This is a genomic window from Halomonas caseinilytica (assembly GCF_001662305.1).
Taxonomy (GTDB): Bacteria; Pseudomonadota; Gammaproteobacteria; order Pseudomonadales; family Halomonadaceae; genus Halomonas; species Halomonas caseinilytica.
In genome coordinates this window covers 56,579-114,087 of the sequence record NZ_BDEP01000013.1, presented here as the reverse complement: position 1 = coordinate 114,087, position 57,509 = coordinate 56,579, and the positions used below count along the sequence as shown (strand labels likewise).

At 63.6% G+C, this 57,509-nt stretch carries 48 protein-coding genes and 1 other RNA gene (1 of these 49 cut by a window edge); 29 read left to right on the top strand and 20 right to left on the bottom strand.

Features of this window, described 5'->3' with window-relative positions:
- Positions 1–518, top strand: the end of a protein-coding gene (locus A9O65_RS07025; RefSeq protein WP_064701746.1) for a glutamate carboxypeptidase. It extends 730 nt beyond the left edge of the window; only the last 518 of its 1,248 coding nucleotides appear in the window; the start codon falls outside the window, past its left edge; its stop codon occupies positions 516–518.
- 111 nt (positions 519–629) lie between these two features.
- On the opposite strand, the gene A9O65_RS07020 is transcribed toward A9O65_RS07025, so the two are convergent.
- The 4 genes from A9O65_RS07020 to A9O65_RS07005 are packed head-to-tail and all read right to left on the bottom strand — an operon-like array spanning position 630 to position 4,809.
- Positions 630–1,160 (bottom strand): chromate transporter, encoded by a 531-nt coding sequence (locus tag A9O65_RS07020; protein ID WP_064698752.1) that lies wholly within the window; start codon positions 1,158–1,160, stop codon positions 630–632.
- Positions 1,157–1,723 (bottom strand): chromate transporter, encoded by a 567-nt coding sequence (locus tag A9O65_RS07015; RefSeq protein ID WP_064698751.1) that lies wholly within the window; start codon positions 1,721–1,723, stop codon positions 1,157–1,159. The genes A9O65_RS07020 and A9O65_RS07015 overlap by 4 nt, the downstream gene beginning before the upstream one ends.
- Before the next feature lie 2 nt (positions 1,724–1,725).
- Complete coding sequence (locus A9O65_RS07010) at positions 1,726–3,357, bottom strand: gamma-glutamyltransferase family protein (protein WP_064701745.1); 1,632 nt, start codon at positions 3,355–3,357, stop codon at positions 1,726–1,728.
- Between the two features lie 42 nt (positions 3,358–3,399).
- On the bottom strand, positions 3,400–4,809 hold the full coding sequence (locus A9O65_RS07005; protein WP_082920134.1) for a Na+/H+ antiporter NhaC family protein: 1,410 nt from the start codon (positions 4,807–4,809) through the stop codon (positions 3,400–3,402).
- Between the two features lie 191 nt (positions 4,810–5,000).
- On the opposite strand from A9O65_RS07005, the gene A9O65_RS07000 reads away from it, so the two are divergent.
- Positions 5,001–5,684, top strand: a complete 684-nt coding sequence (locus A9O65_RS07000) for a GntR family transcriptional regulator (protein WP_064698749.1) — start codon at positions 5,001–5,003, stop codon at positions 5,682–5,684.
- A 15-nt stretch (positions 5,685–5,699) separates the two neighbouring features.
- Here A9O65_RS07000 and A9O65_RS06995 read toward each other — a convergent pair whose 3' ends face one another.
- On the bottom strand, positions 5,700–6,107 hold the full coding sequence (locus A9O65_RS06995; RefSeq protein ID WP_064698748.1) for a SpoIIAA family protein: 408 nt from the start codon (positions 6,105–6,107) through the stop codon (positions 5,700–5,702).
- 271 nt (positions 6,108–6,378) lie between these two features.
- Here A9O65_RS06995 and zigA point away from each other — a divergent pair, with 271 nt between their 5' ends.
- The 3 genes from zigA to A9O65_RS06980 all read left to right on the top strand — a co-directional run bounded on the left by zigA (position 6,379) and on the right by A9O65_RS06980 (position 9,058).
- On the top strand, positions 6,379–7,617 hold the full coding sequence (gene zigA / locus A9O65_RS06990; RefSeq protein WP_064701744.1) for a zinc metallochaperone GTPase ZigA: 1,239 nt from the start codon (positions 6,379–6,381) through the stop codon (positions 7,615–7,617).
- Positions 7,614–8,513 (top strand): GTP cyclohydrolase FolE2, encoded by a 900-nt coding sequence (gene folE2 / locus A9O65_RS06985; RefSeq protein WP_064701743.1) that lies wholly within the window; start codon positions 7,614–7,616, stop codon positions 8,511–8,513. The genes zigA and folE2 overlap by 4 nt, the downstream gene beginning before the upstream one ends.
- Before the next feature lie 131 nt (positions 8,514–8,644).
- Positions 8,645–9,058, top strand: a complete 414-nt coding sequence (locus A9O65_RS06980) for a VOC family protein (RefSeq protein WP_064698745.1) — start codon at positions 8,645–8,647, stop codon at positions 9,056–9,058.
- 7 nt (positions 9,059–9,065) lie between these two features.
- On the opposite strand, the gene A9O65_RS06975 is transcribed toward A9O65_RS06980, so the two are convergent.
- From A9O65_RS06975 to A9O65_RS06955, 5 genes are all read right to left on the bottom strand, one after another.
- Positions 9,066–10,370 carry a TRAP transporter large permease gene (locus tag A9O65_RS06975; protein WP_064698744.1) on the bottom strand — a complete coding sequence of 435 codons (1,305 nt, stop codon included), beginning with the start codon at positions 10,368–10,370 and terminating at the stop codon, positions 9,066–9,068.
- 3 nt (positions 10,371–10,373) lie between these two features.
- Positions 10,374–10,889, bottom strand: coding sequence for a TRAP transporter small permease (locus A9O65_RS06970; RefSeq protein WP_064701791.1), 516 nt, complete (start codon positions 10,887–10,889; stop codon positions 10,374–10,376).
- Between the two features lie 29 nt (positions 10,890–10,918).
- The gene (locus A9O65_RS06965) at positions 10,919–11,944 is read right to left on the bottom strand and encodes a TRAP transporter substrate-binding protein (protein ID WP_064698743.1); all 1,026 of its coding nucleotides are present in this window, start codon (positions 11,942–11,944) and stop codon (positions 10,919–10,921) included.
- A 333-nt stretch (positions 11,945–12,277) separates the two neighbouring features.
- Positions 12,278–15,394: an efflux RND transporter permease subunit gene (locus A9O65_RS06960; protein WP_064698742.1), complete on the bottom strand. Its 3,117-nt coding sequence runs from the start codon at positions 15,392–15,394 to the stop codon at positions 12,278–12,280.
- A complete protein-coding gene (locus A9O65_RS06955) occupies positions 15,394–16,506 on the bottom strand; it encodes an efflux RND transporter periplasmic adaptor subunit (RefSeq protein ID WP_064698741.1) in 1,113 nt (370 codons plus the stop codon). Before A9O65_RS06955 ends, A9O65_RS06960 begins: the two co-directional genes overlap by 1 nt.
- 203 nt (positions 16,507–16,709) lie before the next feature.
- On the opposite strand from A9O65_RS06955, the gene A9O65_RS06950 reads away from it, so the two are divergent.
- Both A9O65_RS06950 and A9O65_RS06945 read left to right on the top strand, forming a co-directional pair.
- Positions 16,710–17,885, top strand: coding sequence for a BaiN/RdsA family NAD(P)/FAD-dependent oxidoreductase (locus tag A9O65_RS06950; RefSeq protein WP_064698740.1), 1,176 nt, complete (start codon positions 16,710–16,712; stop codon positions 17,883–17,885).
- 115 nt (positions 17,886–18,000) lie between these two features.
- Positions 18,001–18,975 (top strand): CHAD domain-containing protein, encoded by a 975-nt coding sequence (locus A9O65_RS06945; protein WP_064701742.1) that lies wholly within the window; start codon positions 18,001–18,003, stop codon positions 18,973–18,975.
- On the opposite strand, the gene A9O65_RS06940 is transcribed toward A9O65_RS06945, so the two are convergent.
- From A9O65_RS06940 to A9O65_RS06920, 5 genes are all read right to left on the bottom strand, one after another.
- Positions 18,967–19,701, bottom strand: a complete 735-nt coding sequence (locus A9O65_RS06940) for a ParA family protein (RefSeq protein WP_064698738.1) — start codon at positions 19,699–19,701, stop codon at positions 18,967–18,969. The genes A9O65_RS06945 and A9O65_RS06940 overlap by 9 nt on opposite strands.
- A 142-nt stretch (positions 19,702–19,843) precedes the next feature.
- Positions 19,844–20,140: a YqjK family protein gene (locus A9O65_RS06935; RefSeq protein ID WP_064698737.1), complete on the bottom strand. Its 297-nt coding sequence runs from the start codon at positions 20,138–20,140 to the stop codon at positions 19,844–19,846.
- Positions 20,124–20,522 carry a phage holin family protein gene (locus tag A9O65_RS06930; protein ID WP_064698736.1) on the bottom strand — a complete coding sequence of 133 codons (399 nt, stop codon included), beginning with the start codon at positions 20,520–20,522 and terminating at the stop codon, positions 20,124–20,126. Before A9O65_RS06930 ends, A9O65_RS06935 begins: the two co-directional genes overlap by 17 nt.
- Positions 20,522–20,854, bottom strand: a complete 333-nt coding sequence (locus tag A9O65_RS06925; RefSeq protein WP_064698735.1) for an ElaB/YgaM/YqjD family protein — start codon at positions 20,852–20,854, stop codon at positions 20,522–20,524. The genes A9O65_RS06930 and A9O65_RS06925 overlap by 1 nt, the downstream gene beginning before the upstream one ends.
- A gap of 75 nt (positions 20,855–20,929) precedes the next feature.
- Positions 20,930–21,961, bottom strand: a complete 1,032-nt coding sequence (locus A9O65_RS06920) for a phospholipase A (protein WP_064701741.1) — start codon at positions 21,959–21,961, stop codon at positions 20,930–20,932.
- Between the two features lie 41 nt (positions 21,962–22,002).
- Between A9O65_RS06920 and mscK the strand changes: the two genes are divergently transcribed.
- The gene (gene mscK / locus A9O65_RS06915; protein ID WP_064701740.1) at positions 22,003–25,518 is read left to right on the top strand and encodes a mechanosensitive channel MscK; all 3,516 of its coding nucleotides are present in this window, start codon (positions 22,003–22,005) and stop codon (positions 25,516–25,518) included.
- A gap of 107 nt (positions 25,519–25,625) precedes the next feature.
- Here the strand turns inward: mscK and A9O65_RS06910 are convergent, their stop codons facing one another.
- Positions 25,626–25,859, bottom strand: a complete 234-nt coding sequence (locus A9O65_RS06910; protein WP_064698732.1) for a hypothetical protein — start codon at positions 25,857–25,859, stop codon at positions 25,626–25,628.
- Positions 25,860–26,375: 516 nt separating this feature from the next.
- Between A9O65_RS06910 and A9O65_RS06905 the strand changes: the two genes are divergently transcribed.
- Together A9O65_RS06905 and A9O65_RS06900 are read left to right on the top strand one after the other, a co-directional pair.
- Positions 26,376–27,665: an HlyD family secretion protein gene (locus tag A9O65_RS06905; RefSeq protein ID WP_064698731.1), complete on the top strand. Its 1,290-nt coding sequence runs from the start codon at positions 26,376–26,378 to the stop codon at positions 27,663–27,665.
- Entirely contained in the window at positions 27,662–29,770 is a 2,109-nt protein-coding gene (locus A9O65_RS06900; RefSeq protein ID WP_064698730.1) for a peptidase domain-containing ABC transporter, read from the top strand. Before A9O65_RS06905 ends, A9O65_RS06900 begins: the two co-directional genes overlap by 4 nt.
- A 23-nt stretch (positions 29,771–29,793) precedes the next feature.
- Here the strand turns inward: A9O65_RS06900 and A9O65_RS06895 are convergent, their stop codons facing one another.
- The 3 genes from A9O65_RS06895 to A9O65_RS06885 form a co-directional block, all read right to left on the bottom strand.
- Positions 29,794–30,549, bottom strand: a complete 756-nt coding sequence (locus tag A9O65_RS06895; protein ID WP_064701739.1) for a TlyA family RNA methyltransferase — start codon at positions 30,547–30,549, stop codon at positions 29,794–29,796.
- Between the two features lie 103 nt (positions 30,550–30,652).
- Entirely contained in the window at positions 30,653–32,698 is a 2,046-nt protein-coding gene (locus tag A9O65_RS06890; RefSeq protein WP_064698728.1) for a hypothetical protein, read from the bottom strand.
- Positions 32,699–32,737: 39 nt separating this feature from the next.
- Positions 32,738–33,961 carry an ATP-grasp domain-containing protein gene (locus A9O65_RS06885; RefSeq protein WP_064698727.1) on the bottom strand — a complete coding sequence of 408 codons (1,224 nt, stop codon included), beginning with the start codon at positions 33,959–33,961 and terminating at the stop codon, positions 32,738–32,740.
- A gap of 226 nt (positions 33,962–34,187) precedes the next feature.
- Here A9O65_RS06885 and ffs point away from each other — a divergent pair.
- The 13 genes from ffs (at position 34,188) to modC (ending at position 44,998) form a co-directional block, all read left to right on the top strand.
- Positions 34,188–34,284: signal recognition particle sRNA small type (gene ffs / locus A9O65_RS06880), an RNA gene on the top strand.
- Positions 34,285–34,541: 257 nt separating this feature from the next.
- A complete protein-coding gene (locus A9O65_RS06875) occupies positions 34,542–35,252 on the top strand; it encodes a tellurite resistance TerB family protein (protein WP_064698726.1) in 711 nt (236 codons plus the stop codon).
- 43 nt (positions 35,253–35,295) lie between these two features.
- Positions 35,296–36,342 (top strand): histone deacetylase family protein, encoded by a 1,047-nt coding sequence (locus A9O65_RS06870; protein ID WP_064701738.1) that lies wholly within the window; start codon positions 35,296–35,298, stop codon positions 36,340–36,342.
- 147 nt (positions 36,343–36,489) lie between these two features.
- The gene (gene dnaX / locus A9O65_RS06865; protein ID WP_064701737.1) at positions 36,490–38,529 is read left to right on the top strand and encodes a DNA polymerase III subunit gamma/tau; all 2,040 of its coding nucleotides are present in this window, start codon (positions 36,490–36,492) and stop codon (positions 38,527–38,529) included.
- 117 nt (positions 38,530–38,646) lie between these two features.
- The gene (locus A9O65_RS06860; RefSeq protein WP_041601939.1) at positions 38,647–38,973 is read left to right on the top strand and encodes a YbaB/EbfC family nucleoid-associated protein; all 327 of its coding nucleotides are present in this window, start codon (positions 38,647–38,649) and stop codon (positions 38,971–38,973) included.
- A 247-nt stretch (positions 38,974–39,220) separates the two neighbouring features.
- The gene (gene recR, locus A9O65_RS06855; RefSeq protein WP_064698723.1) at positions 39,221–39,826 is read left to right on the top strand and encodes a recombination mediator RecR; all 606 of its coding nucleotides are present in this window, start codon (positions 39,221–39,223) and stop codon (positions 39,824–39,826) included.
- Positions 39,827–39,851: 25 nt separating this feature from the next.
- Positions 39,852–41,003 carry a ribonuclease D gene (gene rnd, locus A9O65_RS06850; RefSeq protein WP_064701736.1) on the top strand — a complete coding sequence of 384 codons (1,152 nt, stop codon included), beginning with the start codon at positions 39,852–39,854 and terminating at the stop codon, positions 41,001–41,003.
- Entirely contained in the window at positions 41,000–41,302 is a 303-nt protein-coding gene (locus A9O65_RS06845; protein WP_064698721.1) for a YcgL domain-containing protein, read from the top strand. The genes rnd and A9O65_RS06845 overlap by 4 nt, the downstream gene beginning before the upstream one ends.
- 114 nt (positions 41,303–41,416) lie before the next feature.
- The gene (locus A9O65_RS06840; RefSeq protein ID WP_064701735.1) at positions 41,417–41,863 is read left to right on the top strand and encodes a YcgN family cysteine cluster protein; all 447 of its coding nucleotides are present in this window, start codon (positions 41,417–41,419) and stop codon (positions 41,861–41,863) included.
- Between the two features lie 12 nt (positions 41,864–41,875).
- Complete coding sequence (locus A9O65_RS06835) at positions 41,876–42,262, top strand: winged helix-turn-helix domain-containing protein (protein WP_064698719.1); 387 nt, start codon at positions 41,876–41,878, stop codon at positions 42,260–42,262.
- Positions 42,263–42,404: 142 nt separating this feature from the next.
- Positions 42,405–43,175, top strand: coding sequence for a molybdate ABC transporter substrate-binding protein (gene modA / locus A9O65_RS06830; RefSeq protein ID WP_082920140.1), 771 nt, complete (start codon positions 42,405–42,407; stop codon positions 43,173–43,175).
- A gap of 36 nt (positions 43,176–43,211) precedes the next feature.
- Complete coding sequence (modB, locus tag A9O65_RS06825) at positions 43,212–43,907, top strand: molybdate ABC transporter permease subunit (protein WP_064698717.1); 696 nt, start codon at positions 43,212–43,214, stop codon at positions 43,905–43,907.
- Positions 43,904–44,998 (top strand): molybdenum ABC transporter ATP-binding protein, encoded by a 1,095-nt coding sequence (gene modC / locus A9O65_RS06820; protein WP_064701733.1) that lies wholly within the window; start codon positions 43,904–43,906, stop codon positions 44,996–44,998. Before modB ends, modC begins: the two co-directional genes overlap by 4 nt.
- An 82-nt stretch (positions 44,999–45,080) precedes the next feature.
- Here the strand turns inward: modC and A9O65_RS06815 are convergent, their stop codons facing one another.
- Positions 45,081–47,168 carry a S9 family peptidase gene (locus A9O65_RS06815; protein ID WP_064701732.1) on the bottom strand — a complete coding sequence of 696 codons (2,088 nt, stop codon included), beginning with the start codon at positions 47,166–47,168 and terminating at the stop codon, positions 45,081–45,083.
- An 83-nt stretch (positions 47,169–47,251) separates the two neighbouring features.
- On the opposite strand from A9O65_RS06815, the gene A9O65_RS06810 reads away from it, so the two are divergent.
- The 6 genes from A9O65_RS06810 (at position 47,252) to A9O65_RS06785 (ending at position 57,432) form a co-directional block, all read left to right on the top strand.
- Positions 47,252–47,701, top strand: a complete 450-nt coding sequence (locus tag A9O65_RS06810; protein WP_064698714.1) for a hypothetical protein — start codon at positions 47,252–47,254, stop codon at positions 47,699–47,701.
- A gap of 50 nt (positions 47,702–47,751) precedes the next feature.
- Positions 47,752–49,587: a vWA domain-containing protein gene (locus A9O65_RS06805; RefSeq protein ID WP_064701731.1), complete on the top strand. Its 1,836-nt coding sequence runs from the start codon at positions 47,752–47,754 to the stop codon at positions 49,585–49,587.
- Positions 49,580–50,362 carry a class II glutamine amidotransferase gene (locus A9O65_RS06800; RefSeq protein WP_064698712.1) on the top strand — a complete coding sequence of 261 codons (783 nt, stop codon included), beginning with the start codon at positions 49,580–49,582 and terminating at the stop codon, positions 50,360–50,362. Before A9O65_RS06805 ends, A9O65_RS06800 begins: the two co-directional genes overlap by 8 nt.
- A gap of 99 nt (positions 50,363–50,461) precedes the next feature.
- On the top strand, positions 50,462–52,132 hold the full coding sequence (locus tag A9O65_RS06795) for an AMP-binding protein (RefSeq protein WP_064701730.1): 1,671 nt from the start codon (positions 50,462–50,464) through the stop codon (positions 52,130–52,132).
- 93 nt (positions 52,133–52,225) lie between these two features.
- Positions 52,226–56,251, top strand: coding sequence for an ATP-dependent RNA helicase HrpA (gene hrpA / locus A9O65_RS06790; protein WP_064701729.1), 4,026 nt, complete (start codon positions 52,226–52,228; stop codon positions 56,249–56,251).
- A 59-nt stretch (positions 56,252–56,310) separates the two neighbouring features.
- Positions 56,311–57,432, top strand: a complete 1,122-nt coding sequence (locus A9O65_RS06785) for a beta-ketoacyl-ACP synthase III (protein WP_064698709.1) — start codon at positions 56,311–56,313, stop codon at positions 57,430–57,432.
- Positions 57,433–57,509 lie beyond the last annotated feature (77 nt).

Below are 57,509 nucleotides of genomic sequence, written 5' to 3'. Positions count from 1 at the left end.
TGCTGCAATTGAAGGATCTCGGTGACCCGGACAAGGAGACCACGCTTAACTGGACAATCGTCGAAGGTGGCAGCAAGCGCAATATCATTCCTGAGCAGGCTCGGGCTGAAGGTGATATGCGCTACTTTGATAGCAGTGAATACGAGCGTGTCCTGAACGAGGCTCGGGATATCATCGAGAACCAGTTGATCGATGATACCGACGTGGAGTTCCGGCTCGAGAAGGGGCGTCCGCCCTTACCCTCCAATCCCCAGACCACAGCCCTTGCCGAGCAGGCTCAGCAGATCTACCGGGAGCTCGATCGGGAACTGCAGGCCGCCGAGATCGGTGGTGGCACTGATGCGGCCTATGCCTATCATGCCGATTCCTCAACCCCGGCCGTGCTGGAGTCCCTTGGGCTGGCGGGAGGACGCTATCACAGCGATGAGGAATTCGTGCTAGTCGACAGTGTGGTGCCCCGACTCTACCTGACGACACGCATGATCATGGAGCTCTCCGATACCGAGGTGAGCGACTGAGCGGGGAAACCTGGCGCCCACCTTCGGTGGGGGCTTCCTGCCGAGGGTCTCTCACCCACTCTCGACGCCGTACCTTTTGCTTTTTTTGCTTTCTCCGACTAGGGCACCGCTTCACCCCAGCAGCAGGGCGCCGTAGCCGATGCCGAAGCACACGACCAGGGCGGGATGTACTCGGGTCAGCGTGAGCAGCAGGGCGGCGACCCCGCCGATGATGGCGGTATGCAGCCAGCCGAGGGTGTCGAGTCCCTCGTCCAGGAAAGACCAGGTCAGATAGGCCATCAGCACCATTACCACCGGGCGGGCCCATTGGCTCATGGCTTTGACTCGAGGCGAATGCCGATAGCGGTAGAGCGTGCCGAGGGCGGCCAGCATCAATATCAGCGAGGGGGCGACCGTGGCCAGCACGGCGATCAATGCACCGGGCACGCCGGCCACGTCGTGCCCGATGTAACCGGCCATCTTGGTGGCGATGGGGCTGGGCAGGGCATTGCCCAATGCCAGGGTCTCGGCAAAATCCTGTGAGGTCATCCAGCCGTAGCGGCCGACTACCTCGTTCTCGATCAGCGGGATGATGGCAGGGCCGCCGCCGTAACCGACGATGTTGGGCACGAAGAAGGCCAGGAACAGTTGCCAGTAGATCATCGGGAGGGCTCCTCGGCTGAGGTTCGGCGCATGGGACGCAACAGAGCGGCGACCAGGATGGCGCCGATCACCAGGCCCGGATGCAGGCCCAGACCATAGATCAGGCCGCCAGCGGCGACCCCGAGGATCACGGTGGCCAGCCAGCCGAGCCCGGCCCGGGACTTGACGAAGAAGTCGAACGTCAACTGGGCCATCATGACCATCACCACGGGAACCACTCCCTGGCCCATGCCCTGGACCCAGTGCTGGTCGCCGTATCGGGCGTAGAGGCCCAACAGGGCAATCATCGCCAGGATCAATGGCACGGTGACGGCGACCACCGCATTGATGGCGCCCAGCGGCCCGCCCACGCGATAGCCAATGTAGCCGGCCATCTTGGTGGCGATGGGGCCGGGCAGGGTATTGCCGATGGCCAGCACGTCGGCGAAGTCGTTATCGTCCAGCCAGGCGTGGCGCTGGACCGCTTCCCGACGGACCAGCGGAATCATCGAAGGACCGCCGCCGAAGCCGAACAGGCCGACGCGCAGGAAGGCCATGAAGAGTCGAATCTGCCGTTGCCACATGGTCACAGCACCGCAATGCTGGCGTCGGTACGCGGCTCGGTGCCCCCGCTGTAAACGCCGGTGTCAGGATCGCGCAGGATGACCTGGCCACGCCCGAAACTGCGTTCGTCGTAGGCGATTCGCATGTCGTGGCCGCGTTCGGCCATGGCGCGGACCAGATGCGCCGGGTAGCCGCGTTCGATGCCGATGCGTCGCTCCCCCAGCCATTGCCAGCGTGGCGCATCGAGTGCGGCCTGGGGGTTGAGGCCGAAGTCGACCAGGTTCATCACCACCTGCACATGCCCTTGAGGCTGCATGTAGCCGCCCATCACGCCGAACGGGCCGAGCGCCTTGCCGCCTCGGGTCAGAAAGCCGGGGATGATGGTGTGGTAGGTCTTCTTGCCGGGTGCCAGATAGTTGTCGTGATTCGGGTCGAGGCTGAAGTCGTGGCCGCGATTCTGCAGGGCGATGCCGGTGCCGGGTACTACCACGCCCGAGCCGAAGCCGTGATAGTTGCTTTGGATGTAGGACACCATGTTGCCCTCGGTGTCGGCGGTGGCCAGGTAGACCGTGCCGCCGGCAGGTGGCGTGCCGGGCTCGGGCGTCAGGGCACGGTCGCCGATCAGCCGGCGGCGCGACTCGATGTAGGCGTCGCTCAGCAGGGCCTCGACGGATTGGCTCATGTGCTCGGCTTGGGTGATGTAGGCCTGGCCATCGGCGAAGGCCAGCTTCATGGCCTCGAGCTGACGGTGCAGCACCTCGGGGGCATCGCGGTGTCCGGGCTCGAACCCCTCGAGCATGCGCAGCGCCATCAGGGCCACCAGACCTTGCCCGTTGGGTGGAATCTCCCAGACATCGACGTCGCGGTAGCGTGCCGAGATGGGCGCGACCCATTCCGGTCGGTAATCGGCCAGATCTTCGGCGCGCAGGTAGCCCCCCGTGCGGCGCGAGAAGGCGTCGATACGCTCGGCGAGCTCACCGCGATAAAAGCTTTCGGCACCGGTCTCGGCGATGCGTTCGAGCGTGGCGGCCTGGTCGGTGCAGCGGTGCCATTCGCCGGCTCGGGGCGCCCGACCGGCCGGCGTGAAGGTTTCGAACCAGGCCTGCATCGCCTCGCCTTCCAGGTGACGACGGAAGGTGGCCTCGTCGCGTTGCCACAGGCTGGCGATCACCGGCGAGACCGGAAAGCCTTCGTGGGCCAGACGGATGGCGGGTGCCAGCAGGCTGGCGAAGTCGAGCTTGCCGAAGCGTCGTGACAGCTCGGCCCAGGCGGAGGGTGTGCCGGGCACGGTAACCGGTGTCCAGCCATGCAAGGGCATTGCGGTGTGTCCGGCGGCGGTCACGGCTTCCGGTGTCAGCGCGGCCGGTGCGTTGCCGCTGGCGTTGAGGCCATGCAGGTGGCCATTGCCGGCATCGTCGCTGGCGATCCACACCAGGGCGAAGGCGTCGCCGCCAATGCCACAGCCGGTGGGTTCGACGACGGTCAAGGCCGCTGCCGTGGCGATGGCGGCATCCACGGCGTTGCCTCCTTGGGCCAGAATGTCGCGTCCCACCTGGCTGGCCTGCGGCTGAGAAGCCGCCACCATGCCGTGACGTGCATAGGTGAGACTGCGCTGCGAGGCATAGGGCGTGGTGGCGGAAAAGGAGGTCGGCATATTATCTCCAGGTATCGAGGTAGCGCCTTGTATGGACCGTGATCAGGAATTGGCGTCGCTTGTGGCGACAGGGCGCCCCTGCGCCAGTCCACTGATCACATAGAAGAGCGAAAACAGGATCGTGGTATAACAGAGGATGGCGTAGACGAAGAACTCGGTGGTGGCCACGCCCAGGGTGGCGGCGGTGAAGGCCCCGGTCACGCCCCAGGGAACAAGGGGAGAGAGGGTGGTGCCGGTGTCTTCGAGAATACGCGAAAGGTTCTTGGGATCACTGCCACTGGCGGTAACGAGAGGACGCAGCAGCGGGCCGAGCAGGGAGAAGGTCACGTAGTAGCTGCCCGTCAGCAAAAAGGCGGTTCCATGCAGCGCCATGGAACCGCCGAGCACCTGGCGGCGCCCGGCATGGCGGCGGGCCAGCATTTGCACGGCGGCGTCCAGGGTGCCGGCGCTCTTGAAGGGGGCGCCCAGCACGGCGGCGGCAATCAGTACGGCGACAGTGGACATCATGCCCTGCAGGCCGCCGCGCGATAGCATGTCGTCGACCATGGAGATGCCGCTGTCCGCGCGAAAGCCGGTGTTCAGGGCTTCGCCCACCGCCGACAGCGAGGCACCCTGGACGAGCATGGCGATCAGCGCCCCGCTCAGGATGCCGAGGAAGAAGGAGGGCAGGACCGGCTTGCGCAATAGAATGCAGGCAAAGACGACCAGTGGGGGCAACAGGGTCACAGGCGTCAAGAAGAAGTCGGCATGCAGGGCCTGCAGGATGACTTGGGTATCGCCGGAGATGCCCCCGTTGGTGGCCGCCATGCTGCCCAGCCAGGCATAGATGATGAGCGCCAGGCCGTAGGCGGGCAGGGTGGTGTACAGCATATGCTTGATATGCGTGATGATATTGACCCCGCAGACGGCCGATGCCATGACCGTCGTATCGGAGAGCGGCGAGAGCTTGTCGCCGAAGAAGGTACCGGTGACGATGGCGCCCGCGGCATAGCCCGGCGGGATTTCCAGGCCGATGGCAACCCCCATCAGGGCTACGCCGATCGTGCTCAGGGTCCCCCAGGACGTGCCGGCCATGATCGACATCATCGAGCATGACAAGCAGGCGACAACCAGGAACAGCGCTGGCGATAACGCCTCCAGCCCGATGGCGACCATGGACGGAATGGTGCCGGAGAGCATCCACACCCCCACCATCATGCCGACACTGATCAGAATCAGGATGGGCACCAGCATGGCATGGATGCCCGTCAGTAGGTCCTGTTCGATACGTTGCCAGTCGATGCCCCAGAGCAGGCAGAGTGCAATGGCATAGGCACCGGCGGCGATGAGGGCAATGGCCGTCGGTGTGTCCAGGGCGATGATGCCATAGAGCAGGATACCGACTGCACCGGCCAGCAGAATGAGATGATGGCGGCCGTCGAGAGGCTGTCGTTGCATGAGGCGCATGGGCATGACGCTTTGTCTTGTTTTGTCGGTTCGTGCCAAGCGAGGCGAACGTTCGCGGAGTGACAGACGGTGACCTGCGTCGGCACGATAATCGTTGTTTTTAAAAAAATCGATTTTTCGGAATTCACTATGGCGCGAGAGTTGGATACCGTCAACCGAGGACGTACCCTGCGGGAGCCATCAGCCAGAGCGATACCATGAGTACACCGAACGTCAGTGGAACCGCTTCGCCCCCGTCGGGCGCCACTGCTGCCAGCCGGGTCTTCGAGGCTCTCAAGCAGGATCTGATTCGCGGGCGCTTCGCGGCCGGCGAGAAGCTCGCCATCGGCAGCTTGAAAACGCACTACCAGGTGGGCCTCAGTCCTTTGCGCGAAGCGCTCAATCGCCTGGCCGCCTATGGGTTGCTGGAGCAGGTCAATCAGCGTGGCTTCCGGGTGCCGCCCCTGAGGCTTGATGAGCTGGATGACATCGCCGACCTGCGCAGTCAGCTCGAGTGCATGGCCTTGACCCAGGCCTTCCAGAATGGCGATGCCGAATGGGAATCACAGCTGCTGGCGGCGCATCATCGGCTGCGTCGCGCCGATGAGCGGCCCGAGGATGTGGAGGCGTGGGAGCAGGCACACCTGCGTTTTCACCGGGCCTTGCTGGCGTCCTGCGGCTCGCCGTGGCTGTTGCGCTTCATCGAGCAGTTGCATGACCAGTTCGACCGTTACCGGCGTCTGGCGCCGCCGAATCCTGGCGTGCGCGAACGGCTCGACCGACAGCACGGTGAACTGGTGCAGCTGGCGATGGAACGACGCATAGAGCAGGCTCGGGCGCTGCTCGATGAACACATCGGCCTGTCACATGGCGTGGCGCGGGGTGCCTGCTCGGCACCTTGAGGACGGCACCGGAGCCTAGGCCATAGCGCCTTCACGGCCGTCGTGGTCGGGAGGCGGCTGGCTGGCCCATTCCATGGCGGCCTGCTTGTCGCGGATGCGGAAGGTCCGCATCTCCATGGAGCGGAACACATGGTTCTCGAGTCGCACCAGGTGACGGATCCAGTGCTTGTCACTGACCGTGGCGGCCCGGTAGTAGCGCCCCATGTCGCCGATCTGGGTCAGTCCGTAGCCGAGATCGCGAAGGAAGGCCGTGAAGGTCATCCAGCGGATGTCATCGATCTCGACATAGAGACTGATGCGTGGGTAGGCCTTCTTGGTCGATTCGATGGCATCGATGGCCCGCTGCAGGTCATGCGCGTCGACTCGCCCACTGACACGTATCGCCACGACATGAGCGGCACCCGAGGGCAATAATTCCAGCATGGTTCGATCCTCCTTGGAGGGGCTTGACGTGCGCCAGCCACCAGGAAATGCCAGGGCGGCGGGCGGCGCGTGTCAATCGCCATGTAGTCGGTGCTTCCCACAGTATGGCACTGATCGGTTGACAGGCATGCCGGCGACGGGTTCCAGCTTGGCATTTCGCGACAGGGTCGGTGCAGCCCATCGCGCACGGATTTGTCTTCAGGTTGTTTTTGTTATGTTATAACGTTTAATATTTGGCGGCGCTGCCGTGTCGAATGAAGGAGAGACAACGATGAACCATGCCCATGGTCCGCTGCCCGTCACCGTATTGTCAGGGTTTCTGGGAGCAGGAAAGACCACCGTGCTCAACCGCATCCTGGCCAATCGCGAAGGACGACGTATCGCCGTGATCGTCAATGACATGAGCGAGGTAAACATCGATGCCGACCTGGTACGCGGCGAGGGACGTGGCGAAATCGCGTTGAACCGCGCCGAGGAGCGCCTGGTCGAGATGAGCAATGGCTGCATCTGCTGCACCTTGCGCGAGGATCTGCTGGAAGAGGTCGGGCGTCTGGCCCGGGAGGGTCGCTTCGATCAACTGGTGATCGAATCCACCGGGATTTCCGAGCCCCTGCCGGTGGCCGAGACCTTCACCTTCGAGGACGAACAGGGCCGCAGCCTGTCGGATGTGGCGAGGCTGGACACCCTGGTCACCGTGGTCGATGGCGTGAACTTTCTCGAGCAGTACCGTCGGGCCGATTCGCTAGAGGAAGCGGGGCAAAGCCTTGGCGAGGACGACGAGCGCAATCTGGCCGATCTGCTGGTCGATCAGGTGGAGTTCTGCGATGTGCTCTTGATCAGCAAGGTCGATCTGCTGGAGGCCGAACAGCTGGTGGAGCTGAAAGCCGTGCTGCGGGCACTCAATCCCCAGGCCGAGCTCATCGCCATGCGCCATGGCGACGTGCCGTTGGGCAAGGTGCTCGATACCGGCCTGTTCAGTTTCGAGCGTGCCAGCCAGGCACCCGGCTGGCTCAAGGAAATGCGCGGGGAGCACCAGCCGGAAACGGAGGAATACGGTGTCTCGAGCTTCGTTTACCGGGCGAGGCGTCCCTTCCATCCTCAGCGATTCTTCGATCAGCTGCACGAGCGAGGATTCGGCGACCGTCTGCTGCGTTCCAAGGGCTTCTTCTGGCTGGCCAGCCGGCCGCGCCATGCCGGCCAGTGGAGCCAGGCCGGCGGCATCGCGCACTACGGTCTGGCCGGCATGTTCTGGAAAGCCATTCCCGAGGCGCATTGGCCGACCGAGCCGACCTTTCGGCAACGCATCCTCGAAAAGTGGCAAGAACCATTCGGCGACATGCGCCAGGAACTGGTCTTCATCGGGCAGGACATGGACGAGGACGCCATTCGGCGTGCCCTGGATGATTGCCTGCTCGACGACGAGCAATTGCAGGCAGGCCTCGATGCCTGGCTCGCCTTGCCCGATCCGTTTCCGAGCTGGGATGTCGTCGATGAGCGGGAGGCGTCATGATGCCGGAAACGCTCGAGGATGTGGCCGCAGGCCGCACGACGACGCGCGGTGTGTTGAACTGGGTCGGCATGGAAGGCATCGCCTTGCCGGTTCGCGTGGCCGAGCATCCCGTCGACGCGCGAGTGTCGGCGTCGGTCAGCCTGGACGATCCCGATGCCAAGGGCATCCATATGTCCCGGCTTTACCTGATGCTGGAGGAACTGGCGGAACGCGAGCTCGAGGTATCGAGGCTTTCCGGGCTGCTGGAAGGCTTCCTGGCGAGCCACGCCGACTTGTCCAGGCGGGCGCGGATCGCCCTGACGGGGGAGTTGACGCTACGACGACCGGCACTGATCAGCCCGCTGGCGGGCTGGAAGGGCTATCCCGTCGCGCTGCGGAGCTGGCGCGAAGGCAACAGCGTCGAAACACAGGTGGAACTGACGGTCGGCTATTCCTCGACCTGCCCTTGTTCGGCGGCCTTGGCACGCCAGCTGATCCAGCAGCAATTCGACCGTGACTTCGGCGGTGAGCCTCTCGATCATGCCGCGATACGCGACTGGCTTGGCGAGTCGCAGGGCATTCTGGCCACGCCCCATAGTCAGCGCAGCGAGGCACGGATCACGGTACGGCTTGCCCAGGGAGTCGATGTTCCTCCCTGGCTGGCCTTGATCGAGCGAGTCGAGCAGGCGCTGGGCACGGCGCTGCAGACGGCGGTCAAGCGCGTCGATGAACAGGCGTTCGCCCTGGCCAATGGCCAGAACACGATGTTCTGCGAGGACGCGGCGCGCCGATTGCACCAGGCGTTGAGCGAGGCGCCGGACATCACGGGATTCCACGTGCGGGTGGAACATGCCGAGAGCCTGCATGCCCATGATGCGGTGGCCGAGACACAGGCTGACTGGTGGTGGCGAGACTAAGCGGGTGTTGGCAGGTAGCTGTGCTCGACGACCCGCAAGGAGAACGGTGATCGGTGGCTTGCCGGGTATCGGCGAGCCGCCTATGTTGAGGCTGTGCCATACGAGAGGCAGGCCACAAGAGGTAGGTCGACATGCAGCCCAGAATCAGCATGATCACGCTCGGCGTCGACGATATCGAGCGGGCCGTACGTTTCTATGAGCAGGGGCTAGGTTGGCCAAGGCTCGAGTCACCGCCGGAAGTGGCCTTCTTCACCCTGAACGGCACCTGGCTAGGGCTTTACGGTCGTGAGGCCCTGGCCAAGGATGCCGGCCTGTCTGCGGGCGACAAGCCGGCGTTCGGCGGCGTGGCGCTGGCTCACAATGTGTCGAGCGAGGCCGAGGTGGATGCCGTGCTGGCGCGAGCGGTAGAGGCTGGCGCCCGTCTGGTCAAGCCGGGGCAGAAGGTCTTCTGGGGCGGCTATTCCGGTTACTTCGCCGACCCCGATGGCCATCTCTGGGAAGTCGCCCATAACCCCTTCGTGTGGATCGGTCCCGAAGATCGGTGAGCGGCCCCTATCCCGACAGCACGCTGGGCAGCCACAACGCTAGTTCGGGCCAGACGCTGATGATCAACGCCGCCAGGCACATCAGCGCAAAGAACGGCGCCGCCGCCAGGGCCACGCGGCTGATGCTCTCGCCGGTCAGCCCCTGGAGCACGAAGAGATTGAAGCCCACCGGCGGGGTGATCTGTCCGAGCTCGACCATGATCACCAGGAAGATGCCGAACCACAGCGGGTCATAACCGGCCTGGATGATGATGGGCAGGGTGATCGGCAGGCTCATCACGGTAATCGAGATGCCGTCCAGGAAGAGCCCGAGCAGGATGTAGAAGAGTGCCATGGCCAGCAGCAGGGCAATCGGCGAGAACCCCTGATGGGCAATCCAGCTGGCCAGCTCGCTGGGCAGGTGCAGGTAGCCCATGGCCGTCGACAGCATGGCGGCGGCGACCAGCAGGCTACAGACCATGACGGAGGTAACCAGGGTGCCGCGCAACGCGGAGAGAAACAGTCCGATGCTCAGCTGGCGTTCCGCGGCGAGCAGGAGCAGGGTGGCGCCGCAGCCGATGGCGGCGGCTTCCGATGGCGTGGCGATACCTGTGTAGATGGCGCCGAGCACCACCACGACCAGGCCGAGTACCGGAGCCAGCAGGCGCAGGGCTTGTCCGGGCGTGGTCGAGTCGGCCTCCTGTCGGGGAGCGAGGGAGGGGGTCGCCAGACAGCGCAGCATGACATATCCGATGTAGAGCAGTGCCACGAGCAAGCCGGGCAACACACCGGCCATGAACAGCTTGCTGATCGACACCTCGGCCTGAACGCCATAGACGATCATGACGATCGATGGCGGAATCAGCAGCCCCAGACTGCCAGCTCCGGCCAGAGAACCTATCGACAGGCGGCGATCATAGCCCCGGTCGGCCAGCTCGCGGGTCGTGATCTTGCCGATGGTCGCCGTGGTGGCGGCGCTGGAACCGCTGACAGCGGCGAACAGCGTGCAGCCCAGCACGTTGGTGTGCAGGATGCCGCCGGGCAGATATCGGGTGAGAGGGGTCAGCCCCCTGAACAGACGCTCGGCGATATCCGAGCGGAAGATCAATTCCCCCATCAGGATGAACAAGGGGATCGCCGAGAGCTCCCAGCTGTTGGCGGCACGAAAGAGAATCTTCGACAGAATCAATCCGATGCGGTCGAAGCCGAAATCGCCGAGACCCCATAGCGATAGCACGGCGACCATCACCAGGCCGGCGAAGATCCAGCTGCCCAGCGCCAGCACGCCCAGCAACAGGGCCAGCACGCCGAGGCCAATCCATAGAATATCCATGACTCATGCTCCGCTGTCGAAGGTGGCGCGCTCGACCAGAATCCTGAGCGTTCGGGCGACGAGTATCAGGCACAGCAGGTACAGCCCGACCAGCACGGCCCCCTGGGGAATCCACAGCGGCGTTTCGGCCAGGGTTTCGCTGACGATGCCGCGGGCATGGCTGCGTTGCACGGCGATGGTCCAGAAGTGGGCGAGCCAGCCGAAGACGACCAGGGTGGAGAGGCTGGCGAACAGCTCGAATGGCCAGCGCCAGCGCTTCGGAAACCGCTCGAGCACCAGCGAGACGCGAATCAGCCCGCCTTGTTCCAGCGCGTAGGGCAGACTGAGAAAGGTCATGGCCGCCACGCTGTAGCCGATGAACTCGTCGAGCACGAAGGTGGAGCGGCCGAACAAGCGCAGGGCGATCTCGAGCAGGATGTGGCCGAGCATGTAGACGATCAGCAGCATGCCGAGCCAGGCACCCAGCCTGGCCAGCCCGGAGGCGAGCTGGCCGAGCCGAATGGCGAGTGTCTCGGGCATGCTTCGGGAGCGTGCGGGCGTCGTCGGCATTATGGTGAAGCCTGGCTGTTGTCGAATTCATCGAGGATGCGCTCGCCGCGTTCGCCGATGTTGTCGAGCCAGTTGTCGACGACCGGGGTGGCGGCCTCTTCCAGCCCCGCGCGGAATTCATCGGGAATCGGGTCGTGGATGGCGACGTCATGGGATTCGAGCGTTTCGTAATTCTGGGCGACGCGCTGCTTGACCACCTCCCAGTTGTGCTCGTCGGTTTCTCGAGCGGCCTGCTTGATGGCGTCTTGCTGGGATTCGTCGAGCGATTCGAAGGCATCGCGATTCATGTGCACCATGTTGAGCGGAATGGCGTACTGGATCGCGCTGAAGTCGTTCAGGTGTTCCCAGAAGCTGGCATTGGCGCCGGATTCCGCCGAGGTGAGCACGGCCTCGATCCCCCCGGTGGCGAGTTGCGGCACGACGTCGGCCCAGGAGAGCTTGACCGGAGCGGCCCCGGCATTGCGCAGGATCTCGGTGCCGTTGCGGTCGTAGGTGCGGATCTTGAGATCCTGCAGTGCCTGCATGTCGGTGACGGGGTCTTGCGACCAGATGCCGCTGGCCGGCCAGGGAGAGGCATAGAGCAGCACCTGGTTGTTCTCGTTGAAGACCTTCGCGTATTCGGGCCGGGCGATTTCGTAGAGCCGCTTGGCCGATTCGACATCGTCGGCGAGAAAGGGCAGCGACGACAGCAGGAAGATGGGATCGATGCCCCCCAGGGTGCCGGACAGGCTGTCGGCGATCTGCACGGCGTTGTCGGCCACGGCGTAGAAATGGTCGGCGGAACGGAAGCCGAGCGAGGCGCCGGTGTGCAGGGTGATGTCCAGTTCGCCGTCGGTCAGTTCCTCGACGCGCTGGATGAACCAGGCGTCGCCTTCGGCGTGGATCGAACTGGCGTTGTATTCGTTGGAAAAGTCCATCTGGGTGGCGGCTTGTGCATTCATCATCGGGCCGCCGAGGCTCATGCCGGCCATGAGGGCGAGCAGGGAGGCGCGACGGGGCAGAGCGCTCTGCAGGGAGTCGATCATGGAGGCGATCCTTGTGAGTTGTTTTTCAACCGTTGTGGGTTCAGCTTCCGGTATTTGCGCCTGGCAAGGAAGGCGCCGATACGACAGGCAATGTCTTCATTGCGACGGGTTTCATCCCGACGAGCTGCACAAGACAGCCTAGCCGGGCGTCACGCCTTTTCACCACGTCTTTCAGGGGCATGGGTCGTCGTTGTGTCAACGCTATGCGGAAGAAAGATCGTAACAATGGTCTGAAGGGCGTTCCGGAGAGCGTTGTGGAAAGTTCCGGTCGCGTTCGGGAAGGGGGAGAGGCGGGAAGATGACGGGCCGCCTGCGCGGCGGCCCGTCGTGGCGTCAGTGGGAGGGAGGGTGTTCGGCCATCTCGCGATCCAGGCGCTGGGCCACGGCGCCGGGCGAGCCGGTGCGTCGCGCCAACAGGTCATAGGCCACGGGGACCACGAACAGCGTGAACAGTGTCGCGGTGGCCAGCCCACCGAGGATCACCGTGCCGAGCACCAGGCGTGTCTCGGCGCCGGCACCGGTGGAGACGATCAAGGGCACTGCACCGGCCATGGTGGTCACGGCGGTCATCACGACCGGACGCAACCGGGTCACCGCGGCCTCGACCAGGGCGTCGTGGAAGGCGTGGCCGGCGTCGCGCAACTGGTTGGCGAACTCGACGATCAGGATGCCGTTCTTGGCGGCCAGCCCGACCAGCATCACCAGCCCCACTTGACTGTAGGTGTTCAGGGACTGGCCGGTGAGGCCCAGCCCCAGCAGGGCGCCGATCATCGCCAGAGGCACCGTGCACATGATCACCAGCGGATGGATGAAGCTTTCGAACTGCCCGGCCAGTACCAGGAAGACCACGAGGACCCCGAGGGCCAGCAGGAAGGTGGTGGCACTGCTGGCTTCCTGGTAGTCCCGGGCGTCGCCCTTGACGTCGGTCTGTACTTCGGGAGGCAGAAGCTCGTCCGCCGTGGTTTCCAGGTAGTCGAGTGCCTCGCCCATGGAATAGCCGTCGGCGAGGTTGGCCTGGATGGTGATCGAGCGCAGGCGATTGTAGCGATTCAGGGTGCTGGGCCCGGCGAAGTCGGTGAGGGTGACCATGCTGGAGAGGGGCACCAGTTCACCCGAGCGCGATGAACGCACCATGAGGCTGTCCAGCGAGCGAGGGCTGGGGCGGGAACCGCGCTCGGCCTCGAGGATGACATCGTATTCCTGGCCGTCGTCCACGTAGCGCGTCACGGTTCTGCCGCCGAGCAGCGTCTCCAGGGTGCTGCCGATTTCGCTGATGGTGACGCCGAGGTCGGCGGCACGATCATAGTCGATGTCGACCCTGAGCTGTGGCTGGTTCTCCTCGTAGTCGCTGTCCAGGTTGAGCAGATTAGGATTGTCCTGGCGCACGTGCTCGATCAGGGTGTCGCGCCATTCGGCGAGTTGCTCATAGGTACCGCCGCCGAGCACGAACTGCATCGACTGATCCATGCTGCCGCCGCCGAAGCCCTGGGGCATCACCGGGAAGGCCTGAACACCGGGCAGGTCGGCCAGGCGTGAGCGGATCTCGTTCATGATCGGCCAGGCCGAGCGCCGGCTGCCCCAGTCGCTGAGGTTGACGATCACGAAGCCGCTGTTGAAGTTCTCGATGGCGCCCCAGCCGCGCGGCGCACGCACCAGGATGCGTTCGACCTCGCCATGTTCGCGCAGAGGCAGTAGCCGCGCCTCGATTTCGTCCATGTAGTCGAGCATGTAGTCGTAGGTGGCACCGGGAGGTCCGTTGATCAGCACGAAGAAGGTGCCGCGATCCTCCTGGGGTGTGTATTCCCGGGGCAGTTGGCCGTTGAGCCAGACCATGGCGCCGATCACGGCGAGAAACAGCGCCATGACGGCCCAGCGCCAGCGCAGTACGCGCTCGAGCATTCGGCGATAGACGGCACGGCTGGCATCCAGGGCGCGATGCACGCCATGGGCAATGCGCCCTTCGTGCATGTCGCGCTTGAGGATCTTGGACGCCATCATCGGCGTCAGGGTCAGCGCCAGCAGCGTGGAGATGGAGACGGCGGCGGCCAGCGTCAGGGCGAATTCCGAGAACAACCGGCCGATGTCGCCTTGCAGAAAGCTCAATGGCACGAACACCGCGATCAGCACCAGGGTGGTGGCGATCACCGCGAAGGCGATCTGTCGACTCCCCCGGTAGGCCGCGACCAGTGCTGTCTCGCCATGTTCCTGCATGCGGCGGTGGATGTTCTCCAGCACCACGATGGCGTCGTCGACGATCAGGCCAATGGCCAGCACCAGGGCAAGCAGGGTCAGCAGGTTGATGGTGAAGCCCATGGCGGCCAAGGCGGCGAAGGTGCCGATCAGGGCGATGGGCACGGTGACCGCCGGCACCAGGGTGGTACGCAGGTTGCCGAGGAAGATGAAGATGGCGACCACGACCAGCCCCATGGCAATGAACAGTGTCTGGACGACTTCGGAAATGGCATGAGAGACGAACGTGGAGGCGTCATGGTGCAGCTTGAGCTCCATGCCGTCGGGCAGGGTCGGTGCAACGCGGGCCAGTTCCTCCTTGACCGCATCGGAGAGGGCCAGGACATTGGAGGTGGACTGCTTGCGGATGCCCAGGCCGACCATCGGCACGCCATTGCCTCGGAACAGCGAGCGATCCTCCACGGCACCGACTTCCACTCGGGCGACATCGCCCAGGCGAACCAGATAGCCATTGTCGTCTCGCGAGAGTGCAAGATTTCGGAAGTCGTCGGGGGTCGCGAAGTTGCGGGGCAGGCGCACCATGAACTGGCGGTCCCGGGACTCCACGGAACCGCCGGGCAATTCGACGTTCTCTTCGCGCAGGCTGTCCTCGATGTCGCCTACGGTCAGGCCGCGAGCGGCCAGGGCGTTGGCATCGAGCCAGACGCGCATGGCGTATTCTTCGCCGCCACCGACGATGACCTGAGAGGCTCCCTCCAGCACCGAAAAGCGGTCGGTGAGATAGCGCTCGGCGTAGTCGGTGAGCTCGCCGATGTCATAGTCGCTTCCCGACAGGGAAAGCCAGATCACGACATCGGAGCCCGAGTCTTCCTTGCGCACTTCGGTGGCGTCGGCGGCGTCGGGCAGATTGTCCCGGGCGCCGGCAATGCGGTCGCGGATGTCGTTGGCCGCCGCATCGATATCCTTGTCCAGGCCGAATTCCACGCGGATGCTGGACCTGCCGTCCGAGCTGGACGACGAAATCACCTCGATGCCGCTCACGCCGCTGATGCGATCCTCCAGCACCTGAGTGATGCGGGTCTCCACCACATCGGCCGAGGCACCGGGATAGTTGGTGTCGATGCTGACGATCGGCGGATCGATGGACGGGTATTCCTGCAGGGGCAGACGATCGAGTGCGAGCAGGCCGAAGGCGACGATCAAGGCGGCCAGTACCGTGGCCAGTACCGGCCGCTGGACGGAAATGTCGGAGAGACGCATCAGACGCCTCCTGCGTCGCGATTGGCCTCGAGCAACGCGCGCACCGAGGTGTCGTCATCGGCGATGCCCAGCAGACGGACCCGTTCTCCGTCATGGGCACGTTCCACGCCGTGGCTGACGACGAGGTCGCCGGCCGACAGGCCCGCCAGTATCTCCGCCTCGCCGGGGCGGCGCTCGCCGACCTTGACCTGGCGACGGGCTACCTGTGCGTCGCTGTCCTCGTCGATGACCAGCACGTAATGGCGCTCGCCTTCCGGGATCAGTGCGGCTTCGGGAATCACCAGGGCCTGGCGCGGATGGAGGGTGACGGTGACTTCCATCAGCATGCCGGGACGCAGCTTGCGTTGCGGGTTGTCGATCAGAGCGCGTATCGACACGCTGCGGCTGACTGGATCGACCCGGGTGCCGATGGTGGCGATCTCGCCCTCGAAAGCGGTTTCCGGGAAGGCAGCGCTGGTGGCGGTCAGCGACATGCCGGGTTCCAGTGAGCCAAGCGTCGTTTCGGGCACCCGGAAATCCAGTTTCATGCGATCGAGCTTGTCGAGCGTCACCAGTTCATCGCCCGGCGAGACCAGGGTGCCGATGCTGATATCGCGAAAACCGACCTCGCCCGAGAAAGGCGCTCTGATCTGGTAGTTGTCGAGCTGGGCCTGCAAGGACTCGAGCTCCGCCTGAGCCTGGCGAAGCTGGGCGCGGCTGTCCTCGACATCGGCTCGGACGCCCAGGTTGCGTTGTTGCAACTGGGCGAGACGATTCACGGCGGCCTGGCGCTCGTCACGCAAGGCTTCGGCCGCGCGCAGGTTGGCCTGGGCCTCGTCGTCGTCGAGACGTACCAGCACATCCCCGGCTTCGACCCGTTCGCCGCCTTCGAACTCGAGGCTCTCGATGGTCTCGGTCACCTTGGCCGACAGCGTCACGCTTTCGTCGGCCTTGAGGGTGCCCAGGGCATCCAGCGGGTCGCTCCACCTGGCCAACTCAGCACGGGCAGCGATGACCGGGGTGGGAGCTTGGGAAGGTGGCGCCTGGGCGAACACAGGAAACGCCAGGCTCAGGCCGAGCAACAGCAGCAACAGGCATTTTCGCCAACCGGCGGTTTCGGGTCTCGAGATCATGACGGGCTCGCTGGATCCTGCGGGTGATGAGATCGGGCCTCCAGCCCTTGACGGTGCCCAGATTACCCTGCTTCGAGAACGAGAGTGTGGCAAGAATGCACAAGTTCGAATCCAACCTCGGTCGCACGCTCTGCTAGAATGCTCGGTTTTGCGTTGCCATGGGCATGAGGGGAGACGGCGTGCGTTCTGCGGGGGAGAGTGGCATGACATACGACGTGGTCGTGATCGGTGCGGGCGCCGCGGGCCTGATGTGCGCCTTGACGGCGGGGTACGCGGGGCGTCGGGTGCTGGTGGTGGATCATGCCAACAAGGCTGGCAAGAAGATCCTGATGTCAGGGGGCGGGCGCTGTAACTTCACCAACATGGCGACCACACCGGCAAACTTCTTCTCGCGCAACCCGCACTTCTGCATTTCGGCGCTCAAGCGTTATCGACCCGAGCACTTCGTGGAACTGGTCGAGCGGCATGGCGTCGAGCACGTGGAAAAAGCGCCGGGGCAGTTGTTCTGCGCCGGCTCGGCGAAGGAGCTGCTCGATGTGCTGCTCACCGAATGTGAGTGGGCCGGCGTCGAGCTGCGCCTGAAAACTTCGGTGAGTGCCGTGGAGCGCCAGGGCGAGGGTATGCGATTGTCGACCAGCCTGGGGCGCATCGAGGCGGGAGCGGTGGTAGTGGCGACCGGCGGGCTGTCGATTCCGACCATGGGCGCCACGGGGTTCGGCTATGACATCGCTCGACAGTTCGGCCTGGAGGTCACCGAGACCCGGGCCGCCCTGGTGCCCTTCACGCTGACATCCCACTGGAAGGCGCGCGCGGCCTCGCTGGCCGGCCTCAGTCACGAGGTGGTGGTACGCTGCAATGGCGGCGAGTATCGCGAGCCGATGCTGTTTACCCATCGGGGCCTCTCGGGGCCCGCCATGCTGCAGATTTCCAGCTACTGGCAGGCCGGCGATGCCCTGACCATCGACCTGTTGCCCGATATCGATACCTTCGATGCCCTGGCGGCTGCGCGTCGTGAGACGCCCAAGCGCCGACTCTCCACTTGGCTGGCCGAGCGGCTCCCGCGACGTCTCGCTCAGGCCATGGTGGAATGGCATGGCGGGGATGCGCCTCTCGCCGAATGTTCCAATGCCACGCTGACGGCCTGGGCCGGCCATCTCAACGACTGGCATCTGAAGCCCGCCGGTACCGAGGGCTGGCGGACCGCCGAGGTGACCCTGGGCGGTATCGATACTCGTGATCTGTCGTCCAAGACCTTCGAGGTGCAGGGGCTGCCACAGCTTCGCTTCATCGGTGAGGTGCTCGATGTCACCGGCGAACTCGGGGGCTACAATTTCCAGTGGGCCTGGGCCTCCGGCGTGGCCTGCGGACAAGCAGTGTGATGGCCGCTCGTCCTGTGCTTCTTTCTCCTTGTCCTCCTGCTCCTCTCTTTACCTCTTCCTTGCGATGGCATGCTGCTTTCTATACTGGGGGCCATGACAGCGGAAGGAGGCGGCCATGGGCAAACCTCTGCAACGGCAGCGTCTGCCACGCGTGGTTGGTGAGGTCGGGCTGGACCTGCTGAACGACGCGCGCCGGGCGAGGCCGCGCATTACCGATCCCGGGGATGCCGAGGGATTGCATGACTTCCGGGTGGCATTGCGTCGCTTGCGAGCCTGGCTCCAGGCCTATCGGGGCCAGCCGGGTATCGCCTTTTCCAAGTCCTTGAGGCGCGACCTGCGCGATCTGGCCCGCGCGACCAATCGGGCCCGAGACGGTGAGGTGATGCTGGCCTGGCTGGGACAGACGCTCCCCTCGTTGCCCGCCGCCGAACGAGGGGCGGGCGAGTGGTGGCGGCAACGTCTCGAACTCGACGTTGCCGAGGCCTATGAGTCGGCGAACCTGGCGGTCGAAACGCACTTCCCCGGGCTGGATGCTCGCTTGCAGTCGCGGCTCGATAAGCTGCGCACCCGCAAGAAAGGGAGGGCACCGAGCTTCGGCGAGGCCAGCGCGGTGGCGTTGTCGGCGTTGCGCGAACGACTGGTCGCGGAAGTCGAAGCGTTGGGATCCGTGGAGGACGCCGAGTCCCTGCACCGACCGCGCATCACCGGCAAGCGTATTCGCTACTTGTTGCGCCCCTGGCGCAAGGCGTCGCTGCGTTGTCGGCGTGCGGAGCGTGCGATGAAGGCGTTCCAGGACGCTTTCGGCGTGCTGCATGACGACCTGGTACGTGAGTCGGCGATGCGTGACATGGCCCTCGCTCAGGCCTCCGGAGAACTCGAGGCCAGGCTCGTCGAGGTCGCCCGGGGCGGGACGCCACGCGCGTCGGCACCACGGCACCTTCGCGGTTTCATGGGCTTGGTGAGGGAGAACCGGCGCCGCCTGCTGGCGCATTACGAGATCGCCGTGGGCGTCGAGGGGGCCGGTGGCATCGAGGCCTTGTCGATGCGTCTGGAGGCGGCCTGTGCGGCCATGCGCGAGATATCATCCTAGACGCTGGTCCAGTTCCTGCCACAGGGCCTGGTAGTTGCGGGCGGCAACGCTGCGTGGTGCATAGCTGTGAAGCGGGGCGCGCTCGACGCCCATGCGCTCGACCACGCTGGCCGAAGGAATCACCGTGGACAGCATCAGCGGCCATTGGGACTGCATGGTCTCGATGATATTGCAGTGCAGCTTGCGGCGGCGATCGGCCAGGGTGATGAAGGGCCAGAAGGTACAGTCCTGATCCTGGTCGTCGAGAAAGTCTCGCAGCTGCTCCAGGGTGCGCAACGAGAGCGTGGTCGGAACCACCGGCACCAGCAGGGCATCGACGCTCGAGAAGATGTTCTCCGAAAGGTGCGAAAGGCTCGGAGGACAATCGAGGATCACCAGGTCGTAGTCGTCTCGGACCGGCTTGAGAATCTGGCGCAGGTGGCTATTGCCGCGCTTGGCCAGCAGGCGGTCCATTTCGCGCGATGCCAGAGCCGCCGGCAGCAGGTCGAGATAGTCCATCTGAGTGGACCGGATAACCTTGTCGAAGGACGCCTTGCCCTTGACGAGCTTTTCGACGCCGCCTCGGATCTTGGGCTTGCTGCGCAGGTAAAAGCTGGTGGCGGCCTGGGGGTCGAGATCCCAGAGCAGTACGCGATGGCCGGCTCGTGCGGCCTGTGCCGCGAGATTCACGGCTGAGGCGGTCTTGCCGACGCCTCCCTTGATGCTGTAGAGCGCCAGCATGCGCATGGGCGGTGGGCTCCCTGAAAGGCCATGTTCGATTTATCGAATTGACACGAGATCATAACAGTCGTGACACATGAAAGTGTTACGAGGCGATGATACGTCTCGTCGTCCTTTTCAGGGCAGCTTGCGAGAGGCAATGGCCAGTTCAGTGGCGACCTGGCAAGAGTGTGCGCAGGCGCTTCAGGGTCAAGGCGCCGAAGACCAGGCGTCGTCCGAGCTTCAGCGCCTTGCCCGGACGTCGCAATAGCGGCAGCAGCATCAAACCGCCCAGCGTCAGTGCCGGTGTGCGATAGCGATACGCCATCTGCCAGCCGGTCTCGAGTGGACCGGCGGCATCGCGCCAGCGTTCAGCCGCCAGCAAGATATCGACACGCTGTTGCTCGATGGTCGCCTCGAGCGTGGCCTTGCGTTCACGGCGATCCGCCTCATTCTTGCGTGTCACGTTGCGACTCCACCAGTTCGCGGTCCAGGGCCAGGTGCTTCAGGGTGCTGGCCAGCAGGGTGGGGCGACGTGCCAGATGCATGACCCAGGCTGCCAGCCCTGCGCCACCGAACAGCAGGACGCCGGCACTGATGGCGATCGCGGTCAGGCGGTGGCTCTCCCAGAAGGCGACGATGACCAGAGCGGTCAAGGTGCCCAGGCCGAGCAGCAGCAGGATCAGGCTGAGCCCAGCCAGCAGCAGCAGGGACACCAACCGGGCGCGCTCTTCCTCGAGTTCGAGAACGGCGAGACGCAAACGCGTCTCGCCGGTGGCCAGCAGACTGCCCAACAAGCGCTTGCCGGCGTCGAACAGGCGTTGTGCCGGTCCTTGGCTCGCCGACATCAGCGCCGTCCGATCAGCATGCCGACGACGACACCGACGGCGGCACCGATGCCGATGCTGGTCCAGGGGTTGTCGTGAACGTAACGGTCGCAGGCATCGGCCTGTCGCGTCACGCTGTCACGAGCCTCGTGATAGGCTCGCTCGCCGCGGGCCTCGAGGCGTGCGCGGGTATCCTTGAGGCGCTTTTCGGCCCGTTCGCGCAATTCCTTGACATTACTGCGCGAGTCGTCGGCGGTGGCGCTCACCAGTTCCTCGACGGTCTGGGTGAGGTTGTGCAGGTCTTCCTTGAGTTGCTGGGACGTTTCACGGCTATGGGGAGTGCGATCAGTCATTGGGTCTTCCTCTGACGGTTCATGACATGCCCAGCATAGCAGCCGCCGTTAGCGGTGCAATCATTATGACGTGCTTCAGCGCTCGAACTCTCCCGAGGAGAACAGGGGGTTCAGGCTGAAGCCCAGGCCGAGTCGATGCACGCTGCGATCGTAGTCGATCAGGCTGTCCCCGTACCCATGGTAGTACTGGATGTGGCCGCGCACCTTGCCGAACAGTGGCCAGGAGTAGTCGAACTGGGCGCCCATGTTGCCGCTGCTGGGGTTGCCGCGCCACATCAGGCTGGCTTCGTGATCGCCGAACAGTCGACGCGCCACGGTGACATCGCCATAGCCGACGAAATGCTCGATGTCGGGGTTGTCGTCGTCATCCTCGGATTCCGGCACTCGCCAGAAGGGGGCCAGGGAGACGGCCCAGGCGTCGTTGACGAAGGTGCTGGTCAGGATGACGCGATTCCAGCTGCGCGACATCTCGCCGGAACGGCCGTTGGACTGGTGGTTGAGCGAGAGCCGGTTGTGGATGTTGGTCCAGCCGGCAATGGTCCAGTCGTTGTCGAAATCGGCGAAGATCTCGGGTTCGTAGTTGGTTTCGCGGAACGGCGAGGAGGCGTCCGTGTTGTAAGCCTGCCACCAGCTACGCTGGGTATAGCCGAAATAGAGGTCGCCACCGGCGGGCAGCAGGTCATCGGCAAGCTCGAACTTGGCGCTGAACTGGAATTGCATCTCCATGCGGTCGGCATCGACATCGTCGTCGACGCCATTGATGGTGCGCTCGCTCGGTCGGGAGGTGTAGCTCAGCGGAAGCAGGTAGTTGCGCCGGTGCGTGGTGATGGCGAAAGGATTGTGCTCGGATTCCTGCTCGAGCAGCCGCCGCTTGGCCACCGACTCCTCCAGTTCCTGATTATGGGCCTCCTCGTCAGGCACGACAGTGTGATGAGCCGACGGCGTATCATCGTGCAGGCGCCCGCGTAGCTGGCGAAGTTCCGCCTGCAACGACTGGATGCGCGATTCGATGGCCTCCCGCTCGGCATCGGTGAGCGACTCGGCGGCTACCGAATCGTGAGCCAGGCCAACGAGCATCAGGGAGAGGAAGAGTCGTGAGGGCTTCATGCGCCGCCTGCAATTACTGGGTATAGGACGCCGTTTCTACCATGCCGGCAGGGCAAGTCAACTGTGGCGGCCTGGCGACGCCTGGAATTGCCTTGTCAGCGATATGCATCGAGAATCACAGCAATTCCCGTGGTGCCACCGATGACGAGGTGCTTGTGAGCGTAGTGTCGCGCCGTGCCGGCATGAAGGTATTGCACATTGTTTGCCTGTTGATGGCCCTGGTCGGCTCGACGGTCTGGGCCGCCGAGCCACCGACGCGCGAGGCGATCGAGCAGCGCCTGGAAGAACTGCGCCCGGCCGAAGGGCAAGAACCCGATGCGGCAACCCAGGAAAAGATCGATACCCTCCAGTCGACGCTCGATGACCTGGCGGCGAAGGAAGCCGTCGAGGTTCGACTCGAGGAGTTGGAAGTGCGGGTGGAGCGTGCGCCCGCTGAACTCCGGGAATTGCAGCAAGCCTTGTCGGAGCACCAGGACGAGACACCGACGGCGTCTCTGGAAGCGCTGGAGTCGCAGGATCTGGAGACACTGGAAAGCCAGTTGCAGGAGGCCTCCCAGGCGCTGCGCCGGGACCAGGATCGCCTGTCGCAGATCGAGACGCGCCTGCTCGGTACTCAGACCTTGCCTGAGCGCGCCCAGCAAGGCATCTCTGAAGCGACTCAGGCTGTGGAGGAGAGCCGCCGTACGCTCGAGGACCTGGCGGCCCGCGATGTCGACGAAAGCGATCCGCGTCACATGCAGGCGCGGGTCAAGCGGGCCCTGGCCGAGCAACGCCTGGCATTGCATCAGCGTGAACTGGCCACCAATTCGCGTTTGCGGGAGCTGGCCCAGCAACGCCGCGACCTGCTCGAGCGCCGTGTCACCACGCAGGAAGCCCAAGTGTTGACCTTGCAGCGCCTGATCGACCAGCGTCGCCGGGAACGCTCCGAGCAGGCCATCGCCGAGGCTGTGCAGGACGAGCCCGATGATGTGGCGAGCCACCCCCTCGTCAGTGAGGCCCAGCGCGTCAATCGGGACATGAGCCTGGAATTGCTGCGCATCACCAGTCGCGCCAACGAGCTGGTGCGCCAGGGGCTCGAGACGCGTCGACAGCTCGATCAGGTGCGCCAGCTCCAGCGCGGCATGGATGAGCACGTGGAAGCGATTCGCGGCAGCACTTTGCTGTCACAGATTCTGCGCGAGCAGCGCCAGGCCTTGCCCAAGGTCGACGTGCAAGGGGGGCTGAAGGACGAAATCGCCGATTGGCGCCTGCGCCAGTTCGAGCTGGATCGCCAGCGTGAAGCGCTCAAGGATGCCGAAGCGCTGGCGCGACAGCGAATGGAGAATGCGACGGGCGAAGAGGTATCGCCAGCCCTGGTCGAGCCGCTTTCGCAGCTGTTCCGCGCGCGTCGCGATCTGCTGGACCAGCTCGAGCCGACGTATGGCGAGATGCTCAGCGCGGCCATCGAGCTGCAGCTCCATCAGCAACAACTGCTGTCGACCAGTCGATCGTTACGCGACACCATCGACAAGCAACTGTTCTGGGTGGCCAATGCGCGCCCTCTGGATCTCGCCTGGCTGCTCAAGTTACCGGAGCATCTGATGGCCGAATGGCGCGAGGGCGAGTGGCGCCATGCCTTGCCGAACCGATGGACGGTGCCGGATGCCAGGGCATTGCTGGTCATTCCCTTGTTGCTGGCGGTGGCCGGTTTGCTGCTGCTGAGGCTCAATCTCAAGCGGCGCCTGTTGCAGTTGCACGATGAAGTCGGCCACCTGCGCCGCGACAGCCAGGCTCACACGCCCAAGGCGGTATTGTTCAATGCCCTGCTGGCGATGCCCATGCCATTGCTGCTGGCGAGTGTTGGCCTGGCACTGGTGCTTGGCGGGCAAGGTGTTGCGCTGGGTATCGGTGGGTCGTTGATGCAGATCGCACTGGCCTGGGCGGTGGTGGCCTGGGCAAGGCGTCTGCTGGTTGCCGATGGCGTCGCCATTCGCCATTTCTACTGGCCTTCGGCCTACGCGGCGAAGCTGCGCCGTTGGCTGTTCTGGCTGTTCGTGTCGATGGTCCCGGTGCTGATGGTCGCCCCCCTGGCCCGCGATGCTGGTATCAACCTGAATCATCGCCCCTTGGCCATGGGGCTGCTCTTGGCCGGGTTCCTGGGCATGAGCGTGTCGCTGGCCAAGCTGATCGTGGCGCATACCCCCTATTTCGGAGTGAAATTCTTCCGTCTGGTGCTGGGCCTGGCGATGGCGGCAGTGCCGTTGCTGTTGGGTGGGCTGGTGGTGACCGGCTACGCGTACACGGCCTTGAGTCTGGTCAGCCGATTCGTGATGACCCTCTATGTGCTTGGCGTCTGGATCCTCGTCGAGGCGGCGGTGGTGCGTGGGTTGGCCGTGGCCGCACGTCGTCTGGCCTATCGCCGTGCCCTGGCGCGACGGCGAGCATTGCAGGAGCACGAAGGCGAGAGCGGGCTCGATGTCGTCGAAGAACCTCCGCTGGACATGCAGCAGGTCAATCAACAGTCGTTGCGTCTGGCCAAGCTGGCGTTGCTGATCGGTTTTCTGGTGGTGCTCTACCTGGTCTGGGCCGATCTGCTCACGGTATTCGGCTATCTGGAACAGGTCATGCTGCTGGGCGGCGAGGGGCAGCAAGGCGCTGAACTGGTAGGGGGTGCAGTATCGGTGGCCGACACCATCGTGGCCCTGCTGACCATTGCCTTGACCTTGATGCTGGCGCGAAACCTGCCCGGGCTGCTCGAAGTGATGGTTCTGTCTCGCCTGGAGCTCAAGCAGGGCAGTGCCTACGCCATCAGTTCCTTGCTCTCCTATACCATCGTGGGCACCGGCGTGGTGATGGCACTGGGAACGCTCGGTGTCTCCTGGGGCAAGCTGCAATGGCTGGTGGCGGCCCTGGGGGTCGGTCTGGGGTTCGGGTTGCAGGAGATCTTCGCCAACTTCATCTCGGGGCTGATCATTCTCTTCGAGCGCCCGATGCGCATCGGTGACACCATTACGCTCGGTCATTTGACCGGTACGGTCAGTCGCATCCGGATTCGAGCGACCACGGTCACCGACTTCGATCGAAAGGAAATCATCATCCCCAACAAGACGTTCGTCACCGACCAGCTCATCAACTGGTCGCTGTCGGACAATATCACGCGGGTCATCCTGACCTACGGCGTGGAACTCGGCTCCGATCATCGTCTGGTGCAGCGCCTGTTACAGCAGGCCGCCGACGAGAACGAGCGGGTACTACGCGACCCACCGCCGGAGATTTTCTTCATGCGCTACAGCGAGAGTGCCATGGAGTATGAGTTGCGAATCTACGTCAACAGTCTCGGTGATCGGTTGTATGCCACCGATGAACTCAATGGGCGGGTCGGCGAGCTGTTGGCCGAACACGACCTGAACATTGCCTTCAACCAGATGGCCGTCTGGTTGCACCGTCGCAGTGATGGAGCTCGTGCCAAGCTGCATCCCCGGCCGCCCTCTGACGATGACATGCCACGCCATCCACCGCCCGGTGCGGCGGGGGATCCCGGCGATGTCGATGGCGGTGGTGACGGCGGAGGACGCTAGCCGGCGCTAACGGCTGCCGTTTTCTCATCACGGCCGGTGTTGCAGGAGCAACGAAAAAGACAATGCCCACGATAGTGGGCATTGTCTTGTGACGATGAGTCCTGGTGTCAGGGCAGGTCGGGCAGACCGCCCGGCAGGGACGTGCTCAGGCCCAGTGAGTCGGCGATGAGCGCCGGCGTCAAGGCAATGCCTGTCCAGGCGCTTGCCACAAGCTTGCCGGCACCGGCACCAAGCTGCTGACCGCCTTCCTGGAAGTCTTGATAGGCTTGATCATAGCTAATGCCGCCAGAGACGACATCGATCTCATCGAGAGTCATGGGGCGAATGGTCGAATCAGACATGTGACCTCCTTGTGTGCTGCTGTGAGAAATCAAGTAGTGCTGTTGAAGCAGTTCGCCTGTCAAACAGCACTTATATCTCTAGAGCTTCGAGTGAAAAGGGTCAAGGTACGACAAGTTCTCTGGATCCTGATTACAGAGTTCATGGAGAGGATTTGTTGCAATATCGCTAAGCAGGAAACGCAATGTTATCCATTCATGGCGCCTGGTTTCGCCATGGCATGGCCCGATTGAGGGGGTGAAGACTGGGAAATGTTACGGAGTGTTGGTTTTTGTTATATGAGATGACTGAGCTACTGATGGTCATTGACATGATGGGGTATGGGTCTAGTTAAATAACCTGAATGAATAAAAGGTGATTGTTAGCTCGTTAATGGATAAAAAGATCCCTTGTGAAGCGCATGCCGATTCTGTAAAACGTATGGGCGATTATCCTTGATCGGAAAGAGGTTCCCCGTTTCGGTCCTCCGGGAAACAGTGATGGGAGCAGCATGATATGGGTAAGGGAGAACCTGCTGCATGAGCGAGAAGTCGCCGTTGTTTCGGAAGGAATCGTTCGAGGCTCGTCGGATGACGTGGCTGGGGCGTCCCACCGTATTACAGAATATCCCGACAAAAGTCTTGGCTGTTGTGTCAGTGGTTATTGTTATAGCGATAATCGTCTTTCTGGTTTTCGGGAACTACACCAGGCGTGTCGCTGTTTCCGGCGTCATGTTGCCAACGGAAGGGCTGACCCGAGTTTCCGCGCCGAGCTATGGATGGATAACCCGCCAATACGTGAAAAAAGGCGAGAGTGTCGAGAGAGGGGAGCCTCTCTATGAGATAAATCTAGATAGTTCAACTGCTCTGGGAGATACTCAGGAAGCCGTCAATCAGTTGATGAGAAATCAAAAAGAAGAGTTGAAGGTTGAGATACAACGTCATGAAGCGTTGTCTGAAAAGGAAAAAAGCTCCCTTCAACATCAGCGAGACAATCTGGTTGAAGAAGTCGAGCAGATTGAAGACCAGATAGAAGTGGCAGAAGAGTTTTCCAATACGTTGCATGGCTATGCCATGGAGCAAAAAGAGTATATGGATAAGGGGCTGACGCCCTCTCAGGCTTTCGAGAGTCGTCTACAGGCTTACATGGAACGGCGAGAAACCCTGGAGCGTCTGAAAGGACAGCGGGTCAGGCTGAAATCCGAGTTGCAAAGAGTTCGTGATGAACTGTCTTCCTTTGACTTGAATGTTGCTTCTGAACTTGGAGATTTGCGACGTCAGCTCATTACGATAGAAAAACAAATTGCGGAGGGTGAGTCTCGCCAGTCCATTCGCGTCACGGCGCCACGAAGCGGTGTTGTCGAGTCGATCGCCACCCAGGCAGGGCAGACCGTCTCCACCGGCACACCACTTCTGACGATATTGCCCGATGATGCGCAGTTGAAAGCGCAGTTATTGGCGCCGAGTCGAGATATCGGGTTCCTGAAAGAGGGCGACGAGGTATTGCTGCGCTATTCCGCCTTCCCCTATCAGAAATTTGGCCAGTACCCCGGAACCGTTACGGACATCACCAGAGCTCCCTTGAAGCAAGATGAAATCAAGATGCTGGTGGACAATGGGGCTACAGCGCCTACCTCAACCGCCATATATCGTATCACCGTTAAGCCGGATTCACCTTTCGCCATGACATATGGCGATCGTGTTCCGCTACAGGCCGGCATGCAGGCAGAGGCCCATATCATGGTGGAGACGCGTCCCCTCTACCAGTGGATATTCGAGCCGCTTTACGGGCTGTCGGAAGTTTTAGCCGCTGAGGGGGAGGCACAATGAACCTGTCGGAACTACCAAAGCGTCTGCTGGGTGGCTTCAGGCGTGGGACGCCCGTCATTATCCAGTCCGAGGCGGCAGAGTGCGGCCTCGCATGCATGGCGATGGTGGCAAGTCATCATGGGCATGCGCTCGACCTCCCTGCCATGCGGCACCGCTTTTCCACTTCACTGAAGGGAATGGCATTAAAGGACCTCTTGAAAGTGGGAGGGGATCTCAAGTTATCGACTCGGGCTGTTCGTCTGGAACTTTCCGATCTGGGGAAGTTGCAGTTACCATGCATTCTGCACTGGAATCATAACCACTTCGTTGTGTTGACCCGCGTGGGTGCAAACGGCGTTACGATTCATGATCCCGCCACCGGCAGCCGGAAGCTGCCATATTCGGAAGTCTCGAAGCGATTTACCGGGGTTGCTCTGGAGGCATGGCCAAACGAGCTCTTCACGAAGAAAAATGAGCGTGAGCGCATTCATGTCACGGAAATGATCAAGCGAACGGCTGGTATCGGTCGGGCTGCGTTGCAGATCATTGCAATATCCGTTCTTCTGGAGATCGTTACCATTGCAATGCCGATTGGCTTTCAACTGGTGATCGACCAAGTTATCGTGGCCCAGGATCATGACCTCCTGACCTTGATCACCATTGCATTTGCTTTACTTCTGGTTCTGCAGGTACTGGCAAGCCTTGTTCGGTCATGGACATCGATGTTGATTGGGTCGAGTCTGGTTCTGCAATGGAAGGCGGGACTGTTCGATCACTTGATGAGGCTGTCGCTCAGTTATTTCGAGAAGCGCCACGTGGGGGATATCGTTTCCCGCTTCGGCTCGCTTGATTCCATTCAGAAGACGCTCACCACGAGCGCCATCATGGCGCTGCTGGATGGTGTCATGTCGATCGCGATGGTGGTCATGCTGTGGCTGTATGGTGGATGGCTTGCCAGTGTTCCCATCATTGCCGTTCTGCTGTACACCATTCTTCGCCTGTGTCTGTATCGTCCGTACAGGAACCTGTCGGAAGAAGCCATCGTATATGCAGCACAGGAAAATACGCACTTCATGGAAAGCCTGCGTGGGATGGCGAGTCTGAAAGTTCTCAATCTGGAGGAGCGTCGTCGTTCTGTCTGGATCAACTATCTGGTTGATCGAGTCAATGCCAATCTTCAGGTCGAGAAGTTCGATATTGTGTTCAAAAACGCCAGTCGCCTGCTTTTCGGGGCTGATAGAATTATCATCATATATCTTGGTGCGAGAGCGATCATGGGTGATACGCTCTCGATAGGTATGCTGATTGCTTTCCTGTCGTACAAAGATCAGTTCACCAACCGGATGGATAATTTCATCTCCACCATGATACAGCTCAGGATGTTGTCATTGCATGGTGAGCGTGTGGCAGATATTGCCTTGGTCGAGCCCGAGCAGACCGATCGTGTCTCTGGCGATTCGGAAAGCGATGAAGATTCGTCAGGGGCTGGGCATATCGATGTCAGAGGAGTCAGCTTTCGATATGCTGATAGTGAGGAGGAGGTGATAAAGGATGTCAGCTTCTCGATCAATGCACAGGAGTGTGTTGGTATATCCGGCCCTTCGGGGTCGGGAAAGACGACGTTATTGAAGATCCTGGCCGGCTTGATGCTGCCTAATAAAGGGCAAGTCTGTATCGATGGAAAGGAGCTGTCATCCATTGGAGCCGCTGCTTATCGGGATAGAATCGGCTGTGTGCTTCAGGATGATCGTCTCTTTGCCGGCTCGGTCGCTGAAAACATCAGCGGCTTTGATCCTGATCCCGATATTCGCCTCATTCATCAGTGTGCGATGCTGGCTGCCATCCATGATGAGATCGCGAAGATGCCGATGGGCTACGAGACATTCGTGGGGGACATGGGGAGCACGCTCTCCGGCGGTCAAATGCAACGCATCATTCTGGCCAGGGCATTATACCGACGGCCTAAAGTCTTGTTGCTGGATGAGGCCACCAGCCACCTGGATCCAGAAAACGAGGCAGCGATCAATGCGGCGATACAGAAGCTGTCGATTACTCGGGTCGTGATAGCGCACCGTCCCTCGACACTTGCCATGACGGATCGCGTGATCGATATGCAGGAATTGTAAGCGTCCGTCCATGACGGGGGCTTTCATCGCCGTCGGGCGTAGAGCAGAAACTCATGGTTGCCATCACCGCCTAGGATCGGGCTTTCACACCAGTGGTGAATCTCGAAGCCGTGGGTGTCGCAGGCGAGACGCAATTTTGCTTCCACGTCGGTGTAGCGGTTCGGGTCGGTGACCAGTCCCTGGGCATTGACACCCTCCGGGCCAACCTCGAATTGCGGTTTGACCAGTGACAGCAATTTGCTGCCCGTGGGCAGGAGAACGGCCAGTTCCGGCAGAATCAACGTCTGAGAAATGAAGGCGACGTCCATGACGGCAACATCGACCGGGTGCGAATGCAGCGCCGCTCGAAGCCGGGGATCATTGCGCATGGCGCGGGCATTCAGACCTTCCAGGCAGAGAACGCGCGGATCTTCGCGCAGGCGAGGATCCAATTGGTCGCGTCCCACCTCAACGCCGACCACATGGCGAGCGCCATGGCGCAACGCACAATCGGTGAAGCCGCCGGTGGATTGCCCGACGTCTAGCACTCCTCGGTTCTGCAGAGGAAGCGAGAGTGTCTCCAGCAGGGCTTCCAGCTTGAGGCCGGCCCGGGAGGCATAGCGCTCCTCGGGATCATCATCGACTCTCAATTCCACCGTCTCGGCCAGTTTCTCGCCGGGCCGGGTCAGTACCTTGCCGTCATCGGCCCGGCGTACCCGGCCGTGGCGAATCAGCCGCTGCGCGCGTGTTCGCGAACGGGCCAGTCCCTGGCCGAGCAGGAGTTGATCGAGGCGTGGCATGGTAGGGCGGTTCCGGCAGCGAGAAAAGCATCATTATGACATAACGAGCGGCCGCATCGGACCACGTGGGCCCCGATGTCCGGCGGACACCGGGGCGTGACCATCACGGCGGAGCGCTACCCCGAGAAGCTTGCAGCCCCGCCGGCGGCAGGCGATCAGCGCCCCAGCTGCGCTCGATGTGGCCGATGACGCGGTCGAGCTCTTCTTGAGGAACCTGGGCCAGTTCGCCGCGTTCCAGTGGGTCGTGATGGAAAATGTAGAGTCGGGAGGCGAACTGGTCGAAGGGGAGCGAAGCTTCGCCGAAGCGCTCGCCACGGCCGGAGGTGCTGACCTTGACGCCATCGCCCCAGTTCTGGCCACTGTCGTTGTTGGGATTGTAGAAGTAGACGCGCGTGATGCCTTCTGGATCGATTCCGGCACGCAAAATGGTGATGGCATGCCAGCCGATGAAACGGGCGGCGCTGTCGGTCACGGCAATACCCGCCGGCTGGGGGTGAATCAGTGGCTGGTTGCCGTTGTAGTCGGGATGGTAGCTGGCATAGAAGTGGCGCAGAAAGGCGTCCAGTTCGTGGAGCTGCCCGCTGGCCACATCGACGTTGATGCGAAAGCCGCGTCCCGACCACCAGCCATGGAACTCAGGGTTGACCCAGCGGTGGGGGTCGCCCTCCCGGCCGATGCAGCGCCGGCCCATTTCGGCATAGATGCGGTCCAGGTGGGGTACCACGATCAGGGAAACCGGGTCGAGGTCCATGGGCAATTCGCTGGCCACGCCGGAAAGGCTCGCCATCGATGAGATAGGCTGGCCTTCGAAGTGCATGATGATCTCATCGTCCCGGGCCGCCCAGGCCACCATCTGCAACAGGTAGTCAGGGTCGTTATAGGCCCACATCGACAGTGCCCGAGCCGATTGGCAGGTCGGGTTGTTGCCCTGACCGACCCCGAGCGGCTGCCCGAGCATGCAGAGCACGCCTTCCAGGAGTCTGGCGCGTGGTGAGACGGTCTCGCCGTAGGCCAGGTTGAGGCGCGCCTGTGACCATTCCGAAAGCGGCAGGCTGAGCTGGCGCCACATGGCCGGTGCCACCGGGGGTTGATAGAGGATGCCACGCTCGAGCAGCAAGGCCAGGCCGTAGGCTGCCTGGGCCGTTTCCGGCAGGATGGCGTCGCGGATCAGGGCGCGTACCAGTTCCTGATAGCAGAGCAGGCCATCGCGTCCCGTGGCGGAGAGCCCCAGCGCCTCGGCCAGCAGATGGTCGCTGTGGTCGGTGAGATGGAGCAGCAATACAGGGTGATACGGCGACACCAGGCCGGTGTCATGCATGGCCCGTGCGAAGCCGGTGGCCTCCGCCTGCAGGGCGGTGGCGTCCATGCTCTCCAGGCGTTCACGATAGGTGTCGAGACCGGGATCCTCGCGACAGGCCTGGGTGGGGCCGAACAGGGAACTGACGAGTCGGTCGGCTCCCTGCCCGCTGGCGCCCAGGTCGATGGCGGGATCGGCCTGACAGATCGCGATCTGCGTGATCATTCGCTTGACCGGCTCGACCTGGATTGGCCGCTGGTTGAGAATGCGCCAGATTTCTTCGATCAGCCTGTCGATGATGTGTTCATAACCGATGCGTGTCGCCAGGTGCTGGAACAGCTGGCGGGGCAGGTTGGCCAGTCGCCCCTGGGTGGCGCGCTCCGACTCGGTGGGAGCGCCGAACAGCAACGACAGGTTAAGGGCCATCACCTGGGTCAGGTAATGATGCGCCTGTTCGGTGGAAATCAGCGCATGACGTGTCTCGCCCTTGGCCACGGGCAACAGGCGCAGCTCGCTCAGGGCCTCGACCACCACGGTGTTCGGGTCGGGGCTCTGCAATGCCTGAACGGTCAATGACGGCAGCAGGAACTGTGGCGTGGCCCAGTCGGAGCCCTGGAAAATGCCTGCCGCTTCCATTTCCACGGCGCGTGGCTCCACCGCCGCGCACCCGCCGTCCTGCATCATCGCCCGGCGGGCCGTGTCCAGTACCTGAGGCAGCTTGCCGGGCTTGGCGAAGTCCGGCGCCTCGGCCAATTGCCCGATGGCGTCATCCAACTTGCCCAGCACGGCGGCGAGCTTGCCGTCATTATCGGGCGGCTCGCCGTTCTGGGGGTGATTCGATTGCGTCGTCACGCGGACTCCCGGTCGTCGATTTTCGACATGACGCTCTGTTCAGACATAGAAATCAAGTTCTTCCAGCGTCTTGAGCAGGTCGCGCAGGCGATGGGGGTCGTCGCCCTTGAAGTAGGTCAAGCCCCAGTGAGTGCCGAAAGCGGTGCGTTTGGTGACGGTTTCCTGCAAGGGCGGCGTGAGTTCGTGAGACTCGAAATAGGGGTGATCTTCCACTTCCTCGGGAATTTCCAGGCGGCTGACGACCCGCAGGCGCGGATAGACGCCGAAGCAGCCGGCATAGCCATTGGCGTCGACGACCTCTTTCGGAAAGAAGGCGGCAACCTCTTCGGGGGTGGTGTTGGGGTCGAAGACGAGCATGCTGGCCTGGTAGGCGTTGAACCCATAGACGCGCTCGAGGAGCTCGAAGACCTTGAAACCGGGCGGTCGATACGCGACCTCTCCGAAATACATCTCGCCGTCGCTGGTGACGAAGTATTCCGGGTGTATCAGGCCGAATTCGATATCGAACGCCTTGATCAGCTTCTCGATCTGGGCGGTGATCTGCGGGCGATAGCGCTCCAGCTCGGGGGAGGCCGGCACGAACACCGAATAGCCCAGGGTCACGTACTCGGAGATATTGAGAAAGGCGATCTTGCCGTTGTGGATCCAGGCTTCGACGGCGAACTCCCAGCCATCCAGGTGGGACTCCATCAAGACCGGAAACTCCTCGTCCGGGATGGTATCGACCTCATCGGGAGTGCGAATCACTCGGTGGCCCAGGCAGCCAGCCTTGTCGAAGGCCTTGAGGTGGATGGGATCGTTGGGGTCGCCGTCGAGCTTGAGCAGTGTCTGGTTGACCCGCTTGAGAAAGCGGATGACGTCGTCCTTGTCATGGGCTTCCTCGAAGATGCCGACGCGGATGCCGCCAAGCTGTGCGCGTCGTTTCATCAGCGCCTTGTCGCGCAGCAACAGCGACTGGCCATAGAGCCGCGGGTTGTCGAGCAGTACCGAATTGATGGCGCCGGCCCATTCCACCGTTTCCTCGTACAGGGGGATGGCGACGTCAACGCCCATCCCCTTGAGCGTTTCGGCGATTTCCATGGAGCGGTCGTTCAAGCGCTCGAAGTTCCAGGAAACATAGGGCAGGTCGTGCTGCTGACAGTATTCCGCTGCCCAGTCCGGTGCCACGACCACATACCGGCGGTCGAAATTCTCGGCGGCCTCAATGGCGTTCAGGCTCCAGCCCAGCAGGGCGATGTAGCCCTTGTCGGGGTCCTTCTGCATAGACACCTCCTTGGTGCAAGCGACAACGTGCCGACTCAAGAATGGCCGCACGCTCATGAGTTCAGCATAGCCGAATCGGAGGGTGGCCAGGGGATCCGGCATCAACGGTGCGCGCGGGGCCAACGACGCTTGCTCGCAGCCGGCACGCTTGTTATAGTGCGCGCCGCTCGATAGGCACTTGATCGCCTTCGAGTTCGACAGCAAAAAGTGTCGTCTGTGGTGGCCCCGTCGGTCCTCCCGCAACGCTAGATCGCGAACCCCGCCAGGCCCGGAAGGGAGCAACGGTAGTGATGGACGCGTGTGCCGGGATGTGGCTGTCGGGGCTGCCTCCATTCTGGCTGGTCTGGGAGCCATATGCTTCCCGTTCTGTCTCTTTCCACTCCTGCCCTTCTCTGCATTCCTTCCTTTCGTCCATTCTTTTCTCTTTTCATCCGGCTTCCTGCGCTACTGCTCCTTCTCTTTCTTCGTCATCCCCACACCGCCCGCTCGTGGCCGATTCGGCTCGTGCATTTATGGCTTGATGAAACGAAGTGGCGAGCCGATCATCCAAGGCAGTGGCGAAGGCGACAAGGAGACCAGGATGAACGCCAAGCGCATTCTCGATCAGTTGATGAAACAAGCCGGCAGCGGCGGCTCCGGGTCGGGGGGGACAGACCTCAAGGGCATGGTCGATAGCCTGTCGTCCCAGTTGGGTGGCGGCAGTGGCCAGAGTCGTGGACAAAAGGGCGGTTTCGACCCGAAGCAGCTATTGGGCGGTGGCGCCCTGGGCATGCTGATCGGCTCCAAGCGAGGGCGCAAGATGGGCGGCAAGGCGCTCAAGTACGGTGCTATCGCCGGTGTCGGCATGCTGGCCTGGAAGGCCTGGCAGAATTCCCGAGGTGGCGATGCGGGGGATGAAGCGCGTGAAGGCAAGCCCATGGATCGTCTCGAGGGTAACCAGCAGGAGCAGCGTAGCCTGGAGTTGCTGCAGGCGATGATCATGGCGGCGCGCGCCGATGGGCATATCGACGAGCGTGAGCGGGCCATGCTCACCGAGCAGATCGACGAGATGGGCGCCGATGACGAGCTGCACGACTGGGTGGAACGCCAGCTTGCCGCGCCGCTCGATGCGCTGGCCCTGGCGCGACAGGCGGATTCTCCCCAGGCGGCCCGCGAAATGTATCTGGTCAGCGTTGCGGTGATCGACGACGACAACCCCATGGAGCGTGCCTGGCTCGATCAGTTGGCCTCCGCCCTGGGGCTCGATGATTCGCTCAAGCGCGAGCTGGAACAGCAGGCGGTAGCTTCCTGATATCCTGTCAGCCCTCTGAGATGCTCAAGGAACCGATACGCCGATGTTGACTTTCCACACCGCCGCCACCCAGCAACGTCGTGCCCGTACCGAGCTGGACGGTGGCGTTCTGGTGACGCCTTACGAGTGCCCAGAGCGCGTCGATCTGGTACTCGAACACGTGCATGCCTCAAGGCTTGGTGAGGTGCGCGAGCCCGATGCTTTCGGACTCGCGCCGGTTCTGGCCATTCATGATCGCGGCTATGTGGACTTCCTGGCCGGGTGCTGGGACGAATGGCGCTCCCAGGGGCGCCAGGGCGAGGCGATCGCCTGGATCTGGCCGACGCGTACCATGCCGGGCGAGATCCTGCCCGACCACCTCGATGGGCGGCTTGGCCACTATGCACTTTCGGCAGACACCTCGATCTGCGAGGGCACCTTCGAGGCGGCCCAGGCAAGCAAGGACATCGCCCTGTCCGCGGTACGCCACAGCCTGACCACCGGCGAGCCGGCATTCGGACTGTGTCGCCCGCCGGGCCATCATGCCGCCACCGACCAGTTCGGTGGCTACTGCTTCTTCAACAATGCAGCCATTGCCGCCCAGTACGCGCTGGATCACGGGCTTAGCCGGGTGGCGGTGCTGGATATCGATTTCCACCATGGCAACGGCACTCAGCAGATCTTCTACGAGCGCGATGATGTGCTCTTCCTGTCGTTGCATGGCGATCCGCGTCAATGCTTCCCGTATTTTCTCGGTCATGCCGAGGAGATCGGTTGCGGCAAGGGCAAGGGCTTCAATGTCAACTATCCGCTGCCGCCGGGCACCGACTTCGCGGCCTGGGCCGGCGCCCTGGACGATGCCCTGGAACGCATCCGCGCCGCCGGCTGCGAACTGCTGGTCGTCTCGCTCGGCGTGGATGCCTTCGAGAATGATCCGATCAGCGAATTCAAGCTGACCAGTGACGATTTCACCGAGGTCGGCCGCCGCCTGGCCGGACTGGGGCTGCCGACGACCTTCCTGCTCGAGGGCGGCTACGCGGTGGAGGAGATCGGCATCAACGTCGTCAACGTGCTGAGTGGCTTCGAGGGCAGAGCGGCGGCTTCCGAGTGATCGGCATGAAAGCGCCGGCCCTTGCCGCGACTTTGCGCCCCGGTCGCCACCCGGTAGAATGAGCCGACCATCCAGAGGATTCGCCGTAATCGGCGAATCAGACGTTTCCGGCTGCCAGCCGGCCCAGCTGCAAGGATTCCGAGCCGCATGAGCTATCAGGTACTGGCCCGCAAGTGGCGGCCGCGCACCTTCCATGAACTGGTCGGGCAGGAGCATGTCCAGCGCGCGCTGGTCAACGCCCTGGACCAGGGGCGGCTGCATCATGCCTACCTGTTCACCGGTACGCGAGGCGTGGGCAAGACCACCCTGGCACGGATTCTGGCTAAGTGCCTGAACTGCACGGCGGGTGGCTCGGGCGACGAGGGCGTGACCTCGCAGCCGTGTGGGCAATGCGCGAACTGCCAGGCCATCGACCAGGGGCGGTTCGTCGATCTGCTCGAGGTCGATGCCGCCTCGCGCACCAAGGTCGAGGATACGCGCGAGCTGCTCGACAACGTGCAGTACGCGCCGACCCAGGGGCGTTACAAGGTGTATCTCATCGACGAGGTGCACATGCTGTCGACCAGCAGTTTCAACGCCCTGCTGAAGACCCTGGAAGAGCCTCCGCCCCACGTGAAGTTCCTGCTGGCGACCACCGATCCGCAGAAACTGCCACCTACGGTGCTGTCGCGCTGCCTGCAGTTCACCCTCAAGCACATGCCGCCGGAGCGCATCGTTGGCCATCTCTCGATGGTGCTCGAGGCCGAATCCGTGCCATTCGAGGAGAGTGCGCTGTGGCTGCTGGGCAAGGCAGCCGAGGGCTCGATGCGCGACGCCATGAGTCTCACCGACCAGGCCATCGCCTTCGGGCAGGGCGAGATTCACCATGCCGATGTGGCGGCCATGCTCGGCACCCTGGACCATCGCCATGTGCTGGCGCTGATCGAGGCCCTGGCTGATGTGGACGCTGCTCGGGTACTGGCCGAGGTCGCCTCGTTGGCCGAACAGGGGCCGGATTTTGCTGCCGTGCTCGACGATGTCACCGCCATCCTCCATCGGCTGGCGATCGCCCAGATGGTGCCGGATGCCCTGGACAACGGGCATGGCGACCGGGATGACCTGCTGGCACTGGCGGCACGCTTCACGGCCGAGGACATCCAGCTCTATTACCAGATCGGCGTGCAAGGGCGCGGCGACATGGGCCACGCGCCAGACTTGCGCACCGCGCTGGAGATGACCCTGCTGCGCATGCTGGCCTTCCGGCCCCAGGGCGTTCCCAAGCCCGCCAGGACGCCGCTGCCGATGCGTGGCGAGAGCGCCGGTGGCGCCGGGGGGAGTGAAGGCGGCTCGCCTTCCGCCACACCTGCCGGTGAGCAGGGGGGGGCGCCCGCCAGCGCTGAAGCGTCGGCTCCGGCACCTTCCGCGGGAGTGTCGAGTGCACGGGAACCCGAGGCGGCGCCTGAACCCGCTTTGGCAACGGCAGCCGCGCCGCCCGACGAGCCGACGCCGAGTGAACCGCCGCCACAGGCCTCGACGCCACCATGGGAAGACATGCCCGCTAACCGAACCTCCTTTGAGGCGCCAGTGGCGGCTGAGCCGGCGGAGAGCACCGTACCGGAGATGGGACAAAGCGAAGGCGCCGAGGCCGTTGTGTCCGATGACATGACGCCGGCCGTTGCGCCGGCCCCTGAGGTCGATGGCGAACCGGCAGTCGCCGACGCCGAGGACGCAGCCCCGCTGCCTGCCGAGAGAGAAGGGGAGGCAGCGTCGACAACGGCCGACGAGCCTGTCGCGACTGGCGATGCCTTGAGCCATGATGCCTGGCTGGCGAACTTCGATAACCTGGCGCTTTCCGGACTCACGCGCAATCTGGCAGCTCACTGCATGGTCGACCACGATGACGGCGAGACCCTTCACCTGCGGCTGGATCCCTCCCAGGCTGCCATGCAGGCCGACGTGCATGTGGAGCGAATTCGGGAGGCCCTGGCGGGAGCGGGCTTCGACCGGCGACTGGTGATCACCGACGGTGACTTGCCCGAGTCGATCGAAACGCCCCGGCAGCGCGCCGAACGGCTCGCCGCCGAGCGCCATGCCCAGGCGGTTGACGCCTTGAAGGCCGATCCCCATGTTAAACAGTTGCAGCAGGCATTCGGGGCACGTCTGATCGAAGCCTCGGTCAAACCGTCGAGCGAGCACGCCCAGGGTTGAACGCCGTGCGCTACGGAAGCCGTGCGTCACGGAAATGCACTGCCGAATTGAGACAACGAGCGCCGAGGGCGAGGTATCGCCACTGGCGTCGATAAATCACGAGACGAGGATACCGCCATGATGAAGGGTGGAATGGGCAACCTGATGAAGCAGGCCCAGGAAATGCAGGACAAGATGCAGAAGGCCCAGGAGGAGGTCGCCAAGGCCGAGGTCCAGGGCGAAGCCGGGGCCGGCATGATCAAGGTGACCATGAACGGTCGCCACGACGTGATCTCGGTGGACATCGACCCGAGCGTCATGGAAGAAGACAAGGAACTGCTCGAGGACCTGCTCGCCGCCGCGGTCAACGATGCCGTGCGCAAGGTCGAAGCCAGCTCCAAGGAGCTGATGGAAGAAGCCACGGCGGGGATGAATCTGCCGCCAGGTTTCAAGATGCCTTTCTAAATGCTTGCAAAGGACTGCGCTCGGCCATGCGGTGTTGAACTTAGCGTCAAAGTGCTCATTTAGCGCTGCTAAATTCCGCTTTTTCCGCTAATTTCGCCTAGCCTGGCCGTCGCTCGTCACCTTTGTGAAGGTTCTTGCATCAGGGGTGAGCATCATCCTGCACTCAGTGCTGCGTTGTGAGCGCGCGCGTCATGCTGGGTGACTGGCATTTGAGTCGTCGCTTCTTAACTCTGGATCTAGACACCGTATGAGCTTTTCCCCTCTGGTCGATCGGTTGATGGAGGCCTTTCGGGTGCTGCCCGGCGTAGGCCCCAAGACCGCCCAACGCATGGCCATGCATCTGCTCGAGCGTGATCGCGATGGCGGTCGTCGCCTGGTCGAGGTGCTGGGCGTGGCTCTCGAGGAGGTCGGCTATTGCCAGCGTTGCCGTACCCTGACCGAAGAGACGGTCTGCGCGCTGTGCGAAAGTGGTCGACGCGACGACAGCGTGCTGTGCGTGGTGGAGTCGCCCGCCGACCTGCTGGCCATCGAAGAGGCCGGGGGATACCGGGGCCGCTATTTCGTGCTGCATGGCCATCTTTCGCCGCTGGATGGCATCGGCCCCGAGGACATCGGACTCGACCAGCTCGATACCCGGGTGGCCGAGGATGGCGTCGAGGAAGTGATCCTGGCGACCAATCCCACCGTGGAGGGGGAGGCCACTGCCCATTACATCGCCTCCCAGTTGGGGCCTCGAGGGGTGAAGCTGTCGAGGCTCGCCTACGGCGTGCCCATGGGGGGAGAGCTGGAATACGTCGATGGCGGCACCCTGAGTCGTGCCTTCAATGGTCGCTTGCCCTTCGAGAGCGAGTGACATCATTTTTCCACCGGAACCCCGCATGCCCCTGACTCCCGAGATTCGCTGGATCGACACGCCCGAGGCCCTGGACGAGGCCTGCGCCGAGGTGGCCGAGGCCGAGGTCATCGCCCTGGACACCGAGTTCTTCCGCGAGAAGACCTTTCATCCCGTTCCCGCCCTGATCCAGTTCTGCGTGGGTGGTGCAGCTTATCTGGTCGATCCGACCGTGTTGGCCTGCACCGATGCCTTTCGTCGTCTGCTCGGCGAGGGGCCGCTGAAACTGCTGCATGCGTCCAGCGAGGATCTGGAAGTCTTCATCCACTGGGCAGGCGTGACGGTAACGCCGCTGGTGGATACCCAGATTGCCCAGTCGCTGCTCGGCGAAGTGCCTTCGATGGGCTACCAGAAGCTGGTCGAGTTCTGGGTCGGTGAAACCCTGCCCAAGGACGAAACGCGCTCGAACTGGCTGGAGCGTCCGTTGAGCGAGGCACAGAAGACCTATGCCGCCCTCGATGTGATCTATCTGCTGTCGGTCTGGCGGGCTCAGCGCGAATCGCTGGAACGTCACGGTCGGCTGGCCTGGCTGGAAGAAGAATGCCGGAAGCTGGTCGATCAGGCCGCACGCGGTGAAGAAAGCGACGGCCAGTGGTATCTGCGTCAGCGCCAGTTATGGCGACTCTCGCCCCGCCAGATCGAGGCGTATCGGCGGCTCACCATCTGGCGTGAGGGCGAGGTTAGGCGCCGCGACTTGCCTCGTGGCTGGCTGGCCAGCGACAAGCTGCTCTACGGCATCGCCGAGCGCATGCCCGAGAATCGCTTCGAACTGGCCGGCGTGGAGGGCATGAAGCCGCCATTGGTCAAGCGCGAGGGCGACGCCCTGCTGGCGCTGGTGCGCGAGGCGCGTCACCTGGCGGAAGACGAACTGCCGACGCCGCCCTGGTCACCGATGGATGCCGCCTTCAAGAAGCGCTACAAGGCGCTCAAGAAAGTGGTCGGTCGTGAGGCCGAGGCCTTGGGCCTGGCACCGGAAGTATTGTTGCGTCGCCGCGATCTCGAAGCGCTGGTCAGTGCCTCGCTGCGGGATGAGCCACTGCCCATGCCCGAAGGCTGGCGAGGCGAGCGGCTTGCCGAGGCGCTCGAGACGGCGCTTCATGGAATAGCCCATCACGAAACATCGGAAACGTCGTCATGACCTACTTCAAGGGCAAACTGTTGTGCGAGGTCTTCAAGAGCCCACGCAAGGAGGAGATGTATCTCTTCGTGGACAAGACCCAGGGGCTGACCGAAGTGCCCGACGCCTTGCTCGAGCGCTTCGGGGAGCCGAGATCGGCCATGACCCTGCTGCTCACTCCCGATAAGCAACTGGCCCGTACCACGGGGAGCGCCATCATGGCGGCCATTCAGGAAAAGGGCTACTACTTGCAGTTGCCGCCGGCCAAGGAAGAGTATCTGCTGGATCTCTATCGTGCGCCGACGCAAGCGAAGTACTGAAGTGGGAAGTGGCAAGAGATAAGAGGAAAGAAGGAAGGCACAAGCGGCGAGATGCGAGAACCAGAACTCGCCGCTTGTCACCTCGAACCTCGTTGCGCGTAGCTCGGGAGAATCATGAGAGAACGTTTCTGGGAGCGCTTTTCCCTCGAGGAATTGACCGACGAGGAATGGGAGGCGCTGTGCGATGGCTGTGGCCAATGCTGCCTGATGAAGCTCCAGGACGATGACGGTGACCTGGCGGTGCTCAACGTGGCCTGCGAGTTGCTGGATATCGGCAGTTGCCGCTGCGGCGACTATGAGCATCGTTTCGAGCGAGTGCCGGATTGTCGGCAATTGACGCCGGAGCGCATCGAGGCGTTCAGCTGGTTGCCGGGGTCCTGCGCCTATCGCCGCCTGGCCGAGGGACGCAAGCTCGCCGGTTGGCATCCCTTGATTTCCGGTGACCCCGAGCGGGTCCATCGCAAGGGGATCAGCGTGCGCAGCTTCGCCGTGCCGCCGGACGGGGTGGCCGACGAGGAGCTCGAGGAGCATATTATCGCGATTCTCCCCGTCAACGACTAACCTCCGGACCCCATGACCCGTACCCGTCACGAGATTCCGAGCCTGCAACTCAGGCTGGTGGCCGACAAGGATGTGGTCATCGGACCCGGCAAGGCTGACCTGCTCGATGCCATCGCGCGTACCGGTTCGATCGCTTCGGCCAGCCGTGAGCTCGGCATGAGCTACAAGAAGGCCTGGCAACTGGTGGCAACCATGAATCGCCATCTTCCCGAGCCGGTCCTGGAGACTGCCTCCGGTGGCCAACAACGGGGCGGGGCGCGGCTGACGCCTACCGGCCACGAGCTGCTGGCGCGCTATCGCGCCTTGCAGGCACTGCTCGAGCCCGCGGCCTCGCCTGCCGCCGAGCGCCTGCTCGACCTGCTCGCACCTGACGAAGGTGCCGATCCTGGCGCTTCCTGAGGTTCGGCGTCACACCCTGTCACGGTCGTCTCTCGCCTTCCTGAAAACCGCTACCGCCTCAGGGGGGAAGCTTGTTGCGTGGCACGCAGTGGAACTATAGTGTTCTCGTTATTTCCATTCATACATAACGAGAACGATGGCGATGCGGGAAACACAAGGGCGGTATGGGCGGCTCGGAATGGCGCCGATGTTGCTGGTGGTAGTCATGTCGGCATCGGCGAACGAGCGGGTCGAGCTGTTTGCGGCAGCCTCGATGACCGATGCCATCGACCGGGCGGTGGCGCGCTTCGAGGCAACGCACGATGTGGATGTGGTGCCGGTCTATGCCGCTTCGTCCACGCTGGCGCGACAGATCGCCAACGGGGCGCCCGCCGAGCTCTACATCTCGGCCAATGTCGAGTGGATGGACTGGCTCGGCGAGCAGGGGGTGGCGCTGAGCGAGCGTGCCGATCTGGTCCACAACCGTCTGGCCCTGGTGGCGCCGGCGGGCACGCAGCACGAGCCTTTCACTCCGGGTGAGGGAGAGCCGCTGGCCGCTCGGCTCGGCGAGAACGAACGTCTGGCCGTGGGCGATCCGGCGCATGTGCCGGCCGGAATCTACGCCAGGCAAGCGCTTCAGTCGCTGGGCGAGTGGGAGGCGCTGGCATCGCGCCTGGCGCGTGCCGATAATGTGCGGGCGGCATTGGCTCTGGTCGAACGGGGCGAAGCGCCCATGGGGGTGGTCTACCGCACCGATGCCGAGGCCAGCGATGGTGTCAGGACGTTGGGCATGTTCCCCTCGACGTCTCACGAGCCGATTACCTACCCGGTGGCCGTCATCGGCCAAGCACCGTCTGAACAGGCACTGGCTCTGCGGGCCTGGCTCGAAGGCGATGACGCCATGGCGATCTTCGCAGAGCATGGGTTTAGGTGACGCTTCTTTCCAGGCACGCCACGCTAGAGGTTATGGATGCTGAGCGATGCTGAAACCGAGGCCATCCTGATCAGCCTGCGGGTGGCGGGCGTCGCTGTGGCCTGGATCCTGATACCCGGCATTGCCGTGGCCTGGCTGATGGCGCGTCGCGAATTTCGCGGCAAGGCGCTGCTCGATGGCCTGTTGCACCTTCCGCTGGTGCTGCCGCCGGTGGTGGTGGGCTATCTGCTGCTGCTGTCGCTGGGAAGCCAGGGCGCGATGGGAACATGGCTCGACGAGTGGTGGGGAATCCGGTTGCCGTTCACCTGGCAGGGCGCTGCCGTGGCCGGAGGTGTCATGGCCTTTCCACTGCTGGTGCGTGCCCTGCGGCTCTCTCTCGAAGCGGTCGATCCACGCCTGGAAGCCGCGGCCAGCACCCTGGGCGCCGGGCGCTGGCGGGTCTTTGCCACCATCACCTTGCCGCTGACGCTGCCGGGTCTTCTGACCGGTACCGTACTGGCCTTTGCCCGGGCGCTCTCGGAGTTCGGTGCCACCATCACCTTCGCCTCGAACATTCCCGGCGAGACTCGCACCTTGCCGTTGGCGCTCTATTCGTTGATCCAGACCCCTGGTGGCGAGGCGGCGGCGGCGCGACTCTGTGCCTTGTCGGTCGTGATCGCGATGGCCTCACTGGTGGCCTCGGAATGGCTGGCCAGACGTGCGCGGGCACGGCTCCGGGGGAGGGACGCATGAGCCACGCCGGCGGCTTGATCCTGAACGTGCAGCACCGTCTCGGCCAGTTTTCCCTGGAGGCTGACCTGGCGCTGCCTGGACGCGGCGTGACGGCGCTGTTCGGCGCTTCCGGCAGTGGCAAGACCAGTCTGCTGCGTCTGATCGCCGGTCTCGACCGGCCGGTGCGTGGTCACATCGCACTGGATGGTGACACTCTGGTGGATACCGCATCGCGCCGCTTCGTACCGGCTCATCGACGCCAGCTCGGCGTGGTCTTCCAGGAGGCGCGTCTGTTCCCGCACTATCGGGTGAGCGGCAATCTGACTTACGGCATGCCCACACGCATGACGTCGCGCTTCGAGGCGGTCGTCGGCCTGCTGGGTATCGATCACCTGCTGGCGCGCTATCCGGCCACGCTGTCCGGCGGCGAGGCCCGACGTGTCGCCATTGGGCGGGCATTGCTCAGTGACCCGCGCCTGCTGCTGATGGACGAGCCATTGACCGGCCTGGACGGGGCGCGCAAGCGTGAGCTGCTGCGCTACATCCAGCGTCTGGCCGGGGAGGTCGAGATCCCTATCGTCTATGTCAGCCATGAACCCGCCGAGCTGGTCGAGATCGCCGATACGCTGATCCTGATGGAGCAGGGACGCGTGCGTGCCCAGGGCAAGCTGGACGAACTGATGGAACGGTGCGATCTTACCGAGGCGCTGGGAGGCTTCGATGCCGCCATGCCGCTCGAGGCAGAGGTCCGATCGCACGATGAGGCTTACGGGTTGACCCGCTTGGAGCTCGACGACGGCCAGGTACTGACCGTGCCCGGCCTCTCGGTTCCGGTGGGGCAGCGAATACGGCTGCGCGTGCCGGTGCGCGAGGTGGCGCTGGCGCGTGCACCGAGTGCCGGGCTCAGCTATCGCAACCAGTTGGTGACGGTCATCGAGCAGGCCTGGGTGCCGCCTGGCGATGCCGCCACCATCGAACTTCACCTGCGCCTGGGGAGTCAGGCGCTACGTGCCCGCCTGACCCGCAAGTCCTACGACGAGTTGGGGCTTGTCGTGGGGCAGGAAGTGACGGCGCTGGTCCGCACCGTCGCCTTCGCACCAAGAGATGCCTGAAGATACGGCTCGCATCTTGTCACGATCCGGCTGTCCTCCCGCTTCTTTCCACTTATCTCTGCCTTCTTATTGTCGTCCCACTTCATGCTTTCCCCAGCGCCCAGAGGATGAAGGCATCCTCCCGCGCATGATCATGCCAGGCCTTGAACCGGCCGGAGGCGCCTCCGTGGCCGGCCTCCATGTCGGTGCGCAGCAGTGGCGGAGGGGTATGGCCAGGGCCGGCCAGTTCGCTGAGACGGGCGTAGAGCTTGGCCGGCTCCCAGTAGGCGACTCGGGTATCGTGCCAGCTACCTTGCAGGAAAACCGGTGGCCAGGGGCGATCGGGGAGGTTGTCGAGGGGCGAGTAGGCCTGGAGGCGTTGTCGCACGCTCGGGTCGTTTGGGTCGCCCCATTCGCTGTATTCGGCAGTGGTCAGCGGCAGCTCGGGGTTCAGCATGGTGCGCAGGACGTCGACGAAAGGCACGTCGAGCACTGCCGCACAGAAGCGCTCGGGTGACAGGTTGAGGCTGGCGCCGACCAGCAGACCACCGGCACTGGCTCCATGGGCGACGATGCGTTCGCCATCGCTGACGCCCTGATCGACCAGGGCATCCCGGGCGGCGAGAAAGTCCTGAAAGCTGTTGGTCTTGTGTGCGAGCTTGCCGGCCAGATACCAGGGTTCGCCACGCTCGCCGCCTCCGCGCACATGGGCGACGGCGAAGGCCACTCCTCGGGACAGCAACTCCAGGCGAGCCACCGAGAACCAAGCATCGAGTACCTCGCCGTAGGCCCCGTAGCCGTGGAGCAGTGTCGGTAGCGGATGCCCCACGAGATCGGCTCGCATCACCACCGAGACGGGAATGCGTTCGCCATCGTGAGAATGCGCCCAGAGGCGCTGACAGGCCAGCTGGTCGGGCTGGAGGTCGCCGTGGACTGCCTGACGCTTGAGCAGGCGGCGCTGGTCGCTGTCCAGGTCGAACTCCGTCCAGCTCGGCGGTTGGGTGAAGGATTCTTCGCGCATCCTGAGGCGGCGTGCGTCGAAATGCGGGGTGGCGTCGAGCGCCAGGCTGCAGGGCGTTTCGCTCAACGGCAGCCAGGTATCTCGCGACCGGGCATGGGTGGCGTCGAGTTCGATGACGCGTAACCGCACCTGGGCCTCGTGGTGATCGCGCTCGGTGAGCACTAGGCCCCAGGAAAAGGCGTCGACGCCTTCCAGGGTGGTGTCGTCACGGTGAGCGATCAGCGTCTCGCCTTGTGCGTCAGGTGCGGCTTCAGCGACGCGGTCGAGGCAAAAGTGGGGGGCGTTGCGGTTGTGGAGCACATAGAAGTGCCCGGGGCGGTGATCGATGGCATATTCGACACCGGCTTCCCGAGGGCGGAAACACCACGGCGGGGTCGTCGGGGCTCGAGCGGGAACCAGGTGGGTCTCACTGGTGTCCTTGGAGGCGGACTCCAGTACCAGCCACTCCCGGGAGCGTGTCTTGCCCAGCCCGAGCCAGAATTCCGGGTCTGTCTCGCGCAGCATCAGCGTCGCGCGAGCGGCACTTGGCGACGCTGTGGTGAGTTGTAGCGGCAATCGCCAGATGCTCTCCGGGCGCTGTGTGGCGTCGAAGCGCGTGAACAGCAATGTCTTGCTGTCTTCCGCCCAGCAGAGTTCGGGGCCGATGTCGTCGAGGAGTTGCACCGGTTCGCCCGCGGGCAGGTGTCGCAGCCAGAGGGTGAAGGTCTCGTCGCCCTGGGTGTCCTCCGTCCAGGCCAGCCAGGTCTCGTCGGGGGAGAGCGCCATGTCGCCGATCTCGAAGAAGGCGCTGTGGCGGGCCCTGGCCTGAAGGTCCAGAAAGGGTTCGGCGTTTTGCGGTGCATCGTTGGGATGGCGCCACCAAACCGGATGATCGGCGTTTGCGGCAGTTTCGTTCCAGATCGTGAAATGGTCCAGCGGAACCGCCAGACTGCGTTCGGCCAGTTCGCGTCGTGCCAGGTGGCCGTGGTAGAGCCGCTCGGTGAGTCCCACCAGTGGAGAGAACCAGCGATCCGCTTGCTCGTTGGCGGCCTCGAGAAAGGCTTTCACCGCGGGGTCGTCGCGCTGTTCCAGCCAGTGCCAGTCGGGGTCCTCGGGGCGCCGAAAGCGCTGAACGGGGCTGGAGCGATCGCCGGTATCGGCGTTTCGGTCATGTGGCGGCTGTGCTTTCATGCTGCGAGATGTACCATACTCGGAGTGAATTCAATAAGGTGCGCCACCAGGGGCGCTCTTGTACATACGTTGACGAGGTATCGATGCTGATTTCGGATTCTATTCCCCTACTATGGCTGAGCTATGCGGCGCTGTCGCTGGTCGTGCTCGTTACGGGCTACCTGGGGCTGGCGTTTCTGCCGCGCTTGCCGCGATTGGTGATCACCTGGGCGGTGGCCGGCGTGATGTGGGTGCCCTCCAGTTTCAGTACACCGCTGAACGATCAAGGAGATGCCTATACCGGCATGGCACCGGCGGTCGTGGTGGCCGGCTTGGCCTTCCTCGAGAAGGATGGTGGCACCATGGCCTCGGCGCTGCTGCTGGTGGCGGTGGCAGCGGCCCTCGGCGGTCTGCTGGGCCTGTTGCTGTGGCGGCGTGGCCGGGGGGCCAAGCGCCGCTCAAACGGCGATTCGCAGGGTGATCGGACCGGGACGACGTCACGTGCCGATCGCGGTCGAGATGACAAGACGCGCCGGGAGCCGGTCGTCGGTTAAGGCCAGTACGAAGCGTGGTCGACCTTTCGTACAGGACCTAAGGAGCCATTATGGCCAGAGTCGGTTGCCGTATCCCGTCTGTCTGCTTCGCGCTGACGTTGCTGGCGTGCTGCCTGGGGTGGGGCGGGGCGGCTCTGGCTCAGGTGCCGGAGCAGCGTCCGGACGTGCGGGTGGTGGTCGATGTCTCCGGCAGCATGAAGCGCAACGACCCCGATCAACTGGCGGCCAGTGCCATGGAGCTTCTGGTGTCGCTGTTGCCGGAGGGAGTGAGCGCCGGCGTCTGGACCTTTGGCGAGCGAATCGACAACCCTCTGCCGCTGGATGAGGTGTCCGACCAGTGGCGTGAGCGGGCACTGGCGCTGCCGCCCGCGCTACGGGGCTACCAGCAGTACACCGATATCGAGACGGCACTGGACCAGGCCGCCTCGGCCGAGGCGAACGGTTGGCGGCACCTGATTCTGATGACCGATGGGGTCATCGATTTGCCGCCGTCTCTGGGCAACAAGCCCGACATCGACGCGGCGTCCCGGCAGCGGCTGGTGGAGAGCCTGGCGCCGCGTTTCGCCGATCGGGGCGTGGTCGTGCACGCGATCGCCTTCTCCGATGAGGCCGATCTCGCCCTGGTCGAGCAACTGGCGCAGCGCACCGGAGGGCTGGCGGCCGTGGCCAAGTCGCCGGAACGTCTCCTGGGTGCCTTCCTGGACATCATCGAACGTATCTTCCCGGCCGATCAGGTACCGCTGGAAGAGGATAACCGGTTTGTCATCGATCCCAGCGTGGAGAATCTCTCGGCACTGGTCTTCCACGGCCCCGACGATGAACCGGTGACCCTGGTGGCGCCGGATGGTACCCGGTACACCGCCGACACCGCTCCCGACGACATTCGCTGGCAGGTGGAGCCGCATTTCGACCTGATTCGCGTACCCGATCCCGAGGCCGGCGAATGGCGTCTCGAAGGACCGGTAGGCGCGAAGAGCCGAATCAGCGTGACCTCGCCCTGGCGGTTGCGCACCTCGGGTTTGCCGACGACGCTGTATCGCGGTTTTCCGGTATCGGTGGAAGCCTGGCTCGAGCATGACGAGGTCGGGACGCCGCTGCCCGATGACCTGCGCTTCTCCGTGGCGCTCGAGGGCGATGATGGCGAGACGCTGGCATCGGTACGGCTCGATGCCGGCGACGAAGGCCGCTTCCAGGGGCAGTTGCCGGCGCCGACGCAGACGGGCAATGCCCGTTTGATGCTCCGTGCCCAGGGCGAAGGGTTCGAGCGTCAGCGGGAGCAGGCCGCCAATGTCCTGCCGGCCATCGGCGTAGCCCATGACCCGGGCAATCAGCAGTTGGTGCTGGCCGCCGAGCACCCCCGGCTCAATCGCGGCAATACCGAGATCCACGGTGACTTCCAGGAGCGACGCCTCCAGGCCGAAGCGGTGAGCGAGACCCGCTGGCGACTGTCCCTGCCCGAGCTGGAGGACGATACGAGCCAGCCGCTGCGCCTGGTGGCAACGGTGACTCTGGACGGCGAGACCCGCGAATTGATGCTGCCGACCGTGACGCTCAATGCCGATAGCCAGGTGGGGATCGGACGGCCCGACATGGCGGGGCCGACATTGACCGCCGAGCGTTTCGCGGAGGCAGATGAGCCCTCGGCCAGCCAACCCGACGAGAATATCGCCGATCGCTTCGTCGAATGGGTCAATGCCGTACCGGATCGGCTCCATGACGCCTGGCAGGCCGGTTGGCCCGGTGTGGAGCGCGCCGTCGAGAAACATGGCAAGGAGCCGCGGCTTTGGATCGCCATCGGGGCACTGCTGCTGTGGCTATTGTCCGTGGGGTGGTGGCATCGCCGCCGTCGGTCACGGACCAAGGCAAGGGAGGAGCCACATGTGTGAATTGCTTGGCATGAGTGCCAATGTGCCTACCGATATCTGTTTCAGTTTCTCCGGGTTCTTGCATCGCGGTGGCGGCACTGGCCCGCATCGGGATGGCTGGGGCATCGCCTTCTACGAAGCCGGTGGCTATCGTGATTTCCGCGACCCCCATCCGTCGGTCGATTCGCCGATCGCGCGCCTGATCTGCGATTATCCGATCAAGTCTCACGTCGTCATCAGCCACATCCGCCAGGCCAATGTCGGGGAAGTGCGGCTGGCCAACACCCATCCCTTTACCCGGGAAATGTGGGGGCGCCCATGGTGCTATGCTCACAATGGTCAGCTCAGCCGCGAATGGTCGAATCTGCCCCTGTCGTTCTATCGGCCGGTGGGAACTACCGACAGCGAACATGCCTTCTGCTGGTTGATGGGCGAACTGCGTCGGGCCTTTCCCGACCCGCCGGACGATCCGGAAGCGCTCTGGCAGTATCTGCATCGGCTATGTGAGCACCTGCGGACATATGGCGTCTTCAATCTGCTGCTCGCCGACGGCGAGCATCTCTATACCTATTGTTCGACCAAGCTGGCGCATATTACCCGGCGGGCGCCCTTTGGGCGGGCGAGCCTGTCTGATGCCGAACTGGCAGTGAACTTCGCCGAACACACCACGCCCGACGATGTGGTGTCGGTCATTGCCACCGAGCCGTTGACCGACAACGAGAACTGGGTGCGCATGATGCCCGGCGAGCTGCTGGTCTGGCGGGATGGCGACATCCAAGGGCGCTATCATACGTGAGTTTCAATCGACTGTTTTACTGCAGTGCCCTGCTGGTATAGGGTAGTCCCAGAATAACAATGGCCGACCTCGGGGTCGGCGCGAATCGTGGAGAACGCCATGAACGAGCACGCCAACCCGGCCATTCTCAATGGCCCCGACATGGAAGGCACCGGCGACTACGCCTCGGTGCTGGATGTCTTTCACGCCAGCGTCGAGCGCTTTGCCGACAATATCGCTTTCAGCTGCATGGGGCAGACGCTCAGCTATGCCGAGCTGGACCGGCTCTCCGGTGATTTCGCGGCCTGGTTGCAGCATGAGACGAGCCTCGAGCCTGGCGATCGCATTGCCATTCAGCTTCCCAATACGCTGCAGTTTCCCGTGGCGGTCTTCGGTGCCCTGCGGGCCGGGATGGTGGTCGTCAATACCAATCCGCTGTACACCGAGCGGGAAATGGCTCATCAGTTCAAGGATTCCGGGGCACGGGCCATCGTCATCCTGGCCAATATGGCCGACAAGCTGGAGCGGGTGCTGGAACAGACCGATATCGAGCACCTGGTGGTGACCGAGCTTGGCGATCTGCACGGTTTTCCCAAGCGCCAACTGATCAATGCCGTGGTCAAGTACGTCAAGAAGATGGTGCCGGCCTATGGCCTGCCTCAGGCCGTGCCCTTGCGGCGTGCGCTGCGGCTCGGCGCCGGCCTGGAACATCGTGAGGCGAGCCGGGGGGGCGACGATATCGCGGCCCTGCAGTACACGGGCGGTACCACGGGGCTGGCCAAGGGAACCATGCTGACGCATGGCAACCTGGTGGCTAACATGCTTCAGGCTCGCCAGGCCATCGGCAAGGGCTTGCACGAGGGCGGCGAAACCATCATCGCACCGTTGCCCGTCTATCATATCTACACCTTCACGGTGAATTGCCTGTTCATGCTGGAGACGGGCAACCATTCGGTGCTGATCACCAATCCGCGTGACCTGGACGCTTTCGTCAAGGAGCTGAAGTCGCTCGACTTCTCCGGCTTCATCGGCCTCAACACCTTGTTCAATGCCCTGTGCAATCGCGAGGACTTCCGAGCTCTGGACTTTTCGTCGCTGCGGCTGACCATTTCCGGCGGCATGGCCCTGACCAAGGCGGCTGCCAAGCGTTGGGAGGAAGTCACCGGCTGTGCCGTGGCGGAAGGCTATGGCCTGACCGAGACATCGCCCATCGTCAGCTTCAATCCGATCGACGCCATCCAGCTCGGGACCATCGGCAAGCCGGTGGCCGGCACCTCGGTGAAGGTGGTGGACCTCGAGGGCAACGATCTGCCTTGGGGAGAGGCCGGGGAACTGTGCGTTCGTGGTCCCCAGGTGATGAAGGGCTACTGGAATCGCGACGATGAGACTGCCAAGGCGATCGATGCCGACGGCTGGTTCCATACCGGCGACATCGCGCTGCTGCAGGACGATGGCTATATCCGCATCGTCGACCGCAAGAAGGACATGATTCTGGTGTCCGGCTTCAATGTGTATCCCAACGAGATCGAGGATGTGGTGGCCATGCATCCGGGAGTGGTGGAATCGGCCGCCGTGGGTGTGCCGGACGAGGACAGCGGCGAGGCGATCAAGCTGTTCGTGGTGGCCAAGGATCCGCAGCTCGATGCCGAGACCCTGCGTCGCTGGTGCAAGCAGGAACTCGCTGCCTACAAGGTGCCGCGTCAGGTCGTGTTCCGTGACGAACTGCCAAAGACCAATGTCGGCAAGGTGTTGCGTCGCGAGTTGCGTGACGAGGAAAGCGAAACGTCGTGAGCGGCAGCGGCGCTGGGCCGGCTCGATTAGGCGGTGCACCCGGCGGGGCGTTACAATTCTCCCGCCAATGAACACCGGAGTCATCGAGCCATCGTGAGTAGTAGCCCCCAGACCGATCAAGCCGCCGACATTTCCCACCGCGATCTCGATGCCCTGAAGGCCCTGCAGCGTGAACTCGAGGGTGTCCAGCTGCGCGACGCCTCTCGCTTGGGCAAGCGACTCGCCGGCTTGAACCGGCGTGCGCGGCAAGGCAAGCCGGTGGATCGCGGGCTTGCCGAGGTGAGCCGCGAGATCGAACGTTCGCGGGCCAAGGTCGAGGCCCGCGCCGCGCGTCCGGTGCATCTGGACTATCCCGAGCAACTCCCGGTTTCCGAGCGCCGCGAGGATATCCTCGCGGCCCTGCGCGACCACCAGGTCGTGGTGGTGGCCGGCGAGACCGGCTCGGGCAAGACCACCCAGTTGCCCAAGCTGTGCCTGGAACTCGGGCTCGGCCGGCGAGGCCTCGTCGGCCATACTCAGCCGCGGCGACTGGCCGCGCGCTCCGTGGCGACCCGCCTGGCCGAGGAAATGCAGGTACCGCTCGGCGAGCAGGTCGGCTACCAGGTACGTTTCACCGACCAGACGGCGGAGGCCACTCGGGTCAAGCTGATGACCGATGGCATCCTGCTGGCCGAGACGCGCAACGACCCGGATCTGTCTCGTTATGAGGCGATCATCATCGACGAGGCGCACGAGCGCAGCCTCAATATCGACTTCCTGCTCGGTTATCTCAAGCGCCTGTTGTCGCGTCGCCCCGATCTCAAGGTGATCATCACCTCGGCGACCATCGACGTGGAGCGTTTCGCCGCGCACTTCGCCATCGAGGATGCCGATGGCAAGACGCGACCGGCGCCGGTGGTGGAAGTCTCCGGGCGTGCTCATCCGGTGGAGGTGCGTTATCGCCCGCTGATTCGCGACGAGGAAGACGAAGAAGATCGTACTCTCCAGGAAGGCATTTTGCATGCGGTGGAAGAGATCGAGACCATCGAGCGCGAGAAGCGCTGGTTCCATGGGCCTCGGGACATCCTGGTGTTTCTGCCCGGTGAACGGGAGATTCGCGAGACGGCCGATACCCTGCGTCGTGCCGACCTGCGCGACACCGAGATCCTGCCGCTCTACGCGCGGCTTTCCAATGCCGAGCAGAATCGCGTCTTCGCGCCTCACAAGGGACGGCGCATCGTGCTGTCGACCAATGTCGCCGAGACCTCGCTCACCGTGCCGGGCATCCGTTATGTGATCGACCCGGGGCTGGTGCGCATCAGCCGCTACAGCTACCGCGCCAAGATCCAGCGCTTGCCCGTAGAGCCGATCAGCCAGGCCAGTGCCAATCAACGCAAGGGGCGCTGCGGGCGTATCGCCGAGGGCGTGTGCATTCGTCTCTACGACGAGGAGGATTTCCTGGGGCGTCCGGAATTCACCGATCCGGAGATCCGGCGCACCAACCTGGCGTCGGTGATCCTCTCGATGCTGTCGCTCAGGCTCGGCGACATCTCGGATTTTCCCTTCGTCGATCCGCCGGATTCGCGTTTTGTCACCGATGGCTTCCGCTTGCTGTTCGAGCTCGGCGCGGTGGATGACGGACAGCGTCTTACGTCCATGGGCAAGCGTCTGGCTCGCCTGCCCATCGACCCTCGACTGGCGCGCATGCTGCTGGCTGGTGCCGAGCAGGGCGGCTTGCGCGACGTGTTGATCGTGGTCTCGGCGCTGGCTACCCAGGATCCCCGGGAACGGCCGGCCGACAAGCGCGAGGCCGCCGATCAGGCGCATCGGCGCTGGCAGGATGCGGATTCCGATTTCGTGGCCTTGCTCAATCTCTGGAACGGCTTCGAGGCCGCTCGGGAAGAGCTCTCCGGCAATCGCTTGCGTCGCTGGTGCCGTGATCACTACCTGAATTATCTGCGGTTGCGGGAGTGGCACGATACCTTCCGCCAGCTGCGCCAGTTGCTGCGCGACATGGATATCGAGGTACCGGCCGGAGCCGCCGAGCCGGCCGCCGAGGCCGACGACGACGCCGCTCGGCAGGCGCGTCGCGAGAACGCCGCGCGCTTGCACAAAGCGCTGCTGCCGGGCCTGCTCTCGCATCTGGGCCAGTTTCTCGAGAATCGCGAGTATCTGGGGGCGCGCAACCGCAAGTTCATGATCCACCCCGGTTCGGGACTGGCGAAGAAGACACCCAAGTGGCTGATGGCTTTCGAGCTGGTCGAGACCTCGCGATTGTTCGCCCGCACCGTGGCGCGTATCGATCCGGCGTGGATCGAGCCCGTGGCCGAGCATCTGGTCAAGCGCAGCTACAGCGAGCCGCACTGGGAAATGAAGCGTGCCCAGGTGGTGGCCTTCGAGCAGGTGGCCCTGTTCGGCCTGCCCATCGTTGCCCGCCGGCGTGTCCATTACGGCCCCATCGCACCGCAGGAATCCCGGGAGCTGTTCATTCGCCGGGCACTGGTCGAGGGCGAGTTCAAGACGCACGGCGAGTTCTTTGCCCATAACCGGGCGCTGATCGAAGAGGTCGAGGACCTCGAGGACCGGGCTCGCAAGCGCGACATCCTGGTCGACGAGGAGGCGCTGTTTGATTTCTACGATGCCCGGATTCCCGAGGACGTCGTCAACGGCAAGGGATTCGAGGCCTGGCGCAAGAAGGCCGAGCGTGACGATCCCGACATTCTCAAGTTCGACCGCCAGGCGCTGTTCGCCCGCCAGGCCGAGGAAGTCACCGAAGCGGATTACCCCGATGAGCTCGCACTGGGTGGCGTGCGTTATCCGCTGAGCTATCATTTCGCGCCTGGCGCCGAGGACGACGGTGTGACGCTGACCGTACCGGCGGCCATGTTGCCGCAGTTGCCCGCGGGGCGCCTCGAGTGGCTGGTGCCGGGATTGCTGCGCGAGAAATGCATCAGCCTGCTCAAGTCGTTGCCTAAAGCCATGCGCCGTCAGGTAGTACCGATCCCGGATTGGGTGGATGCCGCCCTGCAGACCATGACGCCGGACGACACGCCGCTCACCGAGGCGCTGGGCGAGTTCCTGCGGCGCAAGACAGGCACACGCCCGCATCCCGACGACTGGCGGATCGATCAGCTCGAGCCGCATCTGATCATGAACCTGAAGGTGGTCGATCACGAAGGGCGCGAGCTCGGGCAGGGGCGTGATGTTCGTGAACTCGAGCGACGCTTTGAAGAAGCGGCGGGGCAGGGAGCCCAGGCGCTGGCCGAGCAGGCCAGCGAAGGACGTTCGCTCGATAGTCTGCCGGAGACGCCGCTGCCCGAGTCCCGGGTGACGACGCAGGCGGGCATCCGTGTCGAGGCCTTTCCGGCCGTGGTTCCCCGGGGCGATGCCTTGGATGTCGAGCTGTTCGACCATCCCGACAAGGCCCGAGAGGCGCATCGTCGAGGCGTGGTGCGGGCGGCCATGACACGCCTGCCCGATCAGGCCAGAACCATCGAGCGCCTTGCCGGTATGAAGCCTTGCGCTCTGCTGTTCACCAAGGTCGGCAGCAAGCGCCAGCTCAGCGACGATGTCGTGGCCGCGACCTTCCGCCAGGTCGTGGCGGTGGATCCGCTGCCCCGTTCGGCGGACGAGCTCGAGCAGCGCTTGGCGGCGTGTCGCGCGGAACTGGTGCCGAAGGCGGAGACGCTGCTGGCTACCCTGGAGAAGGCTCTCGAGGGTCACCTGGCGGTGACCAAGGCGTTGAAGGGCAATCTGAACCTCTCGTTGGCACTGGTATACAGTGATCTCAAGGCCCAGATGCAGCGTCTGGTGCACCCCGGTTTCGTCAGTGAGGCGGGGGAGTGGTTGGAAGAGTATCCTCGTTATATGGAAGCCGCCCGCATTCGCCTGGAGAAGGCGCCGAGAGAGCGCATGCGTGATCAGATGCACATGCAGGAGATACAGGATTTCGAGGCACGCCTGGCCGCGCGGCGCGAGAGCGAACGACGCGGCGAGGTAGAGGACCCGGCGCTGGTCGAGTTCGGCTGGTGGATCGAAGAGTTGCGGGTCTCATTGTTTGCCCAGCAGTTGGGGACCAGAATGCCGGTATCGACCAAGCGTCTGGAACGACGCTGGGCCGAATTGACCGGCAGGGCCTGACGCATGTACAGGAAGTTACCGGCGCCGCCAAAGAAGGGCGACGGGTCCGAGGAGATACGATGAAACAAGTGGTGATTACCGGCACGGGGCTCTTTACGCCACCGCACGCCGTTGGCAATGCGGCCCTGGTGGAGACCTTCAATGCTTGGGTTGAGTCGGAGAACGCCCGTCACGCCGAGGCTATCGCTGCGGGAGAGCGGGAGCCGCTGCAGCCATCCAGTGAATCCTTCATCGTCAAGGCGTCGGGCATTCACAGCCGCTACGTGCTGGATGCCGAGGGGATTCTGGATCCCGAACGGATGCGGCCGCGACTGCCGGTGCGTGACGACGATGCGCTCTCCATCCAGGGGGAGATGGGGGCTGCCGCCGCCAACGAGGCCCTTGAGGCGGCCGGGGTAGCGGCCGCCGATATCGACCTGGTGATTGTGGCCTGCTCCAATCTGGAGCGCGCCTATCCGGCCGTGGCCGTGGAGCTGCAGGCAGCGCTGGGTGCCGGTGGCCATGCCTACGACATGAACGTCGCCTGCTCTTCCGCCACCTTTGCGATCGATGCCGCAACCAATGCCATTCGGGCTGGTTCGGCCAGCCGCGTCCTGGTGGTCAGTCCCGAAATCTGTTCGGCGCACCTCAATTTCCGCGACCGTGACAGCCATTTCATCTTCGGTGATGCTTGCACGGCCATTGTGCTCGAAGACGATGCCGTAGCCACTGCCGAGTCTCGCTTCGAGGTGCTCGGCACGCGCCTGGCGACACGCTTTTCCAATGCCATTCGCAATAACGCTGGGTTCCTCAACCGGGTCACCGACAGCGACCCCCAGGCCGCCGACAAGCTGTTCGTCCAGGAAGGGCGGCGGGTGTTCAAGGAGGTCTGCCCCCTGGTGGCGGCGTTGATCGATGAACATCTGGCGCGTCTCTCGCTGCGAGGCGACGACCTGTCGCGTCTGTGGCTGCACCAGGCCAATCGTCACATGAACGATCTGATCGCCCGACGCGTGCTGGGGCGGGAAGCATCCCCGGAAGAGGCACCGATCATTCTCGATCGCTACGCCAATACCAGTTCTGCGGGGTCCATCATCGCCTTTCACTTGCATCGCGCCGATCTAGCGCCGGGTGCCCTGGGGGTGGTGTGTTCCTTTGGCGCAGGCTACAGTGCCGGCAATGTCGTGGTGCGTCGACGCTGATGGCAAGGGAAACACTGGAAGCACTGAATGAATGGCCGTGCCAGGCGAAGGTCAGGCCTGGCTCCGTCGGGCCATCG

Coding starts and splice junctions, on each gene's coding strand:
- A9O65_RS07020 (WP_064698752.1), bottom strand. CDS start 1,160: ATGATCTACTGGCAACTGTTCCTGGCCTTCTTCGTGCCCAACATCGTC.
- A9O65_RS07015 (WP_064698751.1), bottom strand. CDS start 1,723: ATGTGGCAACGGCAGATTCGACTCTTCATGGCCTTCCTGCGCGTCGGC.
- A9O65_RS07010 (WP_064701745.1), bottom strand. CDS start 3,357: ATGCCGACCTCCTTTTCCGCCACCACGCCCTATGCCTCGCAGCGCAGT.
- A9O65_RS07005 (WP_082920134.1), bottom strand. CDS start 4,809: ATGCCCATGCGCCTCATGCAACGACAGCCTCTCGACGGCCGCCATCAT.
- A9O65_RS07000 (WP_064698749.1), top strand. CDS start 5,001: ATGAGTACACCGAACGTCAGTGGAACCGCTTCGCCCCCGTCGGGCGCC.
- A9O65_RS06995 (WP_064698748.1), bottom strand. CDS start 6,107: ATGCTGGAATTATTGCCCTCGGGTGCCGCTCATGTCGTGGCGATACGT.
- zigA (WP_064701744.1), top strand. CDS start 6,379: ATGAACCATGCCCATGGTCCGCTGCCCGTCACCGTATTGTCAGGGTTT.
- folE2 (WP_064701743.1), top strand. CDS start 7,614: ATGATGCCGGAAACGCTCGAGGATGTGGCCGCAGGCCGCACGACGACG.
- A9O65_RS06980 (WP_064698745.1), top strand. CDS start 8,645: ATGCAGCCCAGAATCAGCATGATCACGCTCGGCGTCGACGATATCGAG.
- A9O65_RS06975 (WP_064698744.1), bottom strand. CDS start 10,370: ATGGATATTCTATGGATTGGCCTCGGCGTGCTGGCCCTGTTGCTGGGC.
- A9O65_RS06970 (WP_064701791.1), bottom strand. CDS start 10,889: ATGCCCGAGACACTCGCCATTCGGCTCGGCCAGCTCGCCTCCGGGCTG.
- A9O65_RS06965 (WP_064698743.1), bottom strand. CDS start 11,944: ATGATCGACTCCCTGCAGAGCGCTCTGCCCCGTCGCGCCTCCCTGCTC.
- A9O65_RS06960 (WP_064698742.1), bottom strand. CDS start 15,394: ATGCGTCTCTCCGACATTTCCGTCCAGCGGCCGGTACTGGCCACGGTA.
- A9O65_RS06955 (WP_064698741.1), bottom strand. CDS start 16,506: ATGATCTCGAGACCCGAAACCGCCGGTTGGCGAAAATGCCTGTTGCTG.
- A9O65_RS06950 (WP_064698740.1), top strand. CDS start 16,710: ATGACATACGACGTGGTCGTGATCGGTGCGGGCGCCGCGGGCCTGATG.
- A9O65_RS06945 (WP_064701742.1), top strand. CDS start 18,001: ATGGGCAAACCTCTGCAACGGCAGCGTCTGCCACGCGTGGTTGGTGAG.
- A9O65_RS06940 (WP_064698738.1), bottom strand. CDS start 19,701: ATGCGCATGCTGGCGCTCTACAGCATCAAGGGAGGCGTCGGCAAGACC.
- A9O65_RS06930 (WP_064698736.1), bottom strand. CDS start 20,522: ATGTCGGCGAGCCAAGGACCGGCACAACGCCTGTTCGACGCCGGCAAG.
- A9O65_RS06925 (WP_064698735.1), bottom strand. CDS start 20,854: ATGACTGATCGCACTCCCCATAGCCGTGAAACGTCCCAGCAACTCAAG.
- A9O65_RS06920 (WP_064701741.1), bottom strand. CDS start 21,961: ATGAAGCCCTCACGACTCTTCCTCTCCCTGATGCTCGTTGGCCTGGCT.
- mscK (WP_064701740.1), top strand. CDS start 22,003: ATGCCGGCAGGGCAAGTCAACTGTGGCGGCCTGGCGACGCCTGGAATT.
- A9O65_RS06910 (WP_064698732.1), bottom strand. CDS start 25,859: ATGTCTGATTCGACCATTCGCCCCATGACTCTCGATGAGATCGATGTC.
- A9O65_RS06905 (WP_064698731.1), top strand. CDS start 26,376: ATGAGCGAGAAGTCGCCGTTGTTTCGGAAGGAATCGTTCGAGGCTCGT.
- A9O65_RS06900 (WP_064698730.1), top strand. CDS start 27,662: ATGAACCTGTCGGAACTACCAAAGCGTCTGCTGGGTGGCTTCAGGCGT.
- A9O65_RS06895 (WP_064701739.1), bottom strand. CDS start 30,549: ATGCCACGCCTCGATCAACTCCTGCTCGGCCAGGGACTGGCCCGTTCG.
- A9O65_RS06885 (WP_064698727.1), bottom strand. CDS start 33,961: ATGCAGAAGGACCCCGACAAGGGCTACATCGCCCTGCTGGGCTGGAGC.
- A9O65_RS06875 (WP_064698726.1), top strand. CDS start 34,542: ATGAACGCCAAGCGCATTCTCGATCAGTTGATGAAACAAGCCGGCAGC.
- A9O65_RS06870 (WP_064701738.1), top strand. CDS start 35,296: ATGTTGACTTTCCACACCGCCGCCACCCAGCAACGTCGTGCCCGTACC.
- dnaX (WP_064701737.1), top strand. CDS start 36,490: ATGAGCTATCAGGTACTGGCCCGCAAGTGGCGGCCGCGCACCTTCCAT.
- A9O65_RS06860 (WP_041601939.1), top strand. CDS start 38,647: ATGATGAAGGGTGGAATGGGCAACCTGATGAAGCAGGCCCAGGAAATG.
- recR (WP_064698723.1), top strand. CDS start 39,221: ATGAGCTTTTCCCCTCTGGTCGATCGGTTGATGGAGGCCTTTCGGGTG.
- rnd (WP_064701736.1), top strand. CDS start 39,852: ATGCCCCTGACTCCCGAGATTCGCTGGATCGACACGCCCGAGGCCCTG.
- A9O65_RS06845 (WP_064698721.1), top strand. CDS start 41,000: ATGACCTACTTCAAGGGCAAACTGTTGTGCGAGGTCTTCAAGAGCCCA.
- A9O65_RS06840 (WP_064701735.1), top strand. CDS start 41,417: ATGAGAGAACGTTTCTGGGAGCGCTTTTCCCTCGAGGAATTGACCGAC.
- A9O65_RS06835 (WP_064698719.1), top strand. CDS start 41,876: ATGACCCGTACCCGTCACGAGATTCCGAGCCTGCAACTCAGGCTGGTG.
- modA (WP_082920140.1), top strand. CDS start 42,405: ATGCGGGAAACACAAGGGCGGTATGGGCGGCTCGGAATGGCGCCGATG.
- modB (WP_064698717.1), top strand. CDS start 43,212: ATGCTGAGCGATGCTGAAACCGAGGCCATCCTGATCAGCCTGCGGGTG.
- modC (WP_064701733.1), top strand. CDS start 43,904: ATGAGCCACGCCGGCGGCTTGATCCTGAACGTGCAGCACCGTCTCGGC.
- A9O65_RS06815 (WP_064701732.1), bottom strand. CDS start 47,168: ATGAAAGCACAGCCGCCACATGACCGAAACGCCGATACCGGCGATCGC.
- A9O65_RS06810 (WP_064698714.1), top strand. CDS start 47,252: ATGCTGATTTCGGATTCTATTCCCCTACTATGGCTGAGCTATGCGGCG.
- A9O65_RS06805 (WP_064701731.1), top strand. CDS start 47,752: ATGGCCAGAGTCGGTTGCCGTATCCCGTCTGTCTGCTTCGCGCTGACG.
- A9O65_RS06800 (WP_064698712.1), top strand. CDS start 49,580: ATGTGTGAATTGCTTGGCATGAGTGCCAATGTGCCTACCGATATCTGT.
- A9O65_RS06795 (WP_064701730.1), top strand. CDS start 50,462: ATGAACGAGCACGCCAACCCGGCCATTCTCAATGGCCCCGACATGGAA.
- A9O65_RS06785 (WP_064698709.1), top strand. CDS start 56,311: ATGAAACAAGTGGTGATTACCGGCACGGGGCTCTTTACGCCACCGCAC.